Annotated in this window: 52 protein-coding genes and 1 tRNA gene (2 of these 53 only partly in view); 25 read left to right on the forward strand and 28 right to left on the reverse strand. The window is 59.9% G+C overall.

Translation table 11 applies throughout. The features are described 5' to 3' along the window. The 4 genes from KX729_RS23955 to rplU all read right to left on the reverse strand — a co-directional run. On the reverse strand, window positions 1-244 hold the start of the coding sequence (locus tag KX729_RS23955) for a GNAT family N-acetyltransferase (RefSeq protein ID WP_219745005.1). The gene continues 344 nt to the left of window position 1, outside the view; the window shows 244 of its 588 coding nt (coding positions 1-244); its start codon is at window positions 242-244; the stop codon falls past the left edge of the window. Continuing rightward, window positions 241-888 carry a GNAT family N-acetyltransferase gene (locus KX729_RS23960; RefSeq protein WP_025602979.1) on the reverse strand — a complete coding sequence of 216 codons (648 nt, stop codon included), beginning with the start codon at window positions 886-888 and terminating at the stop codon, window positions 241-243. Before KX729_RS23960 ends, KX729_RS23955 begins: the two co-directional genes overlap by 4 nt. A gap of 130 nt (window positions 889-1,018) precedes the next feature. Further along, window positions 1,019-1,288, reverse strand: a complete 270-nt coding sequence (gene rpmA, locus KX729_RS23965; protein ID WP_025602981.1) for a 50S ribosomal protein L27 — start codon at window positions 1,286-1,288, stop codon at window positions 1,019-1,021. Window positions 1,289-1,319: 31 nt separating this feature from the next. After that, window positions 1,320-1,631: a 50S ribosomal protein L21 gene (rplU, locus tag KX729_RS23970; RefSeq protein ID WP_025602984.1), complete on the reverse strand. Its 312-nt coding sequence runs from the start codon at window positions 1,629-1,631 to the stop codon at window positions 1,320-1,322. 315 nt (window positions 1,632-1,946) lie between these two features. Between rplU and KX729_RS23975 the strand changes: the two genes are divergently transcribed. Both KX729_RS23975 and KX729_RS23980 read left to right on the forward strand, forming a co-directional pair. Beyond that, a tRNA-Ser gene (locus tag KX729_RS23975) sits at window positions 1,947-2,036 on the forward strand. Between the two features lie 138 nt (window positions 2,037-2,174). Then, the gene (locus KX729_RS23980) at window positions 2,175-2,567 is read left to right on the forward strand and encodes a hypothetical protein (protein ID WP_219745006.1); all 393 of its coding nucleotides are present in this window, start codon (window positions 2,175-2,177) and stop codon (window positions 2,565-2,567) included. Window positions 2,568-2,685: 118 nt separating this feature from the next. Here the strand turns inward: KX729_RS23980 and KX729_RS23985 are convergent, their stop codons facing one another. Further along, window positions 2,686-3,360, reverse strand: a complete 675-nt coding sequence (locus tag KX729_RS23985; RefSeq protein WP_219745007.1) for a carbonic anhydrase — start codon at window positions 3,358-3,360, stop codon at window positions 2,686-2,688. 68 nt (window positions 3,361-3,428) lie between these two features. Next, complete coding sequence (pdxY, locus tag KX729_RS23990; RefSeq protein ID WP_025602988.1) at window positions 3,429-4,301, reverse strand: pyridoxal kinase PdxY; 873 nt, start codon at window positions 4,299-4,301, stop codon at window positions 3,429-3,431. Between the two features lie 173 nt (window positions 4,302-4,474). Between pdxY and KX729_RS23995 the strand changes: the two genes are divergently transcribed. Together KX729_RS23995 and KX729_RS24000 are read left to right on the forward strand one after the other, a co-directional pair. Next, a complete protein-coding gene (locus KX729_RS23995; RefSeq protein WP_219745008.1) occupies window positions 4,475-9,241 on the forward strand; it encodes an NAD-glutamate dehydrogenase in 4,767 nt (1,588 codons plus the stop codon). 119 nt (window positions 9,242-9,360) lie between these two features. Then, window positions 9,361-10,764 carry an MFS transporter gene (locus KX729_RS24000; RefSeq protein ID WP_219745009.1) on the forward strand — a complete coding sequence of 468 codons (1,404 nt, stop codon included), beginning with the start codon at window positions 9,361-9,363 and terminating at the stop codon, window positions 10,762-10,764. Between the two features lie 868 nt (window positions 10,765-11,632). On the opposite strand, the gene purH is transcribed toward KX729_RS24000, so the two are convergent. The 4 genes from purH to htpX all read right to left on the reverse strand — a co-directional run bounded on the left by purH (window position 11,633) and on the right by htpX (window position 17,593). Beyond that, window positions 11,633-13,252 carry a bifunctional phosphoribosylaminoimidazolecarboxamide formyltransferase/IMP cyclohydrolase gene (gene purH, locus KX729_RS24005; RefSeq protein ID WP_219745010.1) on the reverse strand — a complete coding sequence of 540 codons (1,620 nt, stop codon included), beginning with the start codon at window positions 13,250-13,252 and terminating at the stop codon, window positions 11,633-11,635. A 109-nt stretch (window positions 13,253-13,361) separates the two neighbouring features. Beyond that, window positions 13,362-15,044, reverse strand: a complete 1,683-nt coding sequence (locus tag KX729_RS24010) for a heparinase II/III family protein (protein ID WP_219745100.1) — start codon at window positions 15,042-15,044, stop codon at window positions 13,362-13,364. Window positions 15,045-15,167: 123 nt separating this feature from the next. Continuing rightward, window positions 15,168-16,520: an RsmB/NOP family class I SAM-dependent RNA methyltransferase gene (locus KX729_RS24015; RefSeq protein WP_219745011.1), complete on the reverse strand. Its 1,353-nt coding sequence runs from the start codon at window positions 16,518-16,520 to the stop codon at window positions 15,168-15,170. Window positions 16,521-16,600: 80 nt separating this feature from the next. Then, complete coding sequence (htpX, locus tag KX729_RS24020) at window positions 16,601-17,593, reverse strand: zinc metalloprotease HtpX (RefSeq protein WP_219745012.1); 993 nt, start codon at window positions 17,591-17,593, stop codon at window positions 16,601-16,603. Window positions 17,594-17,716: 123 nt separating this feature from the next. On the opposite strand from htpX, the gene KX729_RS24025 reads away from it, so the two are divergent. Both KX729_RS24025 and KX729_RS24030 read left to right on the forward strand, forming a co-directional pair. Continuing rightward, window positions 17,717-17,935, forward strand: coding sequence for a DUF1674 domain-containing protein (locus KX729_RS24025; RefSeq protein ID WP_219745013.1), 219 nt, complete (start codon window positions 17,717-17,719; stop codon window positions 17,933-17,935). A 134-nt stretch (window positions 17,936-18,069) separates the two neighbouring features. Then, on the forward strand, window positions 18,070-18,483 hold the full coding sequence (locus tag KX729_RS24030; protein WP_246617808.1) for a thermonuclease family protein: 414 nt from the start codon (window positions 18,070-18,072) through the stop codon (window positions 18,481-18,483). 2 nt (window positions 18,484-18,485) lie between these two features. On the opposite strand, the gene KX729_RS24035 is transcribed toward KX729_RS24030, so the two are convergent. Then, entirely contained in the window at window positions 18,486-19,124 is a 639-nt protein-coding gene (locus KX729_RS24035) for a tetratricopeptide repeat protein (protein ID WP_219745015.1), read from the reverse strand. Between the two features lie 131 nt (window positions 19,125-19,255). Beyond that, complete coding sequence (acs, locus tag KX729_RS24040) at window positions 19,256-21,208, reverse strand: acetate--CoA ligase (RefSeq protein ID WP_219745016.1); 1,953 nt, start codon at window positions 21,206-21,208, stop codon at window positions 19,256-19,258. A gap of 229 nt (window positions 21,209-21,437) precedes the next feature. Between acs and KX729_RS24045 the strand changes: the two genes are divergently transcribed. Then, window positions 21,438-22,139, forward strand: a complete 702-nt coding sequence (locus tag KX729_RS24045; RefSeq protein ID WP_219745017.1) for a DUF1013 domain-containing protein — start codon at window positions 21,438-21,440, stop codon at window positions 22,137-22,139. A gap of 118 nt (window positions 22,140-22,257) precedes the next feature. On the opposite strand, the gene minE is transcribed toward KX729_RS24045, so the two are convergent. The 4 genes from minE to KX729_RS24065 all read right to left on the reverse strand — a co-directional run bounded on the left by minE (window position 22,258) and on the right by KX729_RS24065 (window position 26,398). Then, entirely contained in the window at window positions 22,258-22,515 is a 258-nt protein-coding gene (gene minE / locus KX729_RS24050) for a cell division topological specificity factor MinE (RefSeq protein WP_219745018.1), read from the reverse strand. Then, a complete protein-coding gene (minD, locus tag KX729_RS24055) occupies window positions 22,512-23,327 on the reverse strand; it encodes a septum site-determining protein MinD (protein WP_219745019.1) in 816 nt (271 codons plus the stop codon). The genes minE and minD overlap by 4 nt, the downstream gene beginning before the upstream one ends. A 31-nt stretch (window positions 23,328-23,358) precedes the next feature. Continuing rightward, complete coding sequence (gene minC, locus KX729_RS24060; RefSeq protein WP_219745020.1) at window positions 23,359-24,093, reverse strand: septum site-determining protein MinC; 735 nt, start codon at window positions 24,091-24,093, stop codon at window positions 23,359-23,361. Window positions 24,094-24,472: 379 nt separating this feature from the next. After that, window positions 24,473-26,398 carry a propionyl-CoA synthetase gene (locus tag KX729_RS24065; RefSeq protein WP_219745021.1) on the reverse strand — a complete coding sequence of 642 codons (1,926 nt, stop codon included), beginning with the start codon at window positions 26,396-26,398 and terminating at the stop codon, window positions 24,473-24,475. A gap of 216 nt (window positions 26,399-26,614) precedes the next feature. Between KX729_RS24065 and KX729_RS24070 the strand changes: the two genes are divergently transcribed. Beyond that, entirely contained in the window at window positions 26,615-27,055 is a 441-nt protein-coding gene (locus tag KX729_RS24070) for a hypothetical protein (protein WP_219745022.1), read from the forward strand. A gap of 15 nt (window positions 27,056-27,070) precedes the next feature. Here the strand turns inward: KX729_RS24070 and KX729_RS24075 are convergent, their stop codons facing one another. Further along, on the reverse strand, window positions 27,071-27,730 hold the full coding sequence (locus tag KX729_RS24075; protein WP_219745023.1) for a YggS family pyridoxal phosphate-dependent enzyme: 660 nt from the start codon (window positions 27,728-27,730) through the stop codon (window positions 27,071-27,073). A gap of 214 nt (window positions 27,731-27,944) precedes the next feature. Here KX729_RS24075 and leuS point away from each other — a divergent pair, with 214 nt between their 5' ends. The 3 genes from leuS to holA are packed head-to-tail and all read left to right on the forward strand — an operon-like array spanning window position 27,945 to window position 32,144. Further along, on the forward strand, window positions 27,945-30,575 hold the full coding sequence (gene leuS, locus KX729_RS24080; protein ID WP_219745024.1) for a leucine--tRNA ligase: 2,631 nt from the start codon (window positions 27,945-27,947) through the stop codon (window positions 30,573-30,575). After that, on the forward strand, window positions 30,565-31,125 hold the full coding sequence (locus KX729_RS24085) for a hypothetical protein (RefSeq protein WP_219745025.1): 561 nt from the start codon (window positions 30,565-30,567) through the stop codon (window positions 31,123-31,125). Before leuS ends, KX729_RS24085 begins: the two co-directional genes overlap by 11 nt. Further along, window positions 31,113-32,144, forward strand: coding sequence for a DNA polymerase III subunit delta (holA, locus tag KX729_RS24090; RefSeq protein WP_219745026.1), 1,032 nt, complete (start codon window positions 31,113-31,115; stop codon window positions 32,142-32,144). Before KX729_RS24085 ends, holA begins: the two co-directional genes overlap by 13 nt. A gap of 10 nt (window positions 32,145-32,154) precedes the next feature. Here holA and KX729_RS24095 read toward each other — a convergent pair whose 3' ends face one another. From KX729_RS24095 to hemE, 8 genes are all read right to left on the reverse strand, one after another. Beyond that, window positions 32,155-33,036, reverse strand: coding sequence for a ParB/RepB/Spo0J family partition protein (locus tag KX729_RS24095; protein WP_219745027.1), 882 nt, complete (start codon window positions 33,034-33,036; stop codon window positions 32,155-32,157). A 28-nt stretch (window positions 33,037-33,064) separates the two neighbouring features. Continuing rightward, a complete protein-coding gene (locus KX729_RS24100; RefSeq protein ID WP_219745028.1) occupies window positions 33,065-33,856 on the reverse strand; it encodes a ParA family protein in 792 nt (263 codons plus the stop codon). A 15-nt stretch (window positions 33,857-33,871) separates the two neighbouring features. After that, a complete protein-coding gene (rsmG, locus tag KX729_RS24105; protein WP_219745029.1) occupies window positions 33,872-34,489 on the reverse strand; it encodes a 16S rRNA (guanine(527)-N(7))-methyltransferase RsmG in 618 nt (205 codons plus the stop codon). Further along, window positions 34,489-36,372 carry a tRNA uridine-5-carboxymethylaminomethyl(34) synthesis enzyme MnmG gene (gene mnmG / locus KX729_RS24110; RefSeq protein ID WP_219745030.1) on the reverse strand — a complete coding sequence of 628 codons (1,884 nt, stop codon included), beginning with the start codon at window positions 36,370-36,372 and terminating at the stop codon, window positions 34,489-34,491. Before mnmG ends, rsmG begins: the two co-directional genes overlap by 1 nt. Before the next feature lie 45 nt (window positions 36,373-36,417). After that, window positions 36,418-37,725 (reverse strand): tRNA uridine-5-carboxymethylaminomethyl(34) synthesis GTPase MnmE, encoded by a 1,308-nt coding sequence (gene mnmE, locus KX729_RS24115; RefSeq protein WP_219745031.1) that lies wholly within the window; start codon window positions 37,723-37,725, stop codon window positions 36,418-36,420. Window positions 37,726-37,813: 88 nt separating this feature from the next. Next, window positions 37,814-39,079: a transcription termination factor Rho gene (gene rho / locus KX729_RS24120; protein WP_219745032.1), complete on the reverse strand. Its 1,266-nt coding sequence runs from the start codon at window positions 39,077-39,079 to the stop codon at window positions 37,814-37,816. Window positions 39,080-39,263: 184 nt separating this feature from the next. Then, a complete protein-coding gene (hemJ, locus tag KX729_RS24125) occupies window positions 39,264-39,809 on the reverse strand; it encodes a protoporphyrinogen oxidase HemJ (RefSeq protein ID WP_219745033.1) in 546 nt (181 codons plus the stop codon). Then, the gene (hemE, locus tag KX729_RS24130) at window positions 39,806-40,768 is read right to left on the reverse strand and encodes a uroporphyrinogen decarboxylase (protein WP_376776056.1); all 963 of its coding nucleotides are present in this window, start codon (window positions 40,766-40,768) and stop codon (window positions 39,806-39,808) included. Before hemE ends, hemJ begins: the two co-directional genes overlap by 4 nt. A gap of 474 nt (window positions 40,769-41,242) precedes the next feature. Between hemE and KX729_RS24135 the strand changes: the two genes are divergently transcribed. Genes KX729_RS24135 through dnaQ form a run of 5 tightly spaced genes read left to right on the forward strand, consistent with a single transcriptional unit; the run spans window position 41,243 to window position 44,847 of the window. Then, window positions 41,243-42,064: a pyruvate, water dikinase regulatory protein gene (locus KX729_RS24135; RefSeq protein ID WP_219745035.1), complete on the forward strand. Its 822-nt coding sequence runs from the start codon at window positions 41,243-41,245 to the stop codon at window positions 42,062-42,064. Between the two features lie 34 nt (window positions 42,065-42,098). Next, a complete protein-coding gene (locus tag KX729_RS24140) occupies window positions 42,099-42,692 on the forward strand; it encodes a Maf-like protein (RefSeq protein ID WP_219745036.1) in 594 nt (197 codons plus the stop codon). Beyond that, on the forward strand, window positions 42,685-43,542 hold the full coding sequence (locus tag KX729_RS24145) for a shikimate dehydrogenase (RefSeq protein WP_219745037.1): 858 nt from the start codon (window positions 42,685-42,687) through the stop codon (window positions 43,540-43,542). The genes KX729_RS24140 and KX729_RS24145 overlap by 8 nt, the downstream gene beginning before the upstream one ends. Next, window positions 43,542-44,147 (forward strand): dephospho-CoA kinase, encoded by a 606-nt coding sequence (gene coaE, locus KX729_RS24150; RefSeq protein ID WP_219745038.1) that lies wholly within the window; start codon window positions 43,542-43,544, stop codon window positions 44,145-44,147. The genes KX729_RS24145 and coaE overlap by 1 nt, the downstream gene beginning before the upstream one ends. After that, window positions 44,140-44,847: a DNA polymerase III subunit epsilon gene (gene dnaQ, locus KX729_RS24155; RefSeq protein ID WP_219745039.1), complete on the forward strand. Its 708-nt coding sequence runs from the start codon at window positions 44,140-44,142 to the stop codon at window positions 44,845-44,847. Before coaE ends, dnaQ begins: the two co-directional genes overlap by 8 nt. Before the next feature lie 69 nt (window positions 44,848-44,916). On the opposite strand, the gene secB is transcribed toward dnaQ, so the two are convergent. Both secB and KX729_RS24165 read right to left on the reverse strand, forming a co-directional pair. After that, window positions 44,917-45,393 carry a protein-export chaperone SecB gene (gene secB / locus KX729_RS24160; RefSeq protein WP_219745040.1) on the reverse strand — a complete coding sequence of 159 codons (477 nt, stop codon included), beginning with the start codon at window positions 45,391-45,393 and terminating at the stop codon, window positions 44,917-44,919. A gap of 138 nt (window positions 45,394-45,531) precedes the next feature. Continuing rightward, window positions 45,532-46,119: an FxsA family protein gene (locus KX729_RS24165; protein WP_219745041.1), complete on the reverse strand. Its 588-nt coding sequence runs from the start codon at window positions 46,117-46,119 to the stop codon at window positions 45,532-45,534. A 127-nt stretch (window positions 46,120-46,246) separates the two neighbouring features. On the opposite strand from KX729_RS24165, the gene KX729_RS24170 reads away from it, so the two are divergent. The 5 genes from KX729_RS24170 (at window position 46,247) to gyrB (ending at window position 51,806) form a co-directional block, all read left to right on the forward strand. Next, window positions 46,247-46,945 carry a Tim44/TimA family putative adaptor protein gene (locus KX729_RS24170; RefSeq protein WP_219745042.1) on the forward strand — a complete coding sequence of 233 codons (699 nt, stop codon included), beginning with the start codon at window positions 46,247-46,249 and terminating at the stop codon, window positions 46,943-46,945. After that, window positions 46,942-48,057 (forward strand): murein transglycosylase A, encoded by a 1,116-nt coding sequence (gene mltA / locus KX729_RS24175; protein ID WP_219745043.1) that lies wholly within the window; start codon window positions 46,942-46,944, stop codon window positions 48,055-48,057. The genes KX729_RS24170 and mltA overlap by 4 nt, the downstream gene beginning before the upstream one ends. A 9-nt stretch (window positions 48,058-48,066) precedes the next feature. After that, on the forward strand, window positions 48,067-48,669 hold the full coding sequence (locus KX729_RS24180) for a Smr/MutS family protein (RefSeq protein WP_219745044.1): 603 nt from the start codon (window positions 48,067-48,069) through the stop codon (window positions 48,667-48,669). 183 nt (window positions 48,670-48,852) lie between these two features. Continuing rightward, window positions 48,853-49,218, forward strand: a complete 366-nt coding sequence (locus KX729_RS24185; protein WP_219745045.1) for a helix-turn-helix domain-containing protein — start codon at window positions 48,853-48,855, stop codon at window positions 49,216-49,218. A gap of 152 nt (window positions 49,219-49,370) precedes the next feature. Further along, entirely contained in the window at window positions 49,371-51,806 is a 2,436-nt protein-coding gene (gene gyrB / locus KX729_RS24190; protein WP_219745046.1) for a DNA topoisomerase (ATP-hydrolyzing) subunit B, read from the forward strand. Window positions 51,807-52,047: 241 nt separating this feature from the next. Here gyrB and KX729_RS24195 read toward each other — a convergent pair whose 3' ends face one another. Beyond that, on the reverse strand, window positions 52,048-52,647 hold the full coding sequence (locus tag KX729_RS24195) for a nitroreductase family protein (RefSeq protein WP_219745047.1): 600 nt from the start codon (window positions 52,645-52,647) through the stop codon (window positions 52,048-52,050). A 182-nt stretch (window positions 52,648-52,829) separates the two neighbouring features. On the opposite strand from KX729_RS24195, the gene KX729_RS24200 reads away from it, so the two are divergent. The 4 genes from KX729_RS24200 to KX729_RS24215 all read left to right on the forward strand — a co-directional run. After that, entirely contained in the window at window positions 52,830-53,672 is an 843-nt protein-coding gene (locus tag KX729_RS24200; protein ID WP_219745048.1) for a fumarylacetoacetate hydrolase family protein, read from the forward strand. A gap of 309 nt (window positions 53,673-53,981) precedes the next feature. Then, entirely contained in the window at window positions 53,982-55,265 is a 1,284-nt protein-coding gene (locus tag KX729_RS24205; RefSeq protein ID WP_219745101.1) for a polyhydroxyalkanoate depolymerase, read from the forward strand. 348 nt (window positions 55,266-55,613) lie between these two features. Next, a complete protein-coding gene (locus tag KX729_RS24210) occupies window positions 55,614-56,039 on the forward strand; it encodes a DUF2852 domain-containing protein (protein ID WP_219745049.1) in 426 nt (141 codons plus the stop codon). 149 nt (window positions 56,040-56,188) lie between these two features. Beyond that, a protein-coding gene (locus KX729_RS24215) for a M48 family metallopeptidase (RefSeq protein WP_219745050.1) crosses the window boundary here: on the forward strand, window positions 56,189-56,638 show its 5' portion. Its footprint extends 312 nt past the window's final position; only the first 450 of its 762 coding nucleotides appear in the window; it begins with the start codon at window positions 56,189-56,191; its stop codon lies off the right edge, out of view.

The following is a 56,638-nucleotide window of genomic DNA, read 5'->3' on the forward strand; positions in this document are numbered from 1 at the left end:
GCGTCCAGTCGGGCAAAAGACCGGAAGCCTGCGTTACCAGCCAGTCCAGCCCATCCTGCAGATCGTAGGGCTGCGGCACCCTTGCAAGCATGCGCGCAACCTTGAAATCGCCGAGAGATTCGGCGATCGCCGACGCATCCGAAAGCTTGTGGGGCCGCAGCACCAGCCGCTTCGTGGTGATGACCGGGCAAGGGCCAGGTACGTTTTCACGCGTAGAGGCCTTCTGGAGAACTGCGGCGTTCATCGCATTTCTCCCCAGCTTCTCAACGATATCCAGGTCTTCCGGTCGAGCCGGAACCACTCGACCGCGACCATGCCGCCAAGCGCCAGGCAATCGATCATGCCGGTGCCCTGGAACTGGAAGCCGCATTTCTGGATCACCCGCCGCGACGCGATGTTGGTCACCCGGCACCGGGCATCGATGTGGTCGATATTGTTGCGGGTGCGGAACGCCATGTCGATCAGCGCATGCGCCGCTTCCGTGGCATAACCCTTGTTCCAATATCGCTCGCCGAGCCAGTAACCGATTTCGAGCGTCCGCTCGTCGGCCTGGGGCTCCAGCGCGCAGCAGCCGAGAAACGCGCCGTTGTCACCTCGGGTAATGGCGTAGACGCATTTGCCGATCTCGCCGATATTTGTACGTCGTACAAAATCCGCTGCGTCTTTTGCCGTGTAGGGATGCGGCATACGCGACACCATGGTCGCGATATTCGCATTGTTGGCGAGATGGGCAAGTGCGTCGATGTCTTCTTCATGGGGAGCGCGGAGAACTAATCTCTGCGACAATAAGACGGGGCAATCGCTTCTCGACCGGTCGGGCCGTAGCCGGTCCTGGGACCGTTCTTCTGGCGGCCGGGATTGGCTCGCCCTCAATAGTTCGCCTTGCATGTTCAGTCCTCCTGTTGGGGAAAAGAAAAAGGGAAGATGGTGGTGTCCCATCTTCCCTTTTTCTGACTGAACCGTGTTGGCGTTCAGCCGGGTCGATGTGACACCGGCTGCTAAAGTACGCTTACCGGCTTTATTCTGCTGCTTCGGCTTTCGGCATTACGGACACGTATACTCGGCCATTGGCCTTCGTACGGTAATTCACGTTGCCGTCGGTAAGTGCAAAAATGGTGTGGTCCTTGCCGATGCCGACATTGGCGCCCGGATGCCACTGCGTGCCGCGCTGACGCACAATGATGTTGCCCGGAATGACGACTTCGCCACCGAACTTCTTCACGCCGAGACGCTTGGAATTGGAATCGCGACCGTTACGCGACGAACCGCCAGCTTTTTTATGTGCCATTGGAGTTCTCCTTTACCCTTCGAAACCCTGATTAGCCGAGAATGTCCGTGATACGGACGACCGTGTGATGCTGGCGATGGCCGCGAATCCGCTTGGAATTCTGACGACGACGCTTCTTGAAGGAAATGACCTTCGCACCACGGTTATGCTCGACAACTTCAGCCTTGACCGTCGCACCCGAAACAAACGGGGCGCCGATCTTGGCATCGGCACCAACGCCGACGACCAGGACTTCGTTGAATTCGATCACTGCACCAGCTTCGGCTTCCAGCTTTTCGATGGTGAGCACGTCGTTGGCGGCCACGCGGTACTGCTTACCGCCGGTCTTGATGACTGCGAACATTTTTTATCCTTTCATGTTCGTTCCGGCTCTCTTCCGAAGAAGGGCCGTCTTTTTCTCAGTCGGACTTGAGCAGGGGATGCAAAAAGAGGACTTTTTGAAACTTGTCTGCCGGTGAAATCTGCGGGAAAGCTTGGTCGCCTTCACACAAACAAAAAGGCGGGAACACTTTTCCACACCTGATCGCGTGCTCGGATACGTGACGGACAAAAAACTGTCAAGACAAAAGGATGACAAGACTTCCATTTCGCCCCTTGCCAGCCCCGTCTTTGCCCGCTATGAGGACGCCGCGCATCACATTGCGCCGACCAGCGAAGCGGAGAGGTGGCTGAGTGGTCGAAAGCACCGCACTCGAAATGCGGCATACGGGCAACCGTATCGTGGGTTCGAATCCCACCCTCTCCGCCATTTATTTTGATAGCTTTCAGAACTCAACGAAATCAGTCGGCTGGCCTTGTCGAAACTGATTTGACAGATTGAATCTCCTAACGATTTAAGTAACTTCCGGCTTGGAAAGCGCAAAGCCATATTTTGTGGAAATATATCATGCCGAAGTATGTCATCAGGACCTGTCTTCTTGCAGCAGCTTTGGCGGTTGGCATCATCGGTTACAATCTATTCGACGCAAATACTGAGGCTGGATGTGGTATAACCAACGGCCACTGGGGTAGTGCTGTATCGATCTGCTATCCGCGATCCTGTTTCGATAAGGGCGATTGCGGCGGCCCGTGGGTTTCGACAGCAATTCCTTGCAATGATGTCCAGCCGGGCGAGACCGAAGCGATGCTGCATTTTTACTTTGGTAATCCGGATCGAAAAGAAGGCGACCATATATATTGGTCGACCGGCAAGCCCGATCGATGGGTCATCGAAGCGCGCATGAATCAGGGCAGGCTTTCCGAACTGAAGTGCCCGAACTACGAGCCTGCGCCGATTTAATTGAGATCAAGACACATTCGCATGACCTAGTGGCCAGGTTGATGCTCTCGAAAAAAGCACATTCAGATTGCCAGGACAGGAATTGGCACTTCGCACAACCTGTCTGAAATAAAAGGCTTTAGGCCAAAGCCTGTTCGCCTTCAGCCATCGGCTCATCCAGATCCGGCCTGACGAAATCGCCCTTTTCGTTCATCACCCACAATTCACCGGTCGAAATATCGAACCAAGCGCCATGCACGCGCAGTTCGCCCTTTTCGCTGCGCTTTTGCACAAAAGGAAAAGTCTGCAGGTTGACGATCGAGTTGCGGATCGAGACGCGCTCCAGCGCGGTCTGGCGCTCCGCCTGGGTCATCAGGTCGTTGCTCTGGATCTGCTCGGCGGCGGGCCTGACCAGGGCCATCCAGCGGCCGATGAAATCGCCGGGCGATAGCGGCTGCATCGTCGGGTCGAGGGCTGCTTGGATACCGCCGCAGCGGCCGTGGCCCATGACGATGATATTGTCGATCTCGAGTACCTGCACAGCATATTCGATTGCCGCCGAGGTGCCATGGAACTGGCCGTCCGGCTCGTAGCGCGGCACCATGTTGGCGACGTTGCGCACCACGAAGAGTTCTCCCGGGCCGCAGTCGAAAATGGTTTCAGGTGCTGCGCGGGAATCGCAACAGGCAATCAGAAGCGTGTGAGGCTTCTGCCCCGTGTCGGCAAGCACACGGTAGCGTTCGCGCTCGTCGGCGTAGCGGCCGCTCATGAAGCTGCGGTAGCCCGCCAGCAGTCTGTCTGGAAAGTCCGTCATGGCTGAAACGATTATAGCGCCGCCCGACGAGAATCAACGGTCATTGTGCGGTTGCGAAATGCGAGGCCTTAACGCTTCGTCCGGCTCAAGGGATGTGTGAGGTGGCGCATCTGCACCATCGCCATCGGTGAAGAGAGGCTGGAAGCATCGGTTTCCAGCGTCAGCTCGTCCCCGCCGCGCTTGGCGGTGCGGGCAAGGATTTCAAACACGCTGGCGGTCGCCATTTGCAGCGCTTTTTCGTCGTCCATGCCCGAAAGCAGCCGGCCGAGGAACAGCGCGCCCATCAGATCGCCGAGCCCGTTCGGCGGGTTGTCGATCAGCCGGTGTTCGGCAAGCAGTGCATGTTTGCCGGTGAGATAGAGATTGCCGGTGCCGCCGGACATCATCGGCACGGCGGAGGTGACCAGAATGCGCGGCGGCCCGAGCGCCACCGCCGCCTCCATGATCGCATTGTTGCTGTCGAGCGGCGCGCCGGAAAGCCAGGCAAGTTCATAGCGGTTCGGCGTCGCGATCGTCGCCAGCGGGATGAGCTCGTCGCGGATCGCCTCCGCCGTCGGCTGGGGTATATAAAGCCCGCCGAGATCGCCCATGACCGGGTCGCAGACGTAGAGAAGGTCGGGATTTTTCTCTTTCAGCGCGCGGATGAGCCGCGCCACGGAACGTATCTGCGCGGCATTGCCGAAATAGCCGGTCAGCACGGCCTTCACTTCGCCCAGCCATGGCGCGCGGATGAGATCGTCGATAGCCTTGTCGAAATCTGATTCGGGAAATGTCAGCCGGGTGGAGGGCCCATGACCGGGATGCCAGGGCAGCACGACGGTCGGCATCGCCCAGACCGGAAAACCGAGCGTCTCGAGCGCGAAGACCGCCGCCCTGTTGCCCACCGAACCACGCACGACATGGCTGGAAATGACGATGACGGCGCGGCTAGTATCCTGCATGGTATGAATTCCGGCTTCGGTGGCTCTGTTGATGGTTTTTTCGTCACTCTATGTCAACAACGCGTTGCAGACTAATGCGACGTCTTTAGCCGCCGACATGGATCGGCCATGTTGCAGCGAGATGACATCGTTCGGTCGAGCCGAATGTTTGATTGGGAAAAGGGGAGGAATCCATGGTCGCTAGGCAGAATCCGAAACGGGAACAACAGATCGACGATGCGCGCAAGATCGCAGCAGAGGGTACGGGCCCCCATCTCGATCCCGAAATCCTGTTCGGTCGGGCAAGCAATGACGATCTGGAAATCTATACGCCGGACATGCTGGCCCTCTCGGCAAAACACGCCGCCGAACGTCTGCAGGCCTGGACGCGCATACGCGCCGATATCACCGTCGAACCTGTCCCGGGCATAGAGCCGGACGGCGTTCCGGTTTCCGTCCTGACGGTCATCGACCGCAACATGCCCTTCCTGTTCGATTCGGTCATGGGCGAGGTAACTGCCAACCACCGCGACCTGACGCTGGCCGTGCATCCGATCCTGATGCTGGAACCGGGCAAGGATCCGACCCTGCGCTCTTACGAACAGCCGGGCGATCCGGCCCATCACGTCAGCCTGATCCAGATCCATATCGCGCCGCTCAACGAGGAACAGGCGAAATTCCTGGTCGAACGCATCCGCTTCATCCTCGACCAGGTCCATCTTGTCATCACCGACTGGCAGCCGATGCTGACCAATCTGAAGAACGCCTCGCGGCAGCTGAAGAATGCCGAGGGCCGCAAGGAACAGCGCGAGGAAGCCCAGGATTTCCTGAAATGGCTGCGTGACGACAATTTCACCTTCCTCGGCATGCGTGAATACGTCTATTCCGGCCAGGGCGCCGACGCCAAGGTCGAGCGTGGCAAGGGCCGCGGTCTCGGCATTCTCTCCGATCCGGACGTGCTCGTCTTGCGCCTCGGCAAGGACCAGGTGACGACCACTCCGGAAATCCTCGAATTCCTCGACGGACCGGATTTCCTGATCGTCACCAAAGCCAACGTCAAATCTGTCGTCCATCGCCGCGCCTATATGGACTATATCGGCGTCAAGCGTTTCGACGATAATGGTCAGGTCGTCGGCGAGCTGCGCATCGTCGGCCTGTTCACTGCCACCGCCTATACCCATTCCGTCCGCGATATCCCGCTTCTGCGGGCCAAGGTCGCCGAAGTGGAAAAGGATTTCGGCTTCGATCCGAACAGCCATTCCGGCCGCATGCTGGAAAACACGCTGGAAGCTTATCCACGCGACGATCTCTTCCAGATCCATCCGGAACTGCTCGCCCGCTTCTGCGAGCAGATCATGGAGCTGGGCGAACGGCCGCGGGTCCGCGTCCTGCCGCGCATCGACCATTTCGACCGGTTCGTCTCGGTGATCGTCTACGTACCGCGCGAAGACTATGATTCCGTCGTCCGCGAAAAAGTCGGCAACTATCTCGCCGAGGTCTATGAAGGGCATATCTCCGCCTATTACCCGGCTTTCCCGGAAGGCGGCGTCGCCCGCGTCCACATGATCGTTGGCCGCCGCGGCGGCAAGACGCCGGTCGTCGAGCAATCCGTGCTGGAAGATGCGGTTCGCCTGATCGCCACGCCCTGGGCAGAGCGTTTCGCAGCGCTGGCGGAAGACGGCCCGCGCCTTTCCGTCACCAACGCCTTCCAGGACATGTTCTCGCCGGAAGAAACGTTCCGCGACCTGCCGGATATCGCCGCCTGCGGCACTGGCGAGCCGATCCGCATTCAGTTCTACCGCAAGCCGACGGATACCGCCGGTGCCGTCTCCCTGAAGATTTTCCATCGCGGCGGCCACCTGTCGCTCTCCCGCCGCGTGCCGCTGCTCGAAAACCTCGGCTTCCATGTGGTCAGCGAACAGACGTTCGAGATCAAGGTCGGGACGGAAAGCCAGTTGGTCGTGCTGCACGACATGGAATTGCAGCTCGATGGCGGACGCGAACTCAATCTTTCCCGCGAAGGCACGCTACTGCAGGAAGCCTTCCTCTCCACCTTCGCCGGCCTGATCGACAATGACGCTTTCAACCGGCTGGTCCTGCTTGCAGGCCTTTCGGCCCGTGAAGTCACCGTCCTGCGAGCGTATGCCCGCTATCTGCGCCAAACCGGCATTGTGTATTCGCAGGCCTATATCGCCGACGCGCTGAACAAATATCCGGCGATTTCCGCCGACATCTTCCATCTTTTCGAAGAAGGTTTCGATCCGGCGCTGAGCGACGAAACTCGTGAGAAAAAGCTCAAGGCCCGCCATGCCGCGATCGAGGAAGCGCTCGGCAACGTGCCGAACCTCGACGAGGATCGCACGCTGCGCCGCTTCGTCAACGCGGTCGATTCGACGCTGCGCACCAATTATTTCCAGCGCGACGAGAACGGCCAGCCGAAGAAGATGCTGGCCTTCAAGCTCGATCCGAAACTGCTGGACGGCCTGCCGGAACCGCGCCCCTTCCGCGAAATATACGTCTACGGCACCGAGGTCGAAGGCGTGCACCTGCGTTTCGGCAAGGTCGCCCGCGGCGGCATCCGCTGGTCGGACCGTGGTGAAGATTACCGCACGGAAGTGCTGGGCCTCGTCAAGGCACAGCAGGTCAAGAATGCCGTCATCGTGCCGGTCGGCGCCAAGGGCGGCTTCTTCCCGAAAATGCTGCCAACGATCGGTCAGGGCGGCGTCTCGCGCGAAGACTGGTTCAATGCCGGCAAGGAAGCCTACAAGACCTATATCCGCACGCTACTGTCGATGGCCGACAATATCGTCGTCGGTGACGTGATCCCGCCGGAAGACACGATCCGCATCGACGGCGACGACCCCTATTTCGTTGTCGCGGCCGACAAGGGCACCGCGACCTTCTCCGATACCGCCAACGGCCTGTCGCAGGATGCCGGCTTCTGGCTGGACGATGCGTTTGCCTCGGGCGGCTCGGCCGGTTACGACCACAAGAAGATGGGCATCACCGCCCGCGGCGCCTGGGAAGCGGTCAAGCGCCATTTCCGCGAAAAGGATATAGACATCCAGACGACGCCGTTCACCGTTGCCGGCGTCGGCGACATGTCGGGCGACGTCTTCGGCAACGGCATGCTTCTGTCGCCCCATATCCGCCTGATCGCGGCCTTCGACCACCGCGACATCGTCATCGATCCGAATCCGGATATCGAAAAGTCGTTTGCCGAGCGCGAGCGCATGTTCGCACTGCCGCGCTCGAGCTGGCGCGACTACGATCAGTCGACCCTGTCTGAAGGCGCGATGATCATTTCTCGCGCTGAAAAGTCGGTGAAGCTGACCGAACAGGCCGCCGCCGCGATCGGCATCGGCAAGACGGTTGCAACGCCCTTCGAGATCATGACCGCGATCCTCAAAAGCCAGGTCGACTTGCTCTGGTTCGGCGGCATCGGCACCTATATCAAGGCCGCTTCCGAAACCGATACGGAAGTTGGCGACCGCGCCAACGATCCGATCCGTATCACCGCTAGCGAAGTGCGCGCCAGCGTGGTCGGCGAAGGCGCCAATCTGGGCGTCACCCAGAAGGGCCGCATCGCCTATTCGCTCAATGGCGGCCGCTGCAACTCGGATGCGATCGACAACTCGGCCGGCGTCAATTCGTCGGACGTCGAGGTCAACATCAAGATCGCGCTCAACCCGGCCATGCAGGACGGGCGCCTGCCGCGCGAGGCGCGTAACGAACTGCTCGCCTCGATGACCGAAGACGTCGGCCATCTCGTGCTGCGCAACAACTACCTGCAGCCGCTGTCGATCTCGCTGACCGAGCGCAAGGGTGTCGCCAACCGCGAGGAGCTGTCGCGCCTGATGTCGGTGCTGGAATCCCAGGGCCAGCTCAACCGCAAGGTCGAGACCCTGCCCGACGATGCCGAACTGGCCGAGCGTTATTCTTCCGGCCGGCCGCTGACCCGTCCGGAAATCGGCGTCCTTCTGTCCTACTCGAAGATCGTGCTCTTCGACGCGCTGATCGATAGCCAGGTTCCGGATGACCCGTATTTCTCCGCCGTGCTGAAGGCCTATTTCCCGGCCGGCATGCAGGAGGCTTACGCAGGCGATATCCAGAACCATCGCCTGCATCGCGAAATCGTCGCCACCGCACTCGCCAACGAGGCGATCAACCGCGGCGGTCCCGGTTTCGTGCAGCTGATGAGCGACCTGACCGGCGCCACCGCCGCCAATGTCGTGAAGGCCGCCTTTATCGCCCGCGACGGTTTCGACATGCCGAAACTCTGGACCGAAATCGATGCACTGGACGGCAAGATTTCCGGCCAGGTGCAGAACGAACTTTATGCCCAGGTAGCCCGCGTCTTCACCGGCGCGACCTATCTCGTCATCCAGACGCAGATCGGTGCAGGCGAAGTGACCGATGCGATTAGCCGGCTCAAGGTTGCGATCACCGGTCTGCGTGAAGCGATCGGCAATGGCGGCGAGGACATCGTCGCCCGTGCCGCCGAGCTTGAAGGCCAGGGCGTTCCGGCGTCGCTGTCCCAAGACGTCGCGCTGCTCTCCACCCTCGTCCTCGTGCCGGAGATCATGCTGATCGCCGACCGGACCGGCGAGAACATGGCGCGGGCGACGGAAGGATATTTCGCCGCCAGCCAGACGTTCAGGATCAACCGTCTGCTTACCGCCGGCGAGAAGATCAGCACGTCCGACCACTACGAAAGCCTCGCCTTGTCGCGCAGCCTGCAGCAGATCGCGGCAGCACGGCGCGATATCGTCATCGCCGCGCTTTCCGGCCATGCGCAGGAAGAAAAGCCGGTGGAAGCTTGGGTCGGCGCGGATCGCGTGCGCGTCAACCGGATCGGTGCCGAGCTGATGGCGCTCAGCGAAAGCGGCGACCTGACGCTGCCGAAGATCACCGTCGCGGCAGGCCTTCTGGGTGACCTTGCGCATGGAAGGGCGATGTAGGACAAATGATTGGAGCGCTTGAGGTCCAATACGGACACAGGGCGCTCCAATTTTAGGGTCTGCACCTCACGTTTTTCAAATATTGCGGAAAACGCCATGCGGCCTGATCCGGGGGAAGAATGACGGTCTATCACTGGGACGGGGCGCCGAAAGATGGAGCGCCGGCAAAAACAAGCCGGCGCGGCATCTGGGGCTGGATGTTGTTCGACTGGGCGGCGCAGCCGTTCTTCACCGTCGTCACCACCTTCATCTTCGGCCCCTATTTCGTCGCGCGCCTGACGGAAGACCCGGTCTCGGCACAAACAGCCTGGAGCAATATGGCGACGATCTCCTCGATCGTTATCGCCATCCTGTCGCCGGTCCTCGGCTCGATCGCCGACCAGTCGGGATCGCGCAAACCCTGGATCGCCTTCTTCGCGGTGATCAAGATCGCCTGCGTCGCATCGCTCTGGTATGCGGCCCCCGGCTCGCCGATCATCTGGCCGGTCATCTTCATGATCTTCGCCTCGATCGCCGCGGAATTCTCGACCGTCTTCAACGATTCCATGATGCCGCGCCTCGTCTCGAAGGAGGAAGTCGGCAGGATTTCCAACGTCGCCTGGGGGCTCGGTTATCTCGGTGGCATGATCGTGCTGATCGCGGTCGTGACGCTGCTTGCCGCCAATCCCGAAAGCGGCAAGACACTGATCGGTATCTCGCCGCTTTTCGGCCTTGACGCACATCTCGGCGAAGATGCCCGCATCACCGGGCCGATCTCCGCCGTCTGGTATTTCATCTTCATCCTGCCGATGTTCTTCTTCACGCCGGATGCCAAGAAGGGCCTGCCGCTCGCCGCCGCCGTCCGTTCAGGCATTTCAGAGCTCAAGGGCACGCTCAGCGAACTGAAAAAGCGCACCGGCATCACCAGATTCCTGATCGCCCGCATGCTGTATCAGGACGGCGTCAACGGCCTCCTGATCCTCGGCGGCACGTTTGCCGCCGGCATGTTCGGTTGGGCGACGATCGAGATCGGCATTTACGGCATCATCCTCAACGTCGTGGCGATCTTCGGCTGCATCCTCGCCGGCTGGCTCGATCGCCGGCTCGGCTCGAAAATCGTCGTGGTGATCAGCCTCGTCCTGCTGACGATCGCCACCCTCGGCATCGTCTCGACCGGCCCGGGTTTCGTCTTTTTCGGTTACATGCCGCTTTCGATGGCCGACAGCGGCGGCCTGTTCGGCACCGCCGCTGAAAAAGCCTATGTCCTCTTCGGCTTGCTGATCGGCCTCGCCTTCGGCCCGGTCCAGGCCTCGTCGCGATCCTATCTGGCCCGCAGCGTCAGCCTGTCGGAAACGGGGCGCTATTTCGGCATCTACGCGCTGTCGGGCCGCGCCACGAGCTTTCTCGCGACGCTGATGTTCTCGCTGACGGCTTATTTCAGCGGCTCGGCCCGGCTTGGTATGGCGACGCTGCTGGTGTTTCTGGTGGCGGGCTTGGTGTTGTTGCTAAGGACGCCTTATCCGGCGGATAGGTCGGCGACGTAGGAGCTTGACGCGGATCGGAGGGGATCGCCGTAGTGGGATTTCCAACCACGCCCAGGCGTCATTTCTCCGGTAGTGCCTCATGGTACCCCCCTCTGCCCTGCCGGGCATCTCCCCCACAAGGAGGGAGATTGGCTGGGCGCACCGGCTTCCCCAAACAAATAACGTCTCGGCTGTCGCTTCCGTAACAGCAATTCCCCGCAACATTGTCGGCGGTAGATGTAGCTGGAAGGCCGTGCCGCGGGTCAATCTCCCTCCTTGTGGGGGAGATGCCCGGCAGGGCAGAGGGGGGTATGGCGGGACACAGCCGTCAATGTCGTCATCTGCCCGGGGACAAATCACGGCACCTCTCCAACATCTTCAAAGACTTAACTTGCTGCTTATCCACGCCCCTCGTGTTCACCCCTACAATCCCCCTGCTTCCGTCGCCGGAGTGTTTCGCGAGACGTTCGCGGGCAGGCGGAGGCCGGCGCTTTCATCGGAACCGTAACGTGCGGGAATGGTGGAAGAGGTGAAAGCCATGGAGCTTCTTCGGAAACGTTGACGTTCCTATCAAGCATCCCCCTGGCCGCCAGGCCGGGTTCGGTTTGAGCCGTGCAAGCGTGAGAGCAATCTTGCGTGCAGAGAAGGCGAGGCAATCATCTGTAGGGACCGGAAGTCACGAGAGAACGCTGAAGGCCACGCGAATGCGGAGCCACCATTACTAAAACTATTTGAGGTTCCGCATTCGTGTGGACTCTCCGATATTTGAAAAGCCCCAGCAGAAGACTGCACGGGGCTCCGAAATGATGACCGGAATCCGGAAATCGATCCAGGCCGCAACTCGGCCCGCGCACGTTCCGTGACGCAGGCAGTCGAGTGCAGCTCAAAATCAATGCCGGAAATGCCGCATGCCGGTGAACACCATCGCCACGCCATGCGCATTGGCGGCCGCGATCACCTCGTCGTCGCGCATCGAGCCACCCGGCTGGATGACCGCCGTCGCACCAGCTGAAATCGCCGAAAGCAGACCGTCGGCAAACGGGAAGAACGCTTCCGAGGCCACGGCGGAACCCTTGGTCATCGGCTCCGCCCAACCCATCGCCTTGGCCGCTTCCTCAGCCTTCAACCCGGCGATACGGGCGGAATCGATGCGGCTCATCTGGCCGGCGCCGATGCCTGCTGTCTGGCCGTCCTTGGCATAAACGATGGCGTTAGACTTGACGTGTTTGGCAACCTTGTAGGCGAATTTCAGGTCTTCGAGCTCGGCAGCGGTCGGCGCGCGCTCGGTGACGACGCGGAGATCAATATCCTCGATCATGCCGTTGTCGCGGGTCTGGACGAGCAGGCCGCCGGCGACGGTCTTTGCCGTGATGCCGCGCGAGCGCGGGTCCGGCAGGCCGCCGGTGACGAGCAGGCGCAGGTTCTTCTTCGCCGCGATGATCTGCTGCGCCTCGTCGGTGACCTCAGGCGCGATGATGACTTCGGTGAACAGCTTGACGATCTCTTCCGCCGTCGCCGCATCGAGCAGTTGGTTGACGGCGATGATGCCGCCGAAGGCCGAGGTGGAATCGCAGGCGAGCGCCTTGAGATAGGCATCCTTCAGCGTCGAACCGGTCGCTACGCCGCAGGGGTTGGCGTGCTTGATGATCGCGCAGGCCGGGCCGCTCGTCTGCGGCGCGAACTCGCCGATCAGCTCGAAGGCGCCGTCCGTGTCGTTGATATTGTTGTAGGAGAGCTGCTTGCCCTGCAAAAGCACGGCGGTCGCGACACCCGGACGCTTTTCGCCGGTGACGTAGAAACCGGCGCTCTGATGCGGGTTTTCGCCGTAACGCATCTCTTCCTTCAGCACGCCGCCGATTGTGCGGTAGCGCGGGATTTCGATGTCGAGCGCTTCGGCAAACCAGTTGGAGATCGCCGTGTCATAGGCCGCCGTGCGGGCATAGGCCTTGGCCGCAAGCTTCTGGCGGAAGGCATAGGCCGTTTCGCCGTCGTTGGAACGCAGCGCCTCGATGACGGCCGGATAATCCGACGGGTCGGTGACGATGGTCACATAGGCGTGGTTCTTGGCCGAAGCGCGGATCATTGCCGGGCCGCCGATATCGATATTCTCGACCGTCGTCGGATAATCGCCACCGGCAGCGCGCACTTCCTCGAACGGATAGAGGTTGATGACGGCGAGATCGATGCCGGCGATGCCGTGTTCCTGCATCGCCGCGACATGGTCCGCATCGTCACGGATGGCGAGCAGGCCGCCATGCACGTTCGGATGCAGCGTCTTGACGCGGCCATCCATGATCTCCGGAAAACCGGTGACTTCCGAAACGTCGGTCACGGCAAGCCCGGCCGCCGCGATCGCCTTGTGGGTGCCGCCGGTGGACAGCAGCCTGACGCCCTGTTCCGACAGCGCCTTGGCAAGCTCGATAATGCCGGTCTTGTCGGAGACCGAAAGCAACGCAGTACGGATCTTGACGCGGTCGGGAGCGGGGATTTTTTTGGAAACGACGGCCATCGGTCTCTCTCTTCAAGACGCGCCCCGGACATGGACTAAGCTCGGGCGCCTATGGACATGCGCGCCGGTTAGCACAGCTTGGCGGAAGAGGAAACGGCATAGGCGGGAATTACTCCCCGCGGCGCATCATCCAGCGGATTTCGGTCATCTCGGGCGGGGAAAACTCGATGACGAGCTGCTGGCTCGGACGCACGCCAGAGACATCGGCGAAGAAGATATCCTCGTCGATCATCAGGCTGAGGCCGGGTGCCGCAAAGACCCAGGTCTCGCCATCCGGCGCCCGCATCGCAACACTTTCCTCGTCGCGTCGCGTCAGCATGATGGACGGATGAATGTGGAAACGAGCGATTGCCTGCAGCGCTTCTTCCGGAGGCTCTTCGCCTTCCGGCAGATAGAAGCGGTCATGCCCCTTGATCTTGTCGCCCTTGGCGTTCAGCCCGATCTCGCGTTCGTGCAGATAACCGAAATCGGCAACATAACCGTCGTGTTTGGCACGCAGCCAGTCATTGCCGTGCGCGTCGTCCCAGCGCTCGACTTCCACCTCCGAGACCGTATCCAGCATGATCGCGCCGGAAAGCTTCGAACGGGCAAAGCGACGTGACGAGGTTTCGTTGAGCGACAGCGTCGAATGGGCCGCAGTCGAGCGGGCGATCTGCCGATAGTTCTTGCTCGCAAATTTCGGCGTGCCGCAATTGACGATGAAGCGGTTGCGCCCGGCCGACATTTCGAAGGAGAGACAGCCCGCATGGGCGCTGCGCGAAAGATCGGTCGATTGCGGATTGCCGGTATCGACGATCAGCGTGGTGCCTTCAAACGACATCCGGTGGTAGTTCATATGCGGCAGCGCCTTGAACGGCTTGCCTGCCGTCTCATCATACCGCAGCACCGACATCAGTTCGCTGGCCGGCGTCGAACTTGCACCGTTGAACAGCGCCAGATCGCCGTCCTGATGCCGGAAGAAACGCAGGGCCGGATACATCCGGTCGATCGTCGGGATCAGCTTTTGCGGCAGGTCGTGGCCGAGATTGATATAGGTCTGGCGCAGCGGCAGGAGGTCGATCAGCAGATCGAGCACGGCGCGCGGATTGCGGGAGGAATGGCCGCCATCGGCGAGAATCTGCCGCTCCAGCTCTCGATCGAGCCGCAGTCCTTCGCGCCGCATATAGGCATTGCGTGTCGGCATCGAGATCGACGCCATGGCGAGCGCGATCCGAAGCTTCAGGAGTGTATCGCTTTCAGGCGTGGAGCCGGCAATCTTCCTGAGATACCGCACCTGATAGGCAAGGCTTTTCATGAAACGGCGATAGAAGCCGGCTTCCGCCCCCTGCAGCACGACGGTGGAATGGGAAAGCCAGGCGATCACCCGCTCGGCGGCGACATGCGCCTCCCAGGCAAGCCCTTTCGGCCGCCGGCCATGCAACTGGATCCAGTCGGCGACGATCTCGCGCACATGCGCGCACGTCTCTTCCGTCTTGTTGGTGCGGATGTGCCGGAGCCAGGCGAAGGAATGCAGCCGTTCCGCAAACGGTTTCGATGGCAACTCGACCGAAAACGGAGACTGGCCATAGGTTTCGAGAATGCGCCCGGCAAGCGGAAAGCGGCCCTCGAGTATTTCCTGGGCCACGAAGGGGTCAAGCGCTCTGAGATCGGTCGGCGCAACGATCAGGCGATCCGGCACCTGCAAGGCAAATGAAGTCACGGCAAGGCGAAACCCGGCGGTACGCCTGGAAAAGCGCCGCCAGATTTCCCGCAAGCCGAAGGACAAAAGCCTTCGGCGATCTGCGAGCCGCATTTTCACTTGGAATGTCTCCGCAAGGTATCGGTCAGTCTCCGCCCGTAAGGGGCGGAATCAATTTTAGATAATTCGAAATAATGTCCGGCTATGGTGAATAAAGCTTTACCGGCTACGCCCTGCTTATCGCAGGACGCGGATCACGCTCGCGAAGAAGCCATCCATGCCGCCCACAAATTTTTCATCACCCGGCAACATGGCCGGCGTGGTGCGGAATTCACCGAGCGGCGAAATTGCCACTTCAAGTCCCGGCCAATCTTTTGGATCGACGGGGACGCGTTCCAGACCGGGAATATCGGCCAGAACACGCGCCACCAGATCCTCCCCTTCGAAAGGATCCAGCGAGCAGTTGGAGAAAACGATAATGCCACCCGGTTTCACCAACGTGACGGCGTGGCGCAGCATTTTTTCCTGCAGGCCGGCGAGCTTGGCGATATCTTCCGGACCCTTGGTCCACAGCACGTCCGGATGCCGGCGCGTCGTACCGGTGGAAGAGCAGGGCGCATCGAGCAGAACACCGTCGAGCGGCTGTTCCGGCTTGAAATTGAAGAGGTCGCCGCCAATCAGCTCGGCTTCGAGACCCAACCGCGTCAGGTTTTCCTTCAGCCGCGCAAGACGGTTCGGAGACTGCTCGACTGCCGTGACCTTGGCACCGGCATGGATCAGCTGCGCCGTCTTGCCGCCGGGCGCGGCGCAGAGATCGGCAATCACTTTGTCCTTAAGGTCGCCGAAAAGCTGCGCCGGAATGGCGGCGGCGGCATCCTGCACCCACCAGGTGCCGTCTTCGAACCCTTCAAGCCCGGACACCGCACCTTCAAACGCGCTAAGCCGTACGCTGCCGGTCGGCAGAACCTTGCCGCCGAGCTTTTCCGCCCAGCCGGCCGCATCGGTCTTGACCGTCAGATCGATCGCCGGCGGCACGAGCTGCGCCTCGGCGATCCGCGCCGCGTCGTCGGCCCCATAGGCCGCAACCAGCCTCTCGCTAAACCAGGACGGCACGGGCGAGACGGACGCCGTGTGCGCCAACACGTCGTCCTTTTCCCGCACCAGCCGGCGCAGGACGGCATTCACCAGCTTGGCGAAACGACGGTTGCGCGGATCACGATTGGCCTGTTCGACCGCAAGATCGACGGCGGAATGCGACGGCACGTTCAAATGCAGGATCTGTGCGGCGGCGATGACCAGAACATGATGCAGCGCGCGGGCGCCTTCCGGCAGCGGTGTCTCAAGCAGCGAACCGATCGCCGCTTCCAGCCGTGTCAGATGACGGAGAGCCGTGGTGAGAATGGCACGCACCAGCGCCCGGTCGGCATCGCTCAGCGCCTTGTAGGCGGGGTTGCCGTGGGTGAGGTCCAGCATGCCGTCGAGCGAGATTTTCTTGTCGACGGCTGCGGCGAGAAGCTTGGCGGCCGTGGCGCGGACTTCGAGCCCGGGCTTATGGGCGGCCCCGCCGTCACGCGGCGGAGCGGATTTCATACGGTCCTTCGAGGGTCTGGAAGGCTTTTTATTGTTGTTGTCGTTCAAGTCTTTTCAACCAATCGGAGCTTCGCTGCCATTCAGGACCATGGCCCCTTGCGCGGTTCGTTCGTGCCGCGGCCCCAGGGCGAATTCGGATCAGCGTTGACGCCGGCATTCGGGACGGAGCGTGCGGTGCGCTGCGGTCTATCAGTCCTGAACCCGGCCGTCGAGGCGGAGTTGCCACGGAACTCATGTGCCATCTGCTGAAGTGCGGCGATGCGGTTCTCCGTGTTCGGGTGGGTGGAGAACAGATTGTCCATGCGCTCACCCGACAGCGGATTGATGATGAACATATGCGCCGTTGCCGGATTGCGCTCCGCCTCGTAGTTCGGGATCGCGTGCGCGGCACCGGCGATCTTGGCAAGCGCCGAAGCCAGCCAGATCGGATTGCCGCAGATTTCCGCGCCACGACGGTCGGCGGAATATTCGCGGGTACGGCTGATCGCCATCTGCACCAGCATCGCGGCGAACGGCGCGACGACCATCGCCACGATGACGCCAACAAAACCGAGCGGATTGCTGTTGTTCTCGCGATTGCCGCCGAAGAAAAAGGCAAAGTTGCCGAGCATGGAAATCGCACCGGCGAGCGTCGCCGTAATCGTCATGATCAGCGTGTCACGATTCTGCACATGCGCAAGCTCGTGCGCCATGACGCCCGCCACTTCCTCATGGGTCAGCTGCTGGAGAAGCCCGGTGGAAGCTGCAACGGCAGAGTTTTCGGGATTGCGGCCAGTCGCAAATGCGTTCGGCTGCGGATTGTCGTAGATATAGACCTTCGGCATCGGCAGGCCGGCATTGGCCGCCAGATCCCGGATCATGTTGTAGAATTCCGGCGCGGAGCGGGCGTCCACTTCCTGCGCGTGATAGGCCGACAGCACCATCTTGTCGGAATTCCAGTAGGAAAACAGGTTCATGCCGGCGGCGATCACCAGCGCGATCATCATGCCGGTCTTGCCGCCGATCAAAAAGCCGATGCTCATGAACAGAGCCGTCATGAAGGCCAGAAGCATGGCGGTGCGCATCACATTCATCGTCATCTCTCCCGTTGCCGATCTCGCGCCTGAAACCTTGAAGGGTTTAACAGCAGGAGCGAACGTCCTATGATGTGGTTTATTCAACCAGAATTTTCAATAAACCATCCGGTGATGGAAAAGATGCAGAACGCAGACAACGACAATAGCGAGACGGCAATGGAAGAAAGCACAGCAAAGAAGCCGCTGTCTCCGGCGGCACAGCGCGCCCTGAAGGAAGCCGAAGAACGGCGACAGGCGGCTGCCAAAACCGACATGCCGGAAGAATTCGGCGGCCGCGGTGGCGCCGATCCGGCCCGTTTCGGCGACTGGGAGATCAATGGGCGTGCGATCGATTTCTGACACGGGTTTGGTTTCAGCATATCTCCGCGCACATCTGCGGGGATATATAAGATAAAATTCCTATTGACTTCATCATAATATCGGAATTTATTCCTTTCATGATGAAGTCATCACTGATTCTAACTGTTATCTTTATGGCTGCATTCGCCGCCTCAGCTCAGGCACGCGAAGAAATTTCCGGGCCGGTTGCTGCGGAAATCCTTCGGGTTGTCGATGGCGATACGGTTCTGGTCGAAGCACAGCCTTGGCCGCAACAGAAGATGGAAGTCTATGTTCGCATCCGCGGCATCGATGCGCCGGAGTTGAAATCCAAATGCGCGCGTATTCGCGACGCTGGCCTCGATGCCCGGCACGCGCTGGAGGCCCTGACGGCAAATTCGCCGAAGATTCAGCTGACCCATATCACCGGCGACAAATATTATGGCCGGATCGTCGCGAATATAATCCTATCCGATGGCCGGAGCGCCGCTGATAATCTGCTGATGGCAGGTCTGGTACAGAGCTATGACGGTGGCCGCAAACCCCGTGAGGTCTGCGAACTCAATTGAGATTATCGCTGACCTTCGAGGATCGCATTGACGGTTTCCGAATTCGGCTCGAAATATTCGTCGAAATAGGCCCGGCCCTTGGTCTGGGCTTCGTCGAGCTGCGCCTTGGTCAGCATGGACGCAAGCTGCATCGCGTTTTTCAAGGCATTGTCGTCCATGATCGATGCGTGGGTGGCCGGATAAATCCACGCAAAGCCCTCGATGAGGCTCTTTTCGACGCCCTTGCCTTCGACATAAAGAAGCCCAAGCTCGTTCGAAGCGCGATAGTCCCCATGCTTGGCGGCGATCTCGTACCATTTCGCCGCTTCCGAATAATCGCGCTCGGTGCCGTCACCTTTGCGATAGACCTGGCCCAGACTGAACGCGGCGAGCGGACTGCCGCCTTCCGCGCCCTTGCGATAGGCGGCGATCGCCTTGGCCATATCGCGCGGCCCGGCCTTGCCCTCGGCATAGGCGACGCCGAGATTGTAATAGGCCTGCTCGTCACCCTTATCGGCCGAGGCCTGCAATTCCTTCATTGCCCGCGGATAATCGCCGCGCTGATAGGCGGCGATACCCTTTGCGGTATCCGACATGGCCTGCCCGCCGCCGCCCAGCGAGATGAGTGCCGAAAGAATGCCCATGCGCAAGATCCCTCTCATGCCGTTCGCTCCGACTGTTTCCATCACAGGTTATAGAGCGCGGAGAAACACAGCCCAGACCGCCAGGGCTGAAAAATGCGGCTGGGAGGCATGAAAAGAGCGGGACCTTGCCGGCCCCGCTCGGAGAAGAATTAGCCGGCTTTGTTCTGCCGGTTGGCGATCAGGTCATCGACGACCGCCGGATCGGCGAGCGTCGAGGTATCACCGAGCGAACCGAAATCGTCCTCGGCAATCTTGCGCAGGATGCGGCGCATGATCTTGCCGGAACGGGTCTTCGGCAGACCGGGGGCGAACTGAATCTTGTCCGGTGCCGCGATCGGGCCGATTTCCTGGCGAACGTGCTTGACCAGTTCCTGGCGCAGCGCATCGGTGCCTTCATGGCCGGACATCAGGGTAACGTAGCAATAGATGCCCTGACCCTTGATATTGTGCGGATAGCCGACGACGGCCGCTTCCGACACGAGATTGTGTGAGACCAGCGCCGATTCCACTTCCGCCGTGCCCAGCCGGTGGCCGGAGACGTTCAACACGTCGTCGACGCGGCCGGTGATCCAGTAATAACCGTCCTCGTCGCGACGGCAGCCGTCACCGGTGAAATATTTGCCCTTGTAGGTGGAGAAATACGCCTGGATGAAGCGCTCGTGATCGCCATAAAGCGTGCGCATCTGGCCCGGCCACGAATCGGCAATCACCAGATTGCCGTCGGCCGCGCCTTCCAGCACTTTGCCTTCGTTGTCGACCAGTTCCGGTATGACACCGAAGAACGGCTTGGTGGCAGAACCCGGCTTCAGGTCGGTGGCGCCCGGCAGCGGCGTGATCAGGTGGCCGCCGGTTTCCGTCTGCCACCAGGTGTCGACGATCGGGCACCGCTTGTCGCCGACCACGTTGTAATACCACTCCCAGGCTTCTGGGTTGATCGGCTCGCCGACCGTTCCGAGCAGGCGCAGGCTTGTCCGAGAGGAGCGCTTCACGAACTCGTCCCCGGCGCCCATCAGCGAACGGATCGCCGTCGGCGCGGTGTAGAAGATATTGACCTTGTGCTTGTCGATAATTTCCCAGAACCGGCCCTGGTCGGGGAAGTTCGGCACGCCTTCGAACATCAGAGAAGTGGCGCAGTTCGCCAGCGGCCCATAGACGATATAGGAATGGCCGGTGACCCAGCCGACATCCGCCGTACACCAGTAGATATCGCCGTCATGGTAATCGAACGTGTATTCGTGGGTCATCGCCGCGAAGACGAGATAACCGCCCGTCGTATGCAGCACGCCCTTCGGCTTGCCGGTCGAGCCGGACGTATAGAGGATGAACAGCGGGTCTTCCGCCTTCATCTTCACCGGCTCGCAATCGCCCTTCACGGTGGTGACTTCCTGGTGGTACCAGAGGTCGCGGCCCGGCGCCCAGCCGGTCTTGCCGCCGGTGCGGCGCACGACGAGCACCTTGTTGACCGTTACGTGATGGCGGGCAGCGATATGGATCGCGGTATCGGTATTTTCCTTCAGCGGCACCGGCTTGCCGCCGCGCACGCCCTCGTCGCAGGTGATCACGAAGGTCGACTGGCAGTCGACGATGCGGCCGGCCAGCGCTTCCGGCGAGAATCCGCCGAACACCACCGAATGCACCGCGCCGATGCGGGCGCAGGCGAGCATCGCATAAGCCGCTTCCGGGATCATCGGCATATAGATGGTGACGCGGTCGCCCTTCTTGACGCCGTGCTTCTTCAAGACGTTCGCCATGCGGCAGACTGCGTCGTAGAGCTGGTTATAGGTGATCTTCTTGTCGATGTAAGGGTTATCGCCTTCCCAGATCAGCGCAGTGCGCTCGCCATGGGTTTTCAAATGACGGTCGATACAGTTGTAGGAGACGTTGAGCAGTCCGTCCTCGAACCACTTGATCGAGACCTTGCCCTTGAAGGAGGTGTTCTTCACTTTCGTATAAGGCTTGAACCAGTCGAGACGCTTGCCGTGCTTGCCCCAGAACTTGTCCGGATCCTCGACGCTCTGCTCGTACCACTTCTCGTACTTGTCCTTGTCGATCAGGGCTTTCGCCTTGGCGGACTTGAGAACCGGATAAACCTTTTCGGACATGAATTCCTCCCGTGTAGCGCATCGACGATACCTCGAACCGCCAACGCCTTATGGTCCATACATAACAGTTGGAACAAGGGCGGCAATTAGACAAAGGGTAGACAATTGGCCTCATGCGTAAAGATTTGCATTTCGGTCGCAATTCGATTATAGGGCGGTAAATTCCCGGAAATTGTGGTTGATACCCACGCCCGCGACACCGGCGCGGACGGACAGAGGAACTATATCCATGGCCCAAACACTGCTCATGCCGAAGGCGACCGCTGTCTGGCTCGTCGACAATACCGCTCTTTCCTTCGAACAGATCGCGACTTTCTGCAGGCTGCATCCGCTGGAAGTGAAGGCGATTGCCGATGGCGAAGCGGCGCAGGGTATCAAGGGCCTCGATCCGATCGCCACCGGCCAGCTGTCGCGCGACGAAATCGGCCGCGGCGAAAAGGACGTGAACTACAAGCTGAAGATTTCCGAACCAAAGGTTCGCGTTCCGGAATCCAAGCGTCGTGGCCCGCGCTATACCCCGGTTTCCAAGCGCCAGGACCGTCCGAACGCCATTCTCTGGCTGGTTCGCAACCATCCGGAACTGAAGGACGCCCAGATTTCGCGTCTCGTCGGCACCACCAAGTCGACGATCGAGCAGATTCGCGAGCGCACCCACTGGAACTCCACCAACCTGACGCCGATGGACCCGGTGACGCTTGGCCTCTGCAGCCAGATCGATCTCGACCTCGAAGTGGAAAAGGCTTCCAAGGGCCGTCCGCTGCCGACCGCCGCCGAACTCGGCGCCTCGCTGCAGCCGGCAGCCGAAACCGAAAACCTCGGCTTTAGCTATCGCGAAGAGAAGGAAAAAGAGATCGACGCCGACGCCGTTTTCGCCAAGCTCTCCTCGCTCAAGTCGACGCGCAACGACGAAGACGAAGACGACAATTTCTGAGCCGTCTGATTTCAGGTCTGTTCAAAAACAAAACCCGCCGAGCGATCGGCGGGTTTTGTTTTGTGCGCTTTTCGACAGAAGAGGTCTGCCGGGCGGGAGAGACGTCCGGCGATATCCTTCAGGCCGCCAAGGCAGCGGTGAGCGGAATTTCGACATCGATCTCGAGGATCGAGACGTTTTCGTCACGGTCGAGCTTGACCGTCACCCGGTCGCTATCGACCTGCACGTGACGGGCAATGACGGCCAGAATTTCTTCACGAAGCACTGCGACCAGGTCCGTGCCGGCCGAGGCGCGCTCGTGTGCCAGAAGCACCTGCAGACGTTCGCGCGCCGCCGGCGCCGATCTCTGCTTGCGGAACAGACTGAAAATGCTCATGCGGCCTTCCTTCCGAAGATCTTGCCGAGAAAGCTGCGCTTCTCGCCAGGAACAGTGATCGGCACCGGTTCGCCGCAAAGACGACGGGCAGCATCGAAATAGGCCTGGGCAGGCGCGCTGCTCGCATCGGCAAGCGTTACCGGCGCGCCGATATTGGAAGCGCGCAGGACATCCATACTTTCCGGAATGATGCCGATCAGCGGGATCGACAGGATTTCCAGCACGTCGTCGACCTTCAGCATATCGCCACGCTCGGCGCGGTTGGGATCGTAGCGCGTTAACAGCAGGTGCTTTTCCATGCGCTCGCCGTTTTCCGCCTTGACGGTCTTAGAATCCAGCAGGCCGATAATGCGGTCGGAATCTCGCACCGAGGAAACTTCCGGATTGGTGACGACGACGGCGACATCCGCATGGCGCATCGCCAGCGTTGCGCCGCTTTCGATGCCGGCCGGGCTGTCGCAGATGACCCAGTCGAAGACGCGGCGCAGTTCGGAGATGACCCGCTCGACGCCCTCAGGGGTGAGGTTGTCCTTGTCGCGGGTCTGGGATGCCGGCAGCAGGAACAGCGTTTCCAGCCGCTTGTCGCGGATCAGCGCCTGGCTGAGTTTGGCTTCGCCCTGAATGACGTTGATCAGGTCGTAAACGACCCGACGTTCGGCACCCATGACCAGGTCGAGATTGCGCAGCCCGACGTCGAAATCGACGACGACAACTCGCTCGCCCTTTGAGGCCAGTGCCGCTCCAAGTGCGGCGGTGGAGGTCGTCTTGCCGACACCGCCCTTGCCAGAAGTCACAACTATGACTTTCCCCATGTTCTTCTCTCCTGTTTAGGCCGATTTCAGCTCAGATAAGGGTTTCTGCCATGATGGTATCGTTCTCCAGCCAGAGCTGGACGGACTTTCCACGCAGGCCGGGCGCCATGTCCTCGGCCATCTTGTAGACGCCGTCGATCGCCAGAAGCTCGGCTTCCATCTTGCGGCAGAAAATGCGTGCATTGATATTGCCGATCGAACCGGCCATCGCCCGGCCGCGCAGCGTGCCGTAGATATGGACCGATCCACCTGCGATGACTTCGGCACCTGAAGCAACCGAACCGATGACGGTCACGTCGCCTTCCGGAAAGATCACCGACTGGCCGGAACGGATCGGCTCGCGAATGACGAGCGACTGCAGGACTTGGCGTGGTTCGGGCTCGGCCGGCTGGGTTTCAGCCGGCATGTTGCGAATTTCGATGATCGGTTCCTTAGCGACCGCGTCGCCCGAAACCGGCTTGCCGCCCTTCAGTGCCGGCGGCATGCCGGGGCCAAGCAGCGACGGACGCGCGCCCTCGATTCCCATGATCGCGACGTTGCGCTCGACGAAAGCCGCCAGAAGCTCCTTCAGGTCGGTCTTGCAGATTTCGAGATCGGTAACGTCGAGCACGACGGGGCGGCCGAGGAAAAAACCGGCCGACCGGGAGGCAAGATCATCGAGACGGGCCAGCCAGTCATCGAGCGGCAGGTCCGGAGACAGGACGACCGCCAGAAAAGAGCGGCCCTTGATGCGGATAGAGCGAGCGTCTGTTAGCACTTTGGTCATCTGCGTTAAGAAATCGTTGACCAAGGTTTAGCGCCGACATGGTTAACAAATAGTTAATATCGGCACCCGATTTCTTAACATCCGCTAACATTTTCCGGATGTAAGAACTCCGGCCTATGGCCGGAGTTTTTGAAGTGCTTAAGGTATGCCGGTTATCCGAGATTAGGGTGGATTTTGATCAGAATTTCACGGAAGCCGTTTGCTCCTCATCCGCCTTCCGACACCTTCTCCCCGTACCGACGGGGAAAAGGGAAGCAAGCCGCACCGGCGTCTCCGATCTCAACGCCCAAGCAGGGCACGTTCCCTCTCCCCGTCAGAACGGAGAGAGGGCTAGGGTGAGGGGCTGCCCATCAACGATTTCGTACCCGAATCATTCCCCTCAAGCACTCTGTTTCAACCCATCCCGCGCATATCCGTTCGCCTTCAAAATCGCAGTAATCTCATCCAAGATCGCCGGATCGTCGATCGTTGCCGGCATCTTCCATGGCATGTCGTCGGCGATCTTCTGCATCGTCCCGCGCAGGATTTTTCCTGACCGCGTCTTCGGCAGCCGATTGACCACCATCACCGTCTTGAACGCGGCAACCGGGCCGATCTCGGTACGCACCAGTTCCGCTACCTCCCGAGCGATATCCGCCGTTTCCCGTGAAACATGGTTCTTCAGCACCATAAAGCCGCAGGGGATTTGCCCTTTGGTTGCGTCGTGCACGCCGATGACGGCGCATTCGGCGACATCCGGGTGCTTGGCGCACACCTCCTCCATCGCCCCCGTCGAGAGACGGTGGCCGGCGCAGTTGATGATGTCGTCGGTGCGGGCCATGACGAAGACATAACCGTCCTCATCCACGATCCCGGCATCCGCCGTCTTGTAATAACCCGGAAACTCGTCGAGGCAGGCCTCGCGGAAGCGTTGGTCGGCATTCCAGAAGCTGACGAGGCAACCGGGCGGAAGGGGCAGCTTGATGACGATATTGCCGAGCGTGCCGCGCGGCACCGGCTGTCCGGAATCGTCCAATACATCGATCGTATAACCCGGCATCGGCCGCGTCGGTGAGCCGTGTTTAACCGGCATCAGCCCAAGCCCGACGGTATTGGCCGCCACCGGCCAGCCGGTCTCCGTCTGCCACCAATGGTCGATGACGGGCACTTTCAGCTTCTGCTCCGCCCATTTCAGCGTTTCCGAATCAGCTCTCTCCCCAGCCAGAAACAGCGCGCGCATTCCTCGCAGATCGTGTTTCTCGACCAGCTTGCCTTCAGGATCGTCGCGCCGGATCGCCCGGAAGGCCGTTGGCGCGGTGAACAGCACTTTCACGTCATGATCGCGAACCACCCGCCAGAACGTACCGGCATCTGGCGTGCCGACCGGCTTGCCTTCGAAGATCACGCTCGTATTGCCGGTCAAGAGCGGCGCGTAGACGATATAGGAATGGCCGACCACCCAACCGATATCCGACGCTGTCCAGAACACTTCGCCAGGCTTTATGCCGAAAATGTTGAACATGCTCCAGGCGAGCGACACCATATGCCCGCCATTGTCGCGCACCACGCCCTTCGGCTGGCCGGTCGTGCCGGATGTGTAGAGGATATAGAGCGGATCGGTGGCTTTCACCGGCACGCATTCCACCGCGATGCCGCGCGCCTTGTCGACGGTCTCGGCAAAATCCAGATCGCCCCGCTCCGGCCGCAACTCGGCCGCTAGCTGGAATCGCTGGAGGATTAGGGAATGCTTCGGCTTCACCCGCGCAAGCTCGATCGCCTGATCGAGCAGCGGCTTGTAAGCCACCACCCTGCCCGGCTCCAGGCCACAGCTTGCGGAAATAACCAGTTTCGCTTCCGAATCGTTCAGCCGCGCTGCCAGTTCCTGCGCCGCAAACCCGCCGAACACGACCGAATGCACGGCCCCAAGCCTTGCACAGGCCAGCATCGAGAAGATCGCTTCCGGCACCATTGGCATATAGATGACGACGCGGTCACCTTTCTCGATGCCGAGATTTCGCAGCGCTGCGGCAATCGCCGTCACTTCGGTAAGCACCTCCGAATAGGTGAAAACCGTCACCTTGCCGGTCATCGCGCTGTCGTGAATGAAGGCACGGCGATCACCAAGCCCTGCCGCCACCTGCCGGTCGAGGCAATTATAGCAGGTGTTCGTTTCTCCACCGGTGAACCAGCGGCCATAGACGCCCTGCTCCGGATCGAAAATCGCCTCCGGCTGCTTGAACCAGTCGATCGCCGTGGCAGCATCCCGCCAGAACGCTTCAGGGTCTCTCTGCCAGCCTTCGTAAACCTCGAAATAGCGGCTCTGCATCTGTACCTCCCGTTACATCGCACTGCCTGGATCGAAGAGATCTAGGGTACGCGGGAGGGACGGGAAAGCCCGACCAAAGCGGTAAACCGCAACCCGGATAAAAAACCCATTCAGCGACGAAATGAGGTTTGGCGCCTTTACGGAGGTTGACGCTCCCCCCGGTCTCACAATACGGATCGACATCTGCAATTTGCGGCGCCCCTACGCGCCTTATCGATGGCAATCGACTACCGCATTCTGAACGGCCCGGGCAGCAGCCGCAGCTTCGATTTCATTCCCAGCATGCACGGCCAACACCGTCATGACCGTGGAGGACCCGACTCATTCCACATACACGAGGAAGCTTTTCTTTTCCTCGAAGGAATTGTCGCCGAAGTTTTCCCGGATTGGCATACGGGGTATCACCATTGGGGTCTTTCTTCGTTCTCGCGGGAAATATGGTTCGACATACTTTCAGGGTTTCCCGAACTTCGGAGCGATATCCGCAGCAATATGCGCTACGAAAAGATCGTTCGAAAATACGTCCCGATTCCAGCGCTTCTGCCGCGCCGGCTCAAATTTCACCGAAAGGCGTTGCTACGGTTTCTTGATGAATTTGAGGAGCGTGTCAGGAACAGCCTAGAACGCTACTCTTATATGCTCATATCAGGGGTCTGACGCGGTCGATCGAAACTATCTCGCTCCGAAAATCGCCGAGCCCACCCGCACGCTGGTCGCGCCGAATTCCACCGCCGTTTCGAAATCACCGGACATGCCCATCGAAAGCTTTTCCACGCCGCATTCTCTGGCGAGCTTGGCGAGCAGCGCGAAATGCGGTCCCGGATTTTCTTCCGCCGGCGGAATGCACATGAGGCCCTCAATCGCCAAGCCAAGCTCGTTGCGGCAAAGTTCGACGAACTTCAACGTCTCCTTCGGCTCGATGCCCGCCTTCTGCGGCTCGAGCCCGGTATTCACCTGCACATAAAGCCTCGGCGCCCTGCCCTGCTTCTCCATCTCGTCCGCAAGCGCCCGCGCAATCTTTTCCCGATCCACCGTCTCGATGACGTCGAACAGGGCGACCGCTTCCGCGGACTTGTTGGACTGCAGCGGCCCGATCAGGTGCAGCTCGATGCCCGGCGTCTCCGCCTTCAATTCCGGCCATTTTCCCTGGCTTTCCTGCACCCGGTTTTCACCGAAGACCCGCTGACCGGCGGCGATCACCGGCCGGATATCGTCAGCTTCGAACGTCTTGGACACGGCGACCAATGTAGCGGATCCCGCAGGCCGTTTCGCAATGCGTTCCGCCTTGGCAATCCGGTCCTTCACTTGAGCCAGCCGTTCTTCGACACTCATGATCGCCATCCTGTTTCTCGGGCCTGTTTCCTGAGACCTGTTTCTTGAGAGTTGAGCGATTAACCCTCATATAAGCGTCTGCCAAGGTCTTTCGCCCTTGGCCGCCCATCAAAGTTTGACCTTGCCCAAAGCCCGTAAAACTTGACGCTCGCAGGCTTTCATGGTGAAGGTCACCCCGAATTCTTTATCCTGATTTTTCCGGAATATCATCGAAATGGCGACTGAACGTTACAACCCGCGCGATGCCGAGCCCCGTTGGCAGCAGAAGTGGAACGAGGCCAAGGTTTTCGAAACCGACAATGGCGACCCGCGCGAGAAATATTACGTCCTCGAGATGTTCCCCTATCCGTCGGGCCGCATCCATATGGGCCACGTGCGCAACTATGCGATGGGCGACGTCGTTGCTCGCTACAAGCGTGCCCGCGGTTTCAATGTTCTCCACCCAATGGGCTGGGACGCCTTCGGCATGCCGGCTGAAAACGCCGCGCGGGACAACAAGACCCATCCGAAGACCTGGACCTACCAGAACATCGAATCGATGAAGAAGCAGCTGAAGGCCATGGGCCTGTCGCTGGACTGGTCCCGTGAATTCGCCACCTGCGACCCCGAATATTACCAGCAGCAGCAGCACCTCTTCCTCGACATGATGGAAAAGGGCCTGGTCTATCGCAAGCAGTCGAAGGTGAACTGGGACCCGGTCGATCAGACGGTTCTGGCCAACGAGCAGGTTATCGACGGCCGCGGCTGGCGTTCCGGCGCGCTGGTGGAACAGCGCGAACTGGTGCAGTGGTTCTTCAAGATCACCGATTTCAGCCAGGACCTGCTGGACGAACTCGACCATCTGGACCAATGGCCGGAAAAGGTCCGGCTGATGCAGAAGAACTGGATCGGCCGCTCGGAAGGCCTGACCGTCCGCTGGGAGATCGTCGGTTCGACCGCGCCCGCCGGCGAGACCGAGGTGACCGTCTACACGACCCGACCTGACACCCTGTTCGGCGCCTCCTTCCTGGCGATCGCCGCCGACCATCCGCTTGCCAAGGCGGTGGCTGAAAAGAATCCGGCTATCCATGACTTCGCCGAGGAATGCCGGCACCAGGGCACATCTCTGGCAGCGCTGGAGACCGCCGAGAAGAAGGGCATGGACACCGGCATCCGCGTCAAGCACCCGCTCGATCCGTCTTGGGAACTGCCGGTCTATATCGCCAATTTCGTGCTGATGGACTACGGCACGGGCGCCATTTTCGGCTGCCCGTCGGGTGACCAGCGCGACCTGGATTTCGCGCGCAGGTATGACTTGCCGGTCGTTCCGGTCGTCATGCCGAAGGATGGCGATGCAGCGACTTTCGCGGTTGGCGACACGGCCTATGTCGATGACGGCGTGATGATCAACTCGCGCTTCCTGGACGGCAAGACGACGGACGAGGCTTTTGCGGTCGTTGCCGATAAGCTGTCCAGCACGATGATCGGCAACATGCCGCAGGGCGAGCGCAAGGTGAACTTCCGCCTGCGCGACTGGGGCGTTTCCCGCCAACGCTACTGGGGCTGCCCGATCCCGGTCATCCATTGCGACGACTGCGGCGTGGTGCCGGTGCCGAAGGCCGACCTGCCGGTCAAGCTGCCGGACGACGTTACCTTCGACCTGCCCGGCAACCCGCTGGACCGTCACGCGACCTGGCGCCACGTGTCTTGCCCGAACTGCGGCAAGGATGCCCGTCGCGAGACGGACACGATGGATACGTTCGTCGATTCGAGCTGGTATTTCACCCGCTTCACTGCACCGTGGGAAAAGAACCCGACCGATCCGGCTGTCGCCAATCGCTGGCTGCCCGTCGATCAGTATATCGGTGGCATCGAGCATGCGATCCTGCACCTGCTCTATTCCCGCTTCTTCACCCGCGCCATGCGCGAAACCGGCCATGTTAACGTCAAGGAGCCCTTCAAGGGCCTCTTCACCCAGGGCATGGTCGTGCATGAAACCTATCGCCGCGGCTCCGGCCCGAACGGCGAATGGGTCACTCCGGCCGATATCAGGATCGAGGAAATCAACGGCAAGCGCCGCGCCACGATGCTCAACGGCGGCGAGGAAGTGACGATCGGCTCGATCGAAAAGATGTCGAAGTCGAAAAAGAACGTTGTCGATCCGGACGATATCATCGCCTCCTATGGTGCCGATACCGCCCGCTTCTTCGTTCTGTCCGACAGCCCGCCGGATCGCGACGTCATCTGGTCGGAAGCCGGCGTCGAAGGCGCGCACCGCTTCACCCAGCGCCTGTGGCGCCTGATCTCGGAAGCCGCCGACAACCTGAAGGCCGTTGCTCCGGCGCCGGCTAAGGATGGCGATGCATTGGCGATCTCGCAGCTCGCCCACAAGACGTTGAAGGCCGTTCAGGGCGACTTGGACAAGCTGTCCTTCAACAAGGCCGTTGCCCGCATCTACGAACTGGTGAACGCGATTGCCGCCCCGCTGACCGACGTTGCTGCTGGCAAGGGGGATACTGCCTATCGTGCCGCCGTGCGCAACGCGGCCGAAATCCTCATCCAGATCGTCGCGCCGATGACGCCGCATCTGGCCGAGGAATGCTGGACAGTGCTCGGCAATGACGACATGGTCGCTCATGCAGCCTGGCCGACATTCGACGACGCGCTCACCGTCGAGAACGATGTCACACTGCCGGTGCAAATCAACGGCAAGAAGCGCGCCGAATTGACAATCGCCCGCGACGCGGATCAAAGTGCCGTCGAAGCTGCGGTTCTGGCGCTGGATGCGGTCAAGGCGGCTCTTGAAGGCAAGGCGCCGAAGAAGATCATCGTCGTCCCACAGAGGATCGTGAACATTGTCGTCTGATCGCACTCTTCGCCGTATCGGCCTGTTTTCCGGCCTGGCTTTGCTCGCCATCGTCTCGGGCTGCCAGGTGCGGCCGCTCTATTCGGAATCGGCCGGTACCGGCGAGCGTCTGGCATCGGTCAGCTTCTCGCAGCCCAAGGATCGCGTCGATCAGGTCATCCGCAATCACCTGGTCTTCCTGACCTCCGGCGGTGCGGGTGAATCGACGCATCCCGCCTATGAGGTGAAGCTTGCAGCCACCAGCACGGCCTCCAGCGTCATTGACGACGAGGACGACGATAACGTCTCCCCGAGTGGCGTGCCTGTCCCGGGCCGCGTACAGGTCGAGGCAACCTATTCCATCACCCGCCTGAGCGACGGCCAGGTGATCAAGTCCGGCAAGCGCGACGTGGTCTCGCTGATCGACGTGTCACGCCAGGGCTTTGCCAAGGTGCGCGCCATCCGCGACGCGGAAAACCGTGCGTCCCGTGAGCTTGCAGAATTCCTCCGCGCCGAGATCGCAATCGTGCTGGCGCGCGAACCCCAGCCGCAGACGGTATGGCAGAAATAAAATCTCACGAGTTCGACCGCTTCGCTGAGAAGGGCGCCGATCTCTACAAGATCTTCGTGATTTACGGGCCCGACCGCGGGCTCGTATCCGAGCGCGCCTCCCTGCTTGCCAAAAAGACGGGCGTCTCTCCGGACGATCCTTTCTCCATGCTGAAGCTCGATATTTCCGACCTTCATGGCGATCCCGGCCGGCTTCTGGACGAAGTCAATTCCCTCGGCCTTTTCGGCGGCTCTAAACTCGTCTGGCTGCGGGGCGCGGCGAACGAAAAATATTTGCTCGACGCCATACAGATGCTGGCGGACGGACCGGCGCCGGAAAATATTCTGATTGTCGAGGCCGGCGACCTGAAGAAGGGCGCGGGTTTGCGCAAGGTCGCGGAGCCGGCGCGGACGATTGCGGTCATTCCTTGTTATGCGGATGACGTGAAAGCGCTGAACAGCCTGATCGACACGGAACTTGGCGCCGAAAATCTCAGAATAAGTTCCGACGCCCGGCAAAGGCTGCTGGAACTGCTGGGCGGCGATCGCGTCGCATCGCGCAACGAGATCCGAAAGCTGGCGCTGTATTGCCGAGGGCAGGGGACCGTCGAAGAAGCGCATGTGGATGAGATCATCGGCGACGCCAGCAGCGTTTCGGCCGACGAGGCTGTCGATGCCATTTTGAGCGGAGATCTGCCTGGCCTCAATCGCGCGCTGCAGAAGGTCGTATCGTCCAAGACGCCGGTTTTCCTGGTGCTGCAGTCCTGCCTGAAGCAATTCCAGCTCCTCGACGTAATGCGCTCGGAAATGGACGACAAAAAACTGCAGCCGGGCCAGGTCATGATGACGCTCGGGCGGCATATCCATTTCAAGCGCAAGCCGATCATCGAGAGAGCTCTGCGCACATGGAATGCGCCTGCAATCGCCCGTGAAACCGAACGCCTGCAGGCCGCAGTATTGATGTCGCGCCAGCGACAGGTTCTCGAACCGAGCATCGCGCTACATACGCTGATGGCGATAACACTACAATCAAGCCGTTGATTTTAAAAGACTATCGTCTCTCTAACAGACGGCAGATCTCTTCCAGCTGCTCAAGAGATTTATAGTTGATCCGAACCTGCCCGCCACCATTGCGGTGGTTGATCTTAACCTCAAGGCCGAGCGCGTCGGAAAGTGTCCTCTCCAGCGCCAGCGTATCGGAATCTTTTTGTTCCGCTTTCGAAACGTTTGCAGGTTCTGACTGTGCCTTGATGTCGTTTTGGGCCAAACGCTCCGCATCGCGAACTGACATGCCCTTGGCAATAATGGTGCGGGCGAGGGCGACCGGATCTGAAGTCGTTATCAAGGCACGGGCATGACCGGCGGAGAGTGAGCCTGCCTCCAGCATATCGCGCACCGGATCAGGCAGTTTCAGCAGTCGAAGGCTGTTTGCCACGTGGCTCCGGCTTTTGCCAATGATCTCACCAAGATCGTTCTGGGTATAACCATGCTCGGCGATAAGTTGGTCGTAACCGAGCGCCTCTTCCAGAGGATTGAGGTCCGCACGCTGGACATTCTCGACGATCGCAATTTCTAAAGCGGTTCGATCATCGACATCCCGCACGATGATCGGGATTTCGATGAGCCCGGCAAGCTGAGCAGCCCGCCAGCGACGTTCACCGGCGATGATCTCGAATTGATCACGCCCGCGAGGCCGGACAACCACCGGCTGGACAATACCATGCTGTCGGATCGAACTGGCGAGATCCTGAAGATCGCCTTCGTCGAATGCACGCCGCGGGTTCTTGGGGTTACGCGTGACGTGTTCGATCGGCACCATACGGTCGGCGCTGACGCTCTTCGGCGCATTATCGACAGGAACGGGCTGATCCATCTCCCCGATGAGAGCAGCAAGCCCCCTTCCCAGGCGGCGCTTTGAAGGATCGTCACTCATACTCGTAACCCTATGGTTTTAAAATGACTCAAGCGGCCTTGCGGCGGCGTTCGCGCTGAATAACTTCAGACGCAAGCTGAAGATAGGCCTGGCTGCCAGCGCATTTCAAATCGTAAAGGATAGCCGGCTTACCATAGGAAGGCGCTTCGGAGACCCGCACATTGCGCGGTATAAGCGTCTGATAGACCTTCTCTCCGAGATACGATTTCACATCGTTGACGACCTGTTGCGCGAGATTGTTTCGCGCATCGAACATCGTCAGCACGATGCCTTGAATGTCGAGCGCTGGATTGACCGTCCGTCTTACCTGATCGACCGTTTCCAGCAGCTGGCTCAGACCTTCGAGCGCAAAGAATTCGCACTGCAAGGGGACGAGGATGGAATGCGCCGCGGCCATTGCGTTCATCGTCAACAGATTGAACGACGGCGGGCAATCGAGCAGAATGTAGGAATAACCAAAAGCATCATCTGCATTAACCGCGCGACGAAGCTTGAAGGCACGATCGGAGTCCTGGGAGATCTCCATCTCAAAACCAAGCAAATCCATCGTCGAAGGGACGATATGCAGGTTCGGGACCGCCGTCTCCATCGCTGCTTCCGATATCGAATTATATCCCATCAGAAGGTCATAGGAGGAAAGCTTGCGATCGCGACGCTCGATACCAAGCCCCGTGCTAGCATTACCCTGTGGATCCAGGTCGACGATAAGCACGCGCTCACCGATGGCGGCGAGGGCGGTTGCCAGATTGATGGCGGTCGTCGTCTTGCCAACGCCACCTTTTTGGTTGGCGATGGTAATAATCCGGTTCTTGTCGAACATATCGCACCTGAATATCTAGGGTGAAACGTGCCTTAAATTACTAATTTCGAGAATAACGGAGTCCTGCTCAACGGCACTTCGATGTTCTAGCAGATCGAAAGCCCAACGACCACGGGCTTTCGCGATTTCCGCCTGGTAATCCCGGCCTTTATGGAAAAATGCTCTTGTATTTTTTCCGATCATCCAAGGCGCCGTGTAGGAAAACAGCATGTCGAGCTCAGCAAGAGCCCGCGCCGAAATTCGATCACAGTCTTTCAGCTCATCCTGAGCCGCTTCAATTCGAACCGGATGCACAGAACCACGCGCGCCAGTCTCGTTCAAAGCGACACGCAGGAAAGCCGCCTTTTTTTGGTTGCTTTCAACGAGATTCACCCAACCATCACCGACTTCGGCCAAGAAAATCGCGGTGATGATACCAGGAAAACCACCGCCAGATCCAAGATCCAGCCATTGCTGCGCGCCGGGGGACTGTTGGTAGATCTGAGCACTATCGGCAATGTGCCGTTGCCACAATTCGTCTAGAGTCGAAGGCGCCACCAGATTGATAGTCTTGGCCCATTTTTGGAAAAGCTTGGCAAAATGCTCGAGCCGTTCCTGCGTTTCACGTGAAACACTCTTACCGTTCAGTTGCATTAAGAGACTCGCTTCGCGCGATTTTGAGTTGCATCGCCCTTACGAAGCAGCGCAAGAAGCAAGGCGAGCGCCGCTGGCGTCATCCCGTCAACCTTAGCAGCCTGCGCAAGATTTGCCGGCTTGGCGGCAGTAAGCTTCAATTTCAACTCGTTAGAAAGACCCGGAAGCTCTGTAAAATCAAAGGCTTGCGGGATAATTCGACTCTCATCCCGCTGGGTAGCCTCAATGTCCGAAACCTGTCTGTTCATATAGACGGCGTATTTGGCCTCTATCTCCAATGCTTCGGCCACTTTGGGCTGAAGTTCGGTCAGTTCAGGCCACAGCGATGCGAGACTTGCGAGATTTTGCTCCGGATATGCCAAAAGCTCGTAGGCAGACCGACGCTGCCCATCCCGATTGAGGTGAAGACCATGTTTCATCGCTTCGTTCGGCGTAACCGTCATTGCCTGCAATCGGAGCCGCTGATCTGTGACCGCCTGCTTGTAATCGGTAAACTTCGCGGCCCGCGCCGCGCCAACACAGCTGATGTCGATGCCTTTTTCTGTCAGGCGCATGTCGGCATTGTCAGCTCGGAGCGAAAGGCGGTATTCCGCGCGGGATGTAAACATACGATAAGGCTCGGTAACGCCTCGCGACGTCAGATCGTCTATCATCACGCCGATATAGGAGTCGGCGCGGCTGAAATGATAGGGGTCCATACGGGATGCCTTGCGCGCCGCATTCAGACCGGCAACCACTCCCTGCGCCGCGGCTTCCTCATATCCCGTCGTGCCATTGATCTGGCCGGCCAGGAAGAGGCCGCCGATCTTTTTTACCTCAAGAGCGTGGGTGAGCTCTTTCGGATCCACGTGATCATATTCGATCGCATAACCCGGCTGCAGAATGGCGACATTCTCAAGCCCGGGGATGGTGTGGATAAAGGCTTCTTGGACCTCGGCGGGGAGGGACGTCGAAATGCCGTTCGGATAAACCGTTGGGTCGTCGAGGCCTTCCGGCTCCAGAAAAATCTGATGACCGTCCCGTTCGCCGAACCGCACAATCTTGTCCTCGATCGACGGGCAATATCGCGGACCAACCCCTTCGATCTGCCCGGAATACATCGCCGACAGATGAATGTTGTCGGAAATGATCTTGTGGGTGGCGTCCGTAGTGCGAGTCACACCGCAGGCGATCTGCGTCGTTGTGATCCGATCGGTCATGAAGGAGAACGGAACAGGTTCCTCGTCGGCTTCCTGGCTGCCGATACCGGCCCAGGCAATGGTTCGTCCGTCAAGACGTGCCGGAGTTCCGGTTTTCAGCCGGCCTAGTTGAAGGCCGAAGCGGTAAAGGGTTTCAGATAGGCCGAGAGATGGCGCTTCGCCGACCCGCCCAGCGGGAATTTTTTCAGTACCGATGTGAATCAGGCCACGAAGAAAAGTACCGGTCGTCAGAACGACCGTTCCGGTAGCGAATCGACGGCCGTCTTTTAGCATAACGGCTCGGACGCCGCCTTTTGCGTCGATATCGAGATCGAACGCGTCCCCTTCGATGACGTCCAGATTCGGGTGATCGAATATCTCCCGCTGCATCGCAAGGCGATAAAGCTTGCGGTCGGCCTGAGTGCGGGGGCCACGCACCGCGGGGCCTTTCTTGCGATTTAGCAGCCGGAACTGGATGCCGGCCGCATCGGCAACCCGCCCCATCAACCCATCCAGCGCGTCCACTTCACGCACCAGATGGCCCTTGCCAAGACCACCGATCGCCGGATTGCAGGACATGACGCCGATCGTTTCGCGTTTATGGGTGATCAACGCGGTTTTGGCGCCCATGCGCGCGGCCGCACTCGCGGCTTCACAGCCCGCATGCCCGCCGCCGATGACAATCACATCAAAGGTCTGTTCCATTTCACCACCCATGTGAAAGGCGGAAAACCGCCTGTTTCACGTGAATCACTTGCCTATGCAGAACTGCGAAAAAATGACATCGAGAAGCTGCTCGACATCTACCCTGCCGGTAATCCGCCCCAGGGACGAGGCGGCGGCGCGGAGACTTTCCGCGCGCAAATCCAGCTCGCGGCCATTTAGCGCTTCTTCGATGAAATTGGAAGCGTCTTTCAGATAGCGGAGATGACGGGCGCGGTTTGGAACCAGAGAGCCGGTCCATAGCGAACGGATCCTCTCCAGAATGGCCAGCCGCAATTCTTCCATGCCTTCGCCGGACTGGCTGGAAATGCACAGGTCATATGCAGGCGAGGGACCATGAATGTCCCGCTTGCTTCCGACCCGAATGATCTCGATATCGCCTGCCGTCGGATTCTGTTTCGATCGCGAATCGATCTCTTCAAGCTGGATGATCAGGTCGGCCTGCTCGATCGCTAATTGCGCACGCCGCACGCCTTCCTTCTCGATACGATCCTCGGTTTCCCGAAGACCGGCCGTATCAAAGAACCGGACGAGATATCCTTCCATATCGAGATCGATATGCAAAACGTCGCGAGTCGTTCCGGCGATCTCCGTAACGATCGCCACGTCGCGCTGGGCCAGGGCATTCAGAAGGCTGGATTTTCCCGCATTCGGCGGCCCGGCAATCACCACCTTGAAGCCGTCCCGAATGACTTCGCCGGCCTTGGCAAAGGCAATATGTTCGTTGATCTCCAGATAGAGATCACCGACCTCCGCCCAGACACGATCCGAAACAGAGCCCGGCACGTCATCCTCGTCGGCGAAATCGAGTTCGGCCTCAATCAGCGCCCGGCAACGGGTCAGCCGCGCGGCCCAGTCCATGTAAAGTGCCGACTGGCCGCCAAAGCTCTGCTCCACCGCTAGGCGGCGCTGCATTTCGGTTTCCGCCGCGATGAGGTCGGCAAGACCCTCAACCTCGACCAGGTCCATCTTGCCGTTTTCGAAAGCTCGCCGGGAAAACTCGCCAGCTTCGGCCAGTCGCAATCCCGGAATTTGCGCTAGCTCGTCATAGATCGCCGAAACCACAGCCCGGCTGCCATGCAGATGGAGCTCGACGCAATCCTCACCGGTAAACGAGTTCGGTGCCGGAAAACCGATAACAAGCACACGATCGATGATCGAACCGTTCCGGCTACGAATCGTTCGCAGTGCTGCTTTCCGGTTAGATGGAATATCGCCCGCCAGCGTCGATGCCACTTCGATTGCCCGCGAGCCGCTCAGGCGGATGACGGCAACTCCAGCCGGCAAGGCGCCGCTGGACAAGGCAAAAATCGTATCTGCAAATGCGGCCGTCATGCGTGCCTCTAAAAAATCAAAGCCCCGGAAACTCAAAAGCGCCCGGCATGACCGGGCGCTCTGTTCAAGGAAAGAATCCGGCTAAGGATTATGTGTTCATCGAATCGAAGAAATCGCCGTTGTTCTTCGTCTGCTTCAGCTTGTCGATCAGGAACTCGATCGCGTCTGTGGTGCCCATCGGCGCCAGGATGCGGCGAAGCACGAAGATCTTCTGGAGATCCTGGCGCTGCACCAGCAGGTCTTCCTTACGCGTGCCGGACTTGAGGATATCCATCGACGGGAAGATGCGCTTGTCGGCGACCTTGCGGTCGAGCACGATTTCAGAGTTACCGGTGCCCTTGAACTCTTCGAAGATGACTTCGTCCATACGGCTGCCGGTATCGATCAGCGCCGTTGCGATGATCGTCAGCGAACCGCCTTCTTCGATGTTACGTGCAGCACCGAAGAAGCGCTTCGGGCGCTGCAGGGCGTTGGCGTCGACACCACCGGTCAGGACCTTGCCGGATGACGGCACGACGGTGTTGTATGCGCGGCCGAGGCGGGTGATCGAATCCAGCAGAATGACGACGTCACGGCCATGTTCGACAAGTCGCTTGGCCTTTTCGATGACCATTTCGGCCACCTGCACGTGACGGGTTGCCGGTTCGTCGAAGGTCGAGGAAACCACTTCGCCCTTCACCGAGCGCTGCATGTCGGTGACTTCTTCCGGACGCTCGTCGATCAACAGGACGATCAGGTAACATTCCGGATGATTGGCGGTGATCGAATGGGCGATGTTCTGCAGGAGAACGGTCTTACCGGTGCGCGGCGGAGCGACGATCAGGCCGCGCTGGCCCTTGCCGAGCGGTGCCACGAGGTCGAGAACGCGGGCGGACAGATCCTTGGACGTCGGGACATCCAGTTCAAGCTTGAAGCGCTCATTCGGATAAAGCGGCGTCAGGTTGTCGAAATGGACCTTGTGACGGATCTTTTCCGGATCGTCGAAATTGATGGTGTTGACCTTGAGGAGCGCGAAATAACGTTCGCCTTCCTTCGGACCGCGGATCGGCCCCTCGACCGTGTCGCCGGTCTTCAGCGAGAAGCGGCGGATCTGGGAGGGGGAGATGTAGATATCGTCAGGACCGGGAAGATAGTTGGCATTTGCGGAACGCATAAAGCCGAACCCGTCCTGCAAGACCTCGACCACGCCCTCGCCGATGATTTCGACGTCTTGGCTTGCCAGAACCTTGAGGATTGCGAACATCAGCTCCTGCTTGCGCATCGTGCTGGCGTTCTCGACCTCAAGTGATTCGGCAAAGGTCAGCAAATCGGTCGGGGATTTGCTTTTGAGTTCTTGAAGCTTCATTTCAGCCATGAAGAGGGGACCACATTGATAATTTAAGGGGGAATGTAGGCGTGTGGTGAAATTCGCTACCGCGGAAGATGATCCGGGGACGACAGGAAATTACACGCATGCCACGAGATGAGATGGGCGGAAAATAGCGGTTCACGTGGTGAGCCGCAAGGGGCCTCACGCAAATCTTGCTAAAGAAAGCGCGTCAGAACGGCTTCACGATCACGAGAATGACGATACCGATCATCAAAACGGTCGGCAGTTCGTTCATCAGCCGCCAGTAACGGGGCGAACGGCGCGGACCGTCCGCGGCAAAGTTGCGCACAGCGCGGCTGAACAGCACATGCACCATGGTGAGCAGCACCACCAGCGCGATTTTCGCATGCAGCCAGCCGCCGCGGAATTCGTAGACGTCCCAGGCGAGGAACAGGCCGAGCGCCCAGGTGATCATCATCGCCGGGTTCATGATGATCTTCAAAAGCCGCTGTTCCATCATCTTGAACGTTTCCGACTGGGCGGAACCCGGTTCGGCGTCGCTGTGATAGATGAACAGCCGCGGCATGTAGAGAAGCCCCGCCATCCAGGACATCACGGCGATCACATGGAAAGCCTTGATGTAAAGGATGAAATCGTCCGGCCGGGCGAGATAGACCGCAAGCAGGATGCCGACGAAGATCACAAGCGCCACGACCGCCCGAAGCGCCGAGCGCCGGCCGGCCGGTTCGCCGCGCTGGAGTTCCGGTTTGGTCATCCCCGCGCTCCGCGAACGCGATTGACGAGCTGGGTGACATGGTCGGGATTGGCTTCCGGCGTGATGCCATGACCGAGATTGAAGATCAGCGGGCCGGCCCCGAGCGATTGCAGGATCGCATCGATCCCGTCATCCAGAGACTTTCCGCCGGCCACCATCCGCATCGGATCGAGATTGCCCTGAACCGGGCCGTCCTTCTGCAGTTCGACGGCGAAGGGCAGCGGCACCGACCAGTCCAGCCCGATCGCATCGGCGCCGGTCTTCTGACGGTAGGTTTTCAGATTGTAACCCGCGCCCTTGGCGAACGCGATGATCTTGGCCGCCGGACGTTTGCGCCGGACGATCTCGATCATCCGCGCCACCGGCTTGATGGCGAAAGCTTCGAATTCCGTCTCACCCAGCACGCCTGCCCAGGAATCAAAAATCTGCACAGCATCGGCGCCGGCATCGATCTGGGCGATCAGATATTCAGCCGAGACCTCCGCCAGGAACGACAGCAGCTTTTCGAACGCTTCGGGATGGCGGTAGGCGAAGAGACGAGCGGGCGCCTGATCCGGCGTGCCGTGGCCGGCGATCATATAGGTCGCAACCGTCCAGGGAGCGCCACAGAAGCCGAGCAGCGTGGTCTCCGGGGGCAGGACATCCCGAAGCCTGCGAACCGTCTCCAGGACTGGCGCCAGGTGCGGCAGAACCGCATCGTCCTTCAGGGCCGCGATACCAAAGACGTCGATCGGGTCCATTTGCGGACCTTCACCCTGCACGAAACGCACGTTGCGCTTCAGGGCATCGGGAATGACCAGGATGTCGGAGAACAGGATCGCCGCATCGAAAGCGTAACGCCGGATCGGCTGGAGGGTGACCTCGACAGCGAAATCCGGCGAATAACAGAGATCGAGGAAACTTCCGGCCCTCGCCCGCGTTTCCCGGTACTCCGGCAGATAACGTCCTGCCTGTCTCATAAGCCAGATTGGCGGTGGGGTAAGCGTCTTGCCTTCCAGCACTTCGACGATCTTCCGGGTGACGCCGGTCAATGGGTTCTCCCTAAAACAAAGAATGATTTTTAAAAGAGTTTCTATTTCTTAGAGTCGGTGAGTAGCAAGGATTAAAGTCAAATCACAGCTGACGCGACGATCCGCCGCTTCGAGGCGTCGCGAAGGATGAAAAGCGGCGGCTATTCAGACTCTATGGGGACGAGTCGAGATTCATCAGCGATTCCAGAATAATAGCTCATACAGCTAAAAGTCCCTGGCTGTGGATAAGCTGGGGAGAAGAAAAGCCCTTGAAGGACTTGTCCCCAGAGCGCACAACCACGTCCGATCCGCATCCGACCGATCTGCGAATGTGGATAACCAGGCGGTTTTCCCGAAGCCGGCAGGCCGCTCGGGTAAAGTCGATGGTCTCTCCCGAGTTATCAACAAAGGGTAAAGAACAGCGTGGAGAACAGAAAAAACTTCTTCCATCTTCACCTCATATCTGACTCAACGGGCGAGACTCTCATCTCCGCCGGCCGGGCCGCCGCTGCGCAATTCCAGTCTTCGCTGCCGATCGAACATGTCTATCCGCTGATCCGCAACAGGAAGCAGATCGCGGCCGTGCTGGAGGCGATCGATCAGGAGCCCGGCATCGTTCTCTACACGATCGTCGATCAGGAACTTGCCACCTATATCGATGAGAAATGCCGCGAACTCGGCCTGCCGTCCGTCAATGTTCTCGAACCGGTGATGGCGACCTTCCAGGCCTATCTCGGAGCGCCGTCGCGTCGCAGGGTCGGAGCGCAGCATGCGCTGAATGCCGAATATTTCCGGCGCATCGAAGCGCTGAATTTTACCATGGATCACGATGACGGCCAGTTGCCGGACGATTACGACGAGGCGGATGTCGTGCTGATCGGCATCAGCCGTACCTCGAAGACGCCGACCAGTATCTATCTCGCCAATCGCGGCATCAAGACCGCCAATATCCCGATCGTGCCGGGTGTCGACCTGCCGTCAGGCCTCTACCGCGCCACCCGCCCGCTCATCGTCGGTCTGGTCGCCACCACGGATCGGATCAGCCAGGTGCGTGAGAACCGCGAACTCGGAACGACGAACGGCTTCGACCGGCAGCATTATACCGACCGCGCGACGATCAACGAGGAGCTGAAATATGCCCGATCGCTTTGCAGCCGCAACAACTGGCCGATCATCGACGTGACCCGTAGGTCGATCGAGGAGACGGCAGCGGCGATCGTTGCGCTGCGTCCGAAGCTGCGTTAAGCCGATTCGGGCTTTTTTTCCCTCGGAGTTTCCCGTGACCCTGCCGCTCGTGCTCGCCTCGTCGAGCCCCTTCCGCCGAATGCTGATGGAAAATGCCGGACTTTCATTCGAAAGCCGCGCCGCCGATATCGACGAAAGGGCGATCGAAGCGGGGCTGGAAGATGCAAGCCCCGACGCGACGGCTCTGACCCTGGCGCGCGCCAAGGCGATGGATGTCGCCCGCCACTTTGCCGGCGCACTCGTGATCGGCTCGGACCAGACCATGTCACTGGGCGACCGGGTTTATCACAAGCCGAAGTCACGCGACGAAGCGCGCGAAAGCGTCCTGTCCCTCTCCGGCAAGACACACCGATTGAACAGCGCTATCGCTCTTGTCCAGGATGGTGAGCTTGTCTGGGAACATGTAGCGCATGCGGATCTGACGGTGCGTGATCTCAGTGAAGCCTTCGTTGATCGCTATCTCGACCGGGTCGGCGAAAAGGTCTTTACCAGCGTCGGTGCCTATCAGCTGGAAGGCGAGGGCATCCAGCTTTTCACCCGGATCGACGGCGACTATTTCACCATTCTCGGCCTCCCCATGCTGCCGCTACTCGATAAACTTCGTGCGCTGGGAGCGATCGATGGCTGATTCACGTGAAACATTTTTGGTTAACGCTTTCGTCACCGGCTGGCCGATCAAGCATTCCCGCTCGCCGATCATTCATAGCCATTGGCTGAAACAGTTCGAAATCGCCGGCAGCTATAAGGCGGTTCCGGTGACCGAAGACGACTTTCCGGCCTTCGTGAAAGCGTTGAAGGACGGCAGCTCCGGTTATCGTGGCGGCAATGTCACCATCCCGCACAAGGAACTGGCCTTCAAGCTCGCCGACAAGCCGGATGCGATTGCCGAAGAAATGGGCGCCGCCAATACGCTCTGGGTGGAGGACGGTGAAGTGCATGCCTCCAATACCGATGGTTATGGTTTCGTCGCCAATCTCGACCACCGCCATCCCGGCTGGGACAAGACGGGTCGCGCCGTGATCTTCGGCGCCGGTGGTGCGAGCCGCGCGGTCATTCAGTCGATCCGCGACCGCGGCATCGACGAAATCCACGTGGTCAACCGGACGCTTTCAAGAGCACAGGAACTGGCCGATCGGTTCGGGCCGAAGGTGCATGCTCATCCGGTTGCAGCGCTCACGGAAGTCATGGCGGGGGCCGGGCTGTTCGTGAACACAACGTCGCTCGGCATGGACGGGACTGAAGCCCCAGCCATCGATTTCTCGCCGCTCGCATCCGATGCCGTCGTCACCGACATTGTTTATATCCCACTGAAGACGCCGCTGCTTGCCCAGGCCGAAGAACAGGGTTTCCCGATCGTCGACGGCCTCGGCATGTTGCTGCATCAGGCCGTTCCCGGTTTTGAAAAATGGTTCGGCCGCCGGCCGGTGGTGGACAGCGTGCTGCGCGATCTCGTCATCGCCGATATGGAACAGCATTGATGATCGTCATCGGACTGACCGGCTCGATCGGCATGGGCAAATCGACGACGGCGAAGATGTTCGTCGACGAGGGCGTGCCGGTAAACGATGCCGATGCGGTGGTTCACGATCTCTACCGCACCGATGCGGTCGCTCCAGTCGGCGAGGCATTTCCCGGCACGGTGAAGGACGGGATAATCGATCGGCCGGAACTTTCTCGCCAGCTTGCGGCCGCCCCGGAAAAGTTCAGGCAGCTGGAGGCGATCGTCCATCCGCTCGTCCGCCGTCGCGAGGTGGAATTTCTGGCCCATCAGCGCGAAGCCGGAATGGACCTTGTCCTTCTCGACATTCCGCTTCTTTTCGAAGTGAAGGGTGAGGATCGCGTCGATGTTATCGTCGTCGTCACCTGTGATCCACAGATCCAGCGCGAGAGGGTGCTTGCGCGACCGGGGATGACGGAGGAAAAACTAGCGATGATTCTCTCCCGCCAGATGCCGGATGCGGAAAAACGCCAGCGCGCCGATTTCCTCGTCGATACCGGTCTCGGGATGGAAGCGGCAAGGGCCAGGGTGCACCAGATCGTCACTCGCCTCAGAACCGAAGGGATACCGACCGACCATGCGTGAGATCATTTTCGATACGGAAACCACCGGTCTTGAATCCAAGAACGACCGCGTCATCGAAATCGGCGGTGTGGAGTTGATCAACAATTTCCCGACCGGCAAGACGATCCATATCTACATCAATCCCGGCGACCGCAAGATCCATCCCGATGCGCTCGCGGTCCACGGCATTACCGAGGAATTCCTGAAGGACAAGCCGGTCTTCGCCGATGTGGCCCAGGAGATCATCGACTTTTTCGAAGGCGCCAAATGGATCGCCCATAACGCGACATTCGATATGGGTTTCATCAACGCTGAATTCGGCCGTCTCGGCCTTGCCCCCGTCATGTCGGACCAGGTCGTCGATACGCTGGCCATGGCGCGTCGCAAACATCCGATGGGGCCGAATTCGCTCGATGCGCTTTGCCGGCGTTACGGCATCGACAATGCCCACCGCACCAAGCACGGAGCGCTTCTCGATAGCGAACTCCTGGCGGAAGTTTACATCGAGATGACCGGCGGCCGTCAGGCGGCTCTCGGCCTGATGGGATCGGACGGCTCGGGCGCCGGCGGAAACGAAGCCGACGATATTGCGATCGGTTTTACCGGACGTCCGCGGCCGTTGCCGAACCGGGTGACGGAAGCCGAGATGGCCGCCCATGCCACGATGATTGCCTCGATGAAGGGCAAGGCCGTCTGGCTGAAATACGAACAGGACGAATGATCAAAACTGGATAGGCGACATAAAAAAGCCCGGACGACGACCCGGGCTTTTTTTAGACGGTAGACCAGCTCAGCTGTTGAGCGCGTTGACCTGCGAGCGGGCCTGTTCTTCGGCCATGCGCTGCGTGAACATCTGCGCGAAATCGATCGGGTCGATCATCAGCGGCGGGAAACCGCCATTACGGGTAACGTCGGCGATGATCTGGCGGGCGAACGGGAACAGCAGGCGCGGGCACTCGATGAAGAGCAGCGGCAGCATGTGCTCCTGCGGAAAACCGGAAATGCGGAAAACGCCGCCGTAAACCAGTTCGGCTGCGAAGACGATCGCGTCGCCGTCCTTGGCCGTGGCTTCAAGCGTCAGGATGACGTCGAAATCCACTTCGGAAAGCGGATTGGCATTGACGTTGACATTGATGTTGATCGCCGGAGCCTTGTCGCGTGCCTGCAGCGAGCGGGGCGCACCCGGGTTCTCGAAGGAGAGATCCTTGGTGTACTGAGCCAGGATATTGAGCGAAGGCGCTGCGGCCTGATTGTTTTCGTCTGCCATTGGGATTCCCTCGAGGCTTGATGTCGTGAGGCCTCTATCATTTTGGAGTGCCGCGTTTCAAGGCCAAATGCCGAAACGGGCTTCCTCCATTCAAGAGTAGGTAAACATGCGTTGATCCCGAATAACAGGAACAGAGTATCAGGGTTCCTCGGTTTTCGGCCCGGCCCAAGGAGAAGAGGAGCGCGGGGAGGAAGCGTTCGGCGGCGAAAGATTGGCCCCGGACGGATCGGGATTGCGATGAAAATCCTCTTCGTCGAGATCGACGACCGGTCCCGCCTTGTCGTTGCCCTTGCTGCGCGCCGACCCCTGGTCTTCGGGAGGGCGGCTGTAGCGAAAGCCCGCGCCGGCGCTTGCAGCGCCTGTACGGGTGACGACGATGCGCCTGCCGATCTGCGCCCAGATGAAACTGCGCACCGCAGGAATAAGCAAGGCGAACCCGAGGATGTCGGTCAGGAAGCCGGGCAGTAGAAGCAGGATGCCGGCGACCACGACCATCGCGCCGTGGACGAGCGCCTGGCCCGGCGCACGGCCTCTGCGGCTTTCGGCGGAAACGCGCCGAAGAAGCCGCATGCCCTGACGGCGCATCAGAAGCGCGCCGAGCAAAGCCGTACCGATCACCAGGGCGAGCGTCGCCCAGACGCCGATCACCTTACCGACCAGAACGAAGCCGGCGATCTCTGCGAGCGGCCAGAGAAGGAGAAAAAGTGGCACGATGGAGAAACGCATTCCTGTTCCCTGTTGGATATTCGGAGAATTGCTCTCCGGCGCTGACGCCTTCGCTATTTGAATGATGAGCGGTTGCGGACTATATGAGAAGCTGCAACAAAAATTTAAACGCCAATTGCGGGTTAAGATGGGCTCCAACGACTTTATAACACTCTTTTTCCTCGTCGCCGCTGTTCTGATTTTCCTGCAACTGCGCAGTGTTCTCGGCCGGCGGACTGGAAACGAGAAGCCGCCGGTAGATCCTTACAGCCCGCGCGACGTGGCCAAGAATCCGGGTGGGGACGACAGCAAGGTCGTCACCCTGCCGCGCAGGGATGCCGAAACCGAAGAACAGCGCTACGCGGATATCGACGCGGTGGCAAAACCGGATACGCCGCTCAATGCGGCTCTCCGCGATGTGGTAAAGGCCGATCCATCCTTCCGTCCGCGCGAGTTCCTGAACGGCGCCAAGATGGCCTATGAGATGATCGTCATGGCCTTCGCCGATGGTGACAGGAAGACGCTGAAGGGTCTTCTTTCCAAGGAAGTCTTTGACGGTTTCGATGCGGCGATCTCCGATCGCGAAAGCCGTGGCGAAGTGGTGAAATCCACCTTTGTCGGCATCGACAAGGCCGATCTCACCCATGCGGTGGTCAAGGATTCCGAAGAGCAGATCACCGTCCGTATCGTCAGCCAGCTGATTTCCGCCACCTATGACAAGGCCGGCACGTTGATCGACGGCGATCAGGAATCGGTGGCCGAGGTCACCGACATCTGGACCTTCGCCCGCGATATCCGCTCCCGCGATCCGAACTGGAAGCTGGTCGCGACCGAATCCGAACAATGAGCGCGATACCGGATTTCGACCTGAAACAGGTTTCCTTCTCCGATCTTGTAGGATGGGAGAGGGATGACCCAGTGCCGCTGTTTGCGGGCATGCGGGCTTCGCTCGATCATATCCGTAATACCAAGCCTTATCGTAGCGGCTCCCTCGGCCTTACCGCCGGGGAGCTGGCTTCGTTTCTGGAAAAGGCCGATGGAGAGCTGCCAGATGCCGCTTCGGCCCGCGCCTTTTTCGAACAGCACTGCACGCCTTTCCTGATTTCCCGCAAAGACGGACGGCGCGGTTTCGTCACCGCTTTTTACGAGCCGGAAGTCGAGGTCTCGCCGACGCGAGACGACGTCTGGAAACACCCCTTCTATTTTCGTCCCGACGATCTCGTCGATCTCGACGAGACCAACCGCCCGGCGGGTTTGGACTCCGGCTACATGTTCGGCCGGCAGACGCCGGAAGGCATCGAGCCCTACCCGGATCGCGGCGAAATCGACCGCGGTTATCTGGAAGGCCGCGGACTGGAAATCGCCTATGCCAGGTCGAAGGTCGATGTCTTCTTCATCCATGTCCAGGGTGCCGCCCGGCTGAAATATCCGGATGGTCATATCCGTCGTATCACCTATTCCGCCAAGGCCGGCCATCCCTTCTCGCCGATCGGCAAGCTTTTGATCGACCGTGGCGAGATCGATCCGGCGAAGATTTCGATGCAGAGCATCCGCACCTGGCTTTCTGAGAATCCGGCTAAGGTTGATGAGGTCCTCTGGCATAACCGGTCCTATATCTTCTTCCGGGAGGCCGACGTTTCCGATCCGTCACTGGGTCCGGTGGCCGCAGCCAAGGTGCCGCTGATCCCCGGCCGTTCGCTGGCCGTCGACCGCCAGATCCACACATTCGGCTTTCCGTTCTTCATCTGCTCCGAAACGCTCACCCATCTCGATGGCGGCGCACCCTTCGGCAGGCTGATGCTGGCGCTCGATACCGGCTCGGCGATCGTCGGTCCGGCGCGCGGCGACATCTTCACCGGCTCCGGTTTCGAAGCCGGAGAGCTCGCGGGCACGGTGCGCAACGATGCAGACTTCTATATTCTCGTCCCGAATGAAGCCGCCGGCAGATACGGCGCCTAAGGGAAGATCATGAAGGGCGGCCGAAAACTCGATCCGGAAGAACGCATGCTCTGGGGCAAGGTGGCGAAATCCGCCCACGCGCTTCCCGGCCGCATGAAGCAGATTCTCGAATTCGAGCAGGAAGAGGAAGCGCGGCTTGTCGCCGAAGAGCGGGCCCGAGAACAGGCAAGGCAGGCGGCAAAGCCGAAACCACCACCGCGCCTGATCACTCAGGTCGTCGATATACCCGTTTCCCTTCCGGCCAAGCGCCCGATCACCCAACACCAGCCTCTCGAAAAACCGGTCAAGAAAAAGCTCGCCAAAGGCCGGCTACCGATCGAGGCGCGGCTTGATCTTCACGGGCTTTATCAGGACGAGGCGCACGATCTTCTGCTGGATTTCCTGCTGCGCGCCTGGGACCGCGGCTTGCGGCATGTTCTGGTGATCACCGGCAAGGGCAGCTCGATGGGCAGCGAAGGCGCACTCCGCCGTGCCGTGCCGTTGTGGTTCTCCAAGGCTGAATTCCGCATTCTGATCTCGTCCTACGAATGGGCGGCGCGCCATCATGGTGGCGAGGGCGCCATGTATGTGCGGCTGTCGCGTGGGACGAACAGGTTTTCGGGACATGAATAGCAGCGGCCTGCATAGGGCATGTAACGGTGCGCCTGGCCAATCTCCCACCGTGAGGAGGGGATCATCGGGATTTCGACGTACCGGCGCCATCCGCTATGCGACGGTTTTGCCGCTAGTGGGAAGCGAGGTTCATACGACGCCGGTGGATGATAGGCTTAGCGCACCAAACCGTGGGAGCGGCAATTGACGCCCTTCGGCCAGATGCTGCGCGAACTGCGCAAGCGCAAGGGCGTCACTCAGAAGGATCTCGCTGCGGCGATCGGTGTCACCCCGGCCTATCTTTCGGCGCTGGAGCACGGCAAGCGCGGCAGCCCGACATTCGAACTGCTGCAGCGGATCGCCGGTTATTTCAACGTCATCTGGGACGAGGCGGAGGAATTGTTCCGTCTGGGGCAGACCTCGCATCCCAAGGTCATGCTCGATACGGCGGGTCTGCCGGCTGCCTACACCGCCCTCGCAAACGATCTGGCGCGGGCGATTCGCACTTTGTCGCCGGACGTGATAGAGGAACTTCACATCATCCTGAAAAAAGGGCGTCTGCCCGGTTGATTTTCAGGATGCATCCACGGCTTATCCGCCGCTTTCACTCGGCTCAACCTTTAGAAACCGCCTTCAATTCCCTATATTCCAAGGGTGGAATGGCGGTGATTCGCTCGAATGATCCGTTAGACCGGCACCTTTAACGAACTGGAAGATAATTGATGACCGATACACCCGTCAGCGAGAATGGCGCGAGTGCCGAATACGGTGCCGACTCGATCAAGGTTCTGAAGGGCCTCGATGCCGTCCGCAAGCGTCCAGGCATGTATATCGGCGACACCGATGACGGTTCCGGCCTGCACCATATGGTCTACGAAGTCGTCGATAACGCGATCGACGAAGCGCTGGCCGGCCATGCCGACCTGGTGACGGTGACGCTGAACGCCGACGGTTCGGTTTCGGTGACCGACAACGGCCGCGGCATTCCAACCGACATTCACAAGGACGAAGGCGTTTCGGCCGCCGAAGTCATCATGACCCAGCTGCATGCCGGCGGTAAGTTCGACCAGAACTCCTACAAGGTTTCCGGCGGCCTGCACGGCGTCGGCGTTTCGGTGGTCAACGCGCTCTCCGTCTGGCTTAAGCTGCGCATCCGCCGCAACAACAAGGTCCACCAGATTTCCTTCACTCACGGCGTCGCAGACGCGCCGCTGGAAGTGGTCGGCGAATATGAAGGCCGTTCGGGCACCGAGGTGATCTTCCTCGCCAGCTCGCAGACCTTCACCATGACCGAATACGATTACAATACTTTGGAGCATCGCCTGCGCGAGCTCGCATTCCTGAATTCCGGCGTTCGAATCCGGCTCACCGACAAGCGGAAGCCGGATATCAAGGAAGAGGAAATGCTTTATGACGGCGGCCTCGAAGCCTTCGTCCGTTATCTCGACCGTTCCAAGAAGCCGCTGGTTGACAAGCCGGTCACCATCAAGGGCGAAAAGGACGGCATGACCGTTGAAGTGGCGATGTGGTGGAACGACAGCTACCACGAAAACGTCCTCTGCTTCACCAACAACATCCCGCAGCGCGATGGCGGCACGCATATGGCCGGTTTCCGTGGCGCCCTGACCCGCCAGGTCACGTCCTATGCGGACAGTTCCGGCATCACCAAGAGGGAAAAGGTGACGCTGCAGGGCGAAGACTGCCGCGAAGGCCTGACCGCCGTCCTCTCCGTCAAGGTTCCGGATCCGAAGTTCTCCTCGCAGACCAAGGACAAGCTGGTCTCCTCGGAAGTCCGCCCGGTCGTCGAAAGCCTCGTCAACGAAGCGCTCAGCACCTGGTTCGAAGAACATCCGACTGAAGCGAAGATCCTCGTCGGCAAGGTTGTCGAAGCCGCTGTTGCCCGCGAGGCGGCCCGCAAGGCCCGCGAACTGACGCGCCGCAAGGGTGTGCTGGACATCGCCTCGCTGCCCGGCAAGCTCGCCGACTGCTCGGAACGCGATCCCGCCAAGTCCGAAGTGTTTCTCGTCGAAGGTGACTCCGCCGGCGGTTCGGCCAAGCAGGGCCGTTCGCGCGAAAACCAGGCTATTCTGCCCTTGCGCGGAAAAATCCTCAATGTCGAGCGGGCCCGTTTTGACAAGATGCTGGGCAGCCAGGAAATCGGCACGCTGATCACCGCGCTTGGCACTTCGATCGGCAAGGACGAATTCAACGCCGACAAGCTGCGTTACCACAAGATCATCATCATGACGGATGCAGACGTCGACGGCGCCCATATCCGTACCCTGCTTCTGACGTTCTTCTTCCGCCAGATGCCGGAATTGATCGAACGCGGCCATATCTATATCGCCCAGCCGCCGCTTTATAAGGTGACCCGCGGCAAGTCGATCCAGTACCTGAAGAACGAAGGCGCGCTGGAAGAATATCTGATCACCATGGGCCTGGAAGAAACGACGCTGACGCTCGGTTCGGGCGAAGTGCGTGCCGGCCAGGACGTGCGCGAAGTCATCCAGGATGCGCTGCGTTTGCGCACCCTGATCGACGGCCTGCATTCCCGCTACAATCGTTCGATCATCGAACAGGCGGCGATTGCCGGCGCGCTTAACCCGGAACTCACCGACAACCCGGAACGTGCCCAGCAGACCGCTGACGAAGTCGCACGTCGCCTCGACATGATTGCCGAGGAGACCGAACGCGGCTGGACCGGCCACGTCACGGCCGAAGGCGGTCTACGTTTCGAGCGTATGGTGCGCGGCGTCAAGGAAGCGGCCTTTGTCGACGTGGCGCTGATCGGTTCGGCCGATGCCCGCCATATCGACCAGATGTCCGCTCGCCTGCAGGAAATCTATCGCACGCCGCCGGTGCTGGCGCGCAAGGACGGTTCCCAGGAAATGTCCGGACCGCGTGCGCTTCTGGATGCGATCTTCGCCTCCGGCCGCAAAGGTCTTTCCATGCAGCGTTATAAAGGCCTTGGTGAGATGAATGCCGACCAGCTTTGGGAAACCACGCTCGATCCGAACGTCCGCTCGCTGCTGCAGGTCCGCGTCAACGACGCGACCGATGCCGACGGCCTCTTCTCCCGCCTGATGGGCGACGAAGTCGAGCCGCGCCGCGAATTCATTCAGGAAAACGCGCTGAGCGTTGCGAACCTGGATATTTAAGGTTCACGGTGGCCGTCATGCTTGGGCCTGTCCCGAGCATCTATCTACGCCTACCGTGTGGCGGACGGTTTAGATCCTCAGCACAAGGCCGAGGATGACGGCAGTGAAGCTAAGAAATATAAAAACGGCGGCCCAATGCAGGCCGCCGTTTTTATTTGTCTAGCTGAAAAATGTTTCACGTGAATCTTTCCTGTGGATATGGATTCACGTGAAACAATCGTTAACCGGCAAAAGGGGCGTCTCATGCCTCGCCGGTGAACTTCCCATCGAAGGCAATCTCGGAAACATGTTTGCGCTTGCTTGGCACTTCGCGCTCGGCAAGGTCGTCGGGCAGGGTGCTCTTGTCCGCGATCCGCCCGATCGCCGCTGCCGCTTCCGGACGGTAGCCCTCCGGCAATCCCAACACCTCGACGGCTTTTTCCTTGTCGAAACCTTCCATGCCATGCGCATGGTAGCCGAGCTTCATGGCCTGGCAGATGACCGAGAACCATGCGGCGCCTGTATCGTAGGAATGGGTATAGGCAGTCTTGTGCTCGCCATCTTGAGCGACGCGATAGGTCTTCGAAACGACGACCAGCAGGGCAGCGGCATTTTTCGCCCAACGCTGGTTACCCGGCGAAATAATGTCGAGAATGACATCGAAGGACGGCGTGCCGCGCAGGCCGTAAACGAACCGCCAAGGCTGGTTGTTGCCGGAAGAGGGCGCCCAGTGCGCGGCGTCGAGAATAGTCAGGATCGTCTCCTGATCCATCGTCTCTTCGGTGAAGGCGCGCGGTGACCAGCGGTCGAGAAAGAACGTATCGATCGGAAATTCCGACTCGCGGGTATTGCTGCTGGTCATAGTATCCTCATGGTGTTGAATGATTGGGAGGCGGGAGGTTTTGAAAATAGACCGCACCACCGGCTTGGCAACAGATTTCCGGCCGAGAGAACCCGCCAGGAGAACTGGTAAGGCCGATTTCGGCGTGACAAGCTTGAGCGCATGTTTCATAACCTCTCGAAATCCAAGTGGAGGACTATCCTTTGAAACTGATGCGCGTTGGTGAGCTGGGCCAGGAAAAGCCGGCAATTCTTGATGGCAACGGCAAGATCCGTGATCTGTCCGGCCATGTGGCGGATATCGGTGGCGCGGCGATTTCGCCAGAAGGCCTGACGAAAATTGCCGCCCTGAACCTCGAAAGCCTGCCGGAACTGCAGGCCGGCCGTATCGGCGCCTGTGTCTCCGGCACCGGCAAGTTCATCTGCATCGGCCTCAACTATTCCGACCATGCCGCCGAAACCGGCGCGACCGTTCCGCCGGAGCCGATCATCTTCATGAAGGCTACCTCGGCGATTGTCGGTCCCAACGACAACGTCGTCATTCCGCGCGGTTCGGAAAAGACCGACTGGGAAGTCGAGCTCGGCGTGATCATTGGTAAGACCGCAAAATACGTTTCTGAAGCAGACGCGATGGATTACGTCGCCGGTTACTGCCTGACCAACGACGTTTCCGAACGCGCCTTCCAGTCCGAGCGCTCCGGCCAGTGGACCAAGGGCAAGTCCTGCGACACGTTTGGCCCGATCGGTCCCTGGCTGGTTACCGCCGATGAAGTCGCCGATCCGCAGAACCTCGGCATGTGGCTGACGGTCAATGGCGAGAAGGTGCAGAACGGTTCGACCAAGACCATGGTCTACGGCGTTCGTTACCTGGTCTCCTATCTCAGCCAGTTCATGTCGCTGCATCCGGGCGATGTCATCTCCACCGGCACGCCTCCGGGCGTCGGTCTCGGCATGAAGCCGCAGCGCTTCCTGAAGGCTGGCGACGTGGTGGAGCTCGGCATCGATGGCCTCGGCACCCAGAAACAGACCTTCGTTGCCGATATCTGAGCGACCGGATTTCGCCTCGCCCTTGCGAAATGCGAATAACCTATAAGTGATGAGGGACCCGTGTTGCAGTGCGACACGGGTCCTTAACCACTCTTGGAAGACGGAACCTTAAGGCTTACATGCCATTGTAAGGACACCAGATGATCTGGGCGTTACCGCTCTTTCCCCTTGCCCCAGCCGGGCTCACCCATCGGAACCCCCCGAATGTTGCACCGCGATAGAAACGTGTTAGCCTATTCCCGTCCTGCCGCTGAACCGACCGGTTCGATTTCGAACCCGCTGGCGGAACTGACGAGAGGGGGCACATCGATGTTCTATCAGTTTTACGAGATGAACCACGCAGCTGTGGCGCCGTTCCGGGCCGCCGCCGATGCGATGAAATTTTTCTACGCCAATCCGCTCAATCCGCTGTCCCATACGGAATTCGGTCGCACGATCTCTGCCGGCCTCGAGCTTTTCGAGCGCGTCACCCGCCGTTATGGCAAGCCGGAATTCGGCCTTCCGACCACAGTGGTGGACGGCCAGACGGTTGCTGTCACCGAAGAGATCGTCTGGAAGAAGCCCTTCTGCAATCTCCTGCATTTCCGCCGCGATCTGCCGGCCGGCCGCGCTCCCGACCAGAAGATCCTGATCGTCGCGCCGATGTCCGGCCACTATGCGACGCTGCTGCGCGGTACGGTCGAGGCACTGCTGCCGCATGCGGAAGTCTACATCACCGACTGGATCGACGCGCGCATGGTGCCCGTCACCGACGGCCGTTTCGATCTCGATGATTACATCGACTACATTATCGAGATGCTGCATGTCATTGGCCCCGGCTCGCATGTCGTCGGCGTCTGTCAGCCGTCGGTGCCGGTTCTGGCCGCCGTTGCCGTCATGGAAGTCCAACAGGACGCCGCAATCCCGGCGACGATGACGCTGATGGGCGGCCCGATCGACACCCGCATCAATCCGACCGCCGTCAACAAGCTGGCGGAAGAACATCCGCTCGAATGGTTCCGCGACAATGTCGTGATGAACGTGCCGTGGCCGCATCCCGGTTTCATGCGCCGCGTCTATCCGGGCTTCCTGCAGCTATCCGGTTTCATGTCGATGAACCTCGATCGCCATGTGACCGCCCACAAGGAGTTTTTCCAGCACCTCGTCAAGAACGACGGCGAGCCGGCCGAAAAGCACCGCGAATTCTACGACGAATATCTGGCGGTCATGGATTTGACCGAGGAATTTTATCTCCAGACGGTCGACACGGTGTTCATCAAACATTCGCTGCCGAAGGGCGAGATGATGCATCGCAATGTGCGGGTCGACACCAGCGCAATCCGCAATGTTGCATTGCTCACCGTCGAAGGTGAAAACGACGATATTTCCGGCCTCGGCCAGACCAAGGCGGCGCAGACCATCTGCTCCAACATCCCAGACGAGATGCGCCAGCATTACATGCAGCCCGATGTAGGCCATTACGGCGTCTTCAACGGCTCCCGCTTCCGCCGTGAAATCGCCCCGCGGATTGTGGAATTCACCCGTAAACACGCCAGGACCGCAGTCAACAAGACGCCGGTAAAGCGGGTTATCAAGGGTGGCAAGGCGGATTGAATTCTGCGGTTGAGGTAGCCCCTCATCCGGCTGCCGCCACCAACCGGGGACGGGCCGCGTGTCCCGTCCCGTCCTCCGGACCCCCGCAAGCGGGGAGAAGGACACACGCAGCACCATCTCCATTTCTCTCCAACGTGGCATCGGGGCACGTCCCCTCTCCCCCGCGAGCAGGGAGAGGGCTAGGGTGAGAGGCAGCCGCCAGCACCGCCCATACCGATTTCCCTCAAGCATTTCAGCATCTTCTACAATTTAACCTTCCCACTTCTTGAAGCCGCATCACCCACTCACCAAATCGATTCCAGTCGGGCTGGCAGTTGGCCACCCGCTGAAACGAACAGGGTGTGACCAATGAACCAGTCAGCATTGATTCGTCCGGAGTGGACGCCGGCCACCATCGCTCTCATGGTGCTCGGTTTCGTGGTCTTCTGGCCTCTCGGCCTGGCGATGCTCGCTTACATCATCTTCGGCGACAGGCTGCGCGGCTTCAAGCGCGATGCCAATGACCGGGCAGACCGCTGGTTTGCCGGTTGCCGCCGGGCGAGCCGTCGTTACAACACGCATTTCACCACCGGCAATGTCGCCTTTGACGATTGGCGCAAGGCCGAAATCGACCGCATGGAAGAAGAGCGCCGCAAGCTCGACGAGATGCGCGAAGAGTTCGACAACTATATGCGCGAGCTTCGCCGCGCCAAGGACCAGGAAGAATTCGATCGCTTCATGCGCGATCGCAAGAACAACCGTCCTGCCGGCGAAAACCCGGTCGTGGATCTCTGATCCGCCCGGATTTGGATTCACGTGAAACAGCCGACGCCTATCGCATGGAAAGTTTGAGTGATTGCGATAGCGGCATGCGGTGAAATCACGAATGGCCGGCGTCTCGACGCCGGCTTTTTTATGCGAGGGAATCGGCTAAAAGAGAAAGAATGTTCGCGCTCCTGAAAAAACCTATCCGCACCAAATCGAGACCGCTCGAAACGGTGAAGCGCACCCTGGATGTCGGCACGCGGTCCATGCCGCTCACCATCAAGGAAAACCGCCGAGCCACCCGCATCACGCTGCGTATCGAACCCGGCGGCCGGGCGCTGGCACTGACGGTGCCGGCCGGCCTGCGAAAGGTCGAGATCGACGATTTCCTCGACCGGCATCAAGGCTGGCTGCTCACCAAGCTCGCCAAGTTCTCGACCGAAAGTGAGGTCCGCGACGGCGGTCAGATCGCTTTGCGCGGCGTGCCGCACCGCATCGAACACACCGGCTCGCTGCGCGGCATCACAGAGGCGGTGGCAGTGGATGGCGAACCGGTCCTGAGGGTCAGTGGTCTGGAAGACCATATGGGTCGCCGCCTCTCGGCCTTTTTCAAGAAGGAAGCCCGCAAG

The organism is Neorhizobium populisoli (assembly GCF_019430945.1).
GTDB classification, from domain to species: Bacteria; Pseudomonadota; Alphaproteobacteria; order Rhizobiales; family Rhizobiaceae; genus Neorhizobium; species Neorhizobium populisoli.

Excerpts from the sequence above, each read along its gene's own strand:
- minD (WP_219745019.1), bottom strand. The coding sequence starts at position 23,327 with ATGGGGAAAGTCATAGTTGTGACTTCTGGCAAGGGCGGTGTCGGCAAG.
- holA (WP_219745026.1), top strand. The coding sequence starts at position 31,113 with ATGGCAGAAATAAAATCTCACGAGTTCGACCGCTTCGCTGAGAAGGGC.
- KX729_RS24075 (WP_219745023.1), bottom strand. The coding sequence starts at position 27,730 with ATGAGTGTCGAAGAACGGCTGGCTCAAGTGAAGGACCGGATTGCCAAG.
- mnmG (WP_219745030.1), bottom strand. The coding sequence starts at position 36,372 with ATGGAACAGACCTTTGATGTGATTGTCATCGGCGGCGGGCATGCGGGC.
- htpX (WP_219745012.1), bottom strand. The coding sequence starts at position 17,593 with ATGAATGTGATGCGCACCGCCATGCTTCTGGCCTTCATGACGGCTCTG.
- KX729_RS24180 (WP_219745044.1), top strand. The coding sequence starts at position 48,067 with ATGAAGGGCGGCCGAAAACTCGATCCGGAAGAACGCATGCTCTGGGGC.
- KX729_RS24095 (WP_219745027.1), bottom strand. The coding sequence starts at position 33,036 with ATGAGTGACGATCCTTCAAAGCGCCGCCTGGGAAGGGGGCTTGCTGCT.
- hemE (WP_376776056.1), bottom strand. The coding sequence starts at position 40,768 with ATGAGACAGGCAGGACGTTATCTGCCGGAGTACCGGGAAACGCGGGCG.
- KX729_RS24165 (WP_219745041.1), bottom strand. The coding sequence starts at position 46,119 with ATGCGTTTCTCCATCGTGCCACTTTTTCTCCTTCTCTGGCCGCTCGCA.
- rsmG (WP_219745029.1), bottom strand. The coding sequence starts at position 34,489 with ATGCAACTGAACGGTAAGAGTGTTTCACGTGAAACGCAGGAACGGCTC.
- KX729_RS24145 (WP_219745037.1), top strand. The coding sequence starts at position 42,685 with ATGGCTGATTCACGTGAAACATTTTTGGTTAACGCTTTCGTCACCGGC.
- acs (WP_219745016.1), bottom strand. The coding sequence starts at position 21,208 with ATGTCCGAAAAGGTTTATCCGGTTCTCAAGTCCGCCAAGGCGAAAGCC.
- KX729_RS24210 (WP_219745049.1), top strand. The coding sequence starts at position 55,614 with ATGAACCAGTCAGCATTGATTCGTCCGGAGTGGACGCCGGCCACCATC.
- KX729_RS24010 (WP_219745100.1), bottom strand. The coding sequence starts at position 15,044 with ATGCGGCTCGCAGATCGCCGAAGGCTTTTGTCCTTCGGCTTGCGGGAA.
- KX729_RS24045 (WP_219745017.1), top strand. The coding sequence starts at position 21,438 with ATGGCCCAAACACTGCTCATGCCGAAGGCGACCGCTGTCTGGCTCGTC.
- mltA (WP_219745043.1), top strand. The coding sequence starts at position 46,942 with ATGAGCGCGATACCGGATTTCGACCTGAAACAGGTTTCCTTCTCCGAT.
- KX729_RS24100 (WP_219745028.1), bottom strand. The coding sequence starts at position 33,856 with ATGTTCGACAAGAACCGGATTATTACCATCGCCAACCAAAAAGGTGGC.
- KX729_RS24170 (WP_219745042.1), top strand. The coding sequence starts at position 46,247 with ATGGGCTCCAACGACTTTATAACACTCTTTTTCCTCGTCGCCGCTGTT.
- gyrB (WP_219745046.1), top strand. The coding sequence starts at position 49,371 with ATGACCGATACACCCGTCAGCGAGAATGGCGCGAGTGCCGAATACGGT.
- KX729_RS24205 (WP_219745101.1), top strand. The coding sequence starts at position 53,982 with ATGTTCTATCAGTTTTACGAGATGAACCACGCAGCTGTGGCGCCGTTC.
- leuS (WP_219745024.1), top strand. The coding sequence starts at position 27,945 with ATGGCGACTGAACGTTACAACCCGCGCGATGCCGAGCCCCGTTGGCAG.
- hemJ (WP_219745033.1), bottom strand. The coding sequence starts at position 39,809 with ATGACCAAACCGGAACTCCAGCGCGGCGAACCGGCCGGCCGGCGCTCG.
- KX729_RS23980 (WP_219745006.1), top strand. The coding sequence starts at position 2,175 with ATGCCGAAGTATGTCATCAGGACCTGTCTTCTTGCAGCAGCTTTGGCG.
- rho (WP_219745032.1), bottom strand. The coding sequence starts at position 39,079 with ATGGCTGAAATGAAGCTTCAAGAACTCAAAAGCAAATCCCCGACCGAT.
- minC (WP_219745020.1), bottom strand. The coding sequence starts at position 24,093 with ATGACCAAAGTGCTAACAGACGCTCGCTCTATCCGCATCAAGGGCCGC.
- KX729_RS24025 (WP_219745013.1), top strand. The coding sequence starts at position 17,717 with ATGCAGAACGCAGACAACGACAATAGCGAGACGGCAATGGAAGAAAGC.
- rpmA (WP_025602981.1), bottom strand. The coding sequence starts at position 1,288 with ATGGCACATAAAAAAGCTGGCGGTTCGTCGCGTAACGGTCGCGATTCC.
- secB (WP_219745040.1), bottom strand. The coding sequence starts at position 45,393 with ATGGCAGACGAAAACAATCAGGCCGCAGCGCCTTCGCTCAATATCCTG.
- KX729_RS24015 (WP_219745011.1), bottom strand. The coding sequence starts at position 16,520 with ATGAAATCCGCTCCGCCGCGTGACGGCGGGGCCGCCCATAAGCCCGGG.
- mnmE (WP_219745031.1), bottom strand. The coding sequence starts at position 37,725 with ATGACGGCCGCATTTGCAGATACGATTTTTGCCTTGTCCAGCGGCGCC.
- KX729_RS23995 (WP_219745008.1), top strand. The coding sequence starts at position 4,475 with ATGGTCGCTAGGCAGAATCCGAAACGGGAACAACAGATCGACGATGCG.
- KX729_RS23960 (WP_025602979.1), bottom strand. The coding sequence starts at position 888 with ATGCAAGGCGAACTATTGAGGGCGAGCCAATCCCGGCCGCCAGAAGAA.
- coaE (WP_219745038.1), top strand. The coding sequence starts at position 43,542 with ATGATCGTCATCGGACTGACCGGCTCGATCGGCATGGGCAAATCGACG.
- KX729_RS24035 (WP_219745015.1), bottom strand. The coding sequence starts at position 19,124 with ATGAGAGGGATCTTGCGCATGGGCATTCTTTCGGCACTCATCTCGCTG.
- KX729_RS23985 (WP_219745007.1), bottom strand. The coding sequence starts at position 3,360 with ATGACGGACTTTCCAGACAGACTGCTGGCGGGCTACCGCAGCTTCATG.
- KX729_RS24000 (WP_219745009.1), top strand. The coding sequence starts at position 9,361 with ATGACGGTCTATCACTGGGACGGGGCGCCGAAAGATGGAGCGCCGGCA.
- purH (WP_219745010.1), bottom strand. The coding sequence starts at position 13,252 with ATGGCCGTCGTTTCCAAAAAAATCCCCGCTCCCGACCGCGTCAAGATC.
- KX729_RS24195 (WP_219745047.1), bottom strand. The coding sequence starts at position 52,647 with ATGACCAGCAGCAATACCCGCGAGTCGGAATTTCCGATCGATACGTTC.
- rplU (WP_025602984.1), bottom strand. The coding sequence starts at position 1,631 with ATGTTCGCAGTCATCAAGACCGGCGGTAAGCAGTACCGCGTGGCCGCC.
- minE (WP_219745018.1), bottom strand. The coding sequence starts at position 22,515 with ATGAGCATTTTCAGTCTGTTCCGCAAGCAGAGATCGGCGCCGGCGGCG.
- KX729_RS24065 (WP_219745021.1), bottom strand. The coding sequence starts at position 26,398 with ATGCAGAGCCGCTATTTCGAGGTTTACGAAGGCTGGCAGAGAGACCCT.
- KX729_RS24070 (WP_219745022.1), top strand. The coding sequence starts at position 26,615 with ATGGCAATCGACTACCGCATTCTGAACGGCCCGGGCAGCAGCCGCAGC.
- dnaQ (WP_219745039.1), top strand. The coding sequence starts at position 44,140 with ATGCGTGAGATCATTTTCGATACGGAAACCACCGGTCTTGAATCCAAG.
- pdxY (WP_025602988.1), bottom strand. The coding sequence starts at position 4,301 with ATGCAGGATACTAGCCGCGCCGTCATCGTCATTTCCAGCCATGTCGTG.
- KX729_RS24030 (WP_246617808.1), top strand. The coding sequence starts at position 18,070 with ATGGCTGCATTCGCCGCCTCAGCTCAGGCACGCGAAGAAATTTCCGGG.